Below are 41,916 nucleotides of genomic sequence, written 5' to 3' on the forward strand. Positions count from 1 at the left end.
ACGATTTCGTCGAACTTGCGGGCGATCTCCTCTCGTTTCATCCCCAGGATGGCGCCGCTCATGAAGACGTTGTCGCGGCCGGTCAGTTCGGGATGGAAGCCGGTGCCCACTTCTAACAGGCCGCAAAACCGACCGTTGATGAGCGCACGGCCCGCGGTCGGTTCCGTCACACGGGAGAGAATCTTCAGCAGCGTGCTCTTGCCGGAGCCGTTCGTGCCGATGACGCCGAAGACTTCTCCTTTCTTGATTTCAAAGGAGACGTCACGCAGGGCCCACAGGCTGTCGGGGGCCGATGCGGGGACGGCGGGGCGCCGTCCAACGAGCCGACGGAGTCCCTGGGCCAGCGCGCCGGCTAACGACCCCGTATGGGCATGCGTTGCCCCTAATTGATAGCGCTTGGACAGGTGTTCGACGTGAACGGCCAAATCACTCATGGTCAGCACGTCACCTTGCCGGACAAAAACTGTTTCAGTTCACCGATGTTTTTCATGTCGGCCAGCTCATTGCCCTTGAAGCGAACCCCGAATGCCTGTTCGATTCCGAACATGAGATTGATATGGGCAACGGAATCCCAGCCTTCGATGTCCGACGCGGTCATGTCATCACGCAGTGCGAGTTGATCGTTGTCGAATACCTGACGAAATACTTCCTCGAGTTGGTGGTGTAGGTTCATGTTTACGTGGCTCCTCAGTTGGTTGGGATGGGTTGGCGACCTACTGGTTGTCGGTCATTTGCAGGCGGCTGTTCGTTGCCGTCCGGGCGAGGTGAGGGGTCTCGAGACAGTTCAAATGGCTCCAGGATCTCCAGTGTGTGAGCCTGGGAGGCGAAACAGATATGCCGCACAATCGACGCGGCGGCCTGCTCGACGTCCATGGCGCCCTGTCGTCCCATGGTCGTATTGGTCTGATCGGTGAATAACTTCGGCGGCCTGACAATCAGCTGATGCACCTTCGGGGAGTGCACTGCCGCCCAGCGGACCAATCCCTCGATCGCACATTTTGTGGTGACGTACTGTGGAAACTCCACCGGTGGTTCCTTCACAAAGGCCGAGGAGAGCACAACGTTCCACCCTTCCGATTCTGCCAAGGCGCTGAGAAAACTGGCCATGGGAACGGTGATGAGTGCCAGGCTTTTTAAAAGAAAGTCGTCAAATTGTGCCAATCGTTCCGGGGCGAACGACAGGGGGCGAATGGGTGGGGAGGCATTGCAAATCAGCAGGTCCAGTCTGCCGAACCGATTGAGGATCGTCTGTCGTGCGGTCTCGCACCAGTTCACATCCGCCGCGTTGCCTTGCAAGAGCGTGATGTGAGTGGAACTCGCCCCGAAGCTGGCTCGAATCCGCTCAGCCTCCTGGCTGGAACGATGATAATTCATGACCACGGAGCAACCTTGTGAGGCCAGCGCTTGAGTAATGGCTGCGCCGAGACCACGACTGCCTCCGATGACCAAGGCCACTCGCCCGATAAGCCGTTCTGAAGGCGGAAGCAGTTCGGTCATCCGACGGAGTGAGGGCTGTGGTGAATCCTGGCGTACGAAGGCCCACGTCTGCGCCGTCACGCCGGTTGTAGTCCCCGATGACAGCCTACCGGTGGTGTGCAGAAGGTCGTAGCGCTCGTCGAACTGTTCAACAACTGCGTCGTAAGTGAATGGTCCCTGCTGGAATTCCAATTCGGGGAAAAACTGGAGCATCAATCGCCAGAAGACGGCCCGCTTTCCGGGGAGTTCCATGCCCACCAGAAAACTCGCCCACATCATGGCTGCAATCTGGTGTGCCGTTGCACCCTTTCCGGAGAGTCCCCATTGGGTGACCACGTGAGCAAACTCTTGCGTATTCGGACCATAGTGCCCCTTCACGCCGGTTCCGGGAATCAGGTCTGCCTTCGTCCGGTCCGCCGCGTCCGAAATGGAGGGCTTTCCGTGCACGAGCATTGGCTGAGTGGTCTCTTGCCCAGGGGCAAACGTAAACGTCGCCTTCATCATCAAGCGAGTAGCGTCGTATAGCTTGACCGTCTCACGGTCCGCCGAAGGCACGGAAGCCTCTAGGCGGTACGGTACCCCGACAGCAAGAGGGTTGCGAAACTCGACCGAAAGACTCTGAAGCCGGTGCTGAGGGCGATTCGAGAGCCGTCCGAGGGACGCCAGCACAGCAAGTATGCCGAATACGACCGGCTCCCCATAGGGAGTTGCCCTCGCATACTCCTCCGAGAGGTGCAGGGGATTGCGGTCGTGGCTGGCCGCGCTGAACCGGGCCAAATCCTCGCTGGTAAATGAGATCGTGGGGGGGGCAACCCGGAAAGACGCGGCAGGGCCTTGTGACTCAGGGCTCGCCATGAGCTGGCTCCCAGGAGGCAACGCTTGTGACGAAGGGATTCGTTATCGTGCCGCTCGCCAGCAGATCGTAGGTCCAGGTTTCGGCCCCATCGTTCGTGCCGAGTCGCGTGAAGCCTTGTTTGGCATAGGCCTCTGCCGCCATCGCGTTCTTTGCCGTGGGAATGTAGGTTCCACGAATCGAGGTGCAGCCCAGCTGGAGTGCTCGTTGACACAGATGCTCCAGCATCGTGGCCTCGACCGTACGCCCGATGACACGGCAACTCATGAGCCACGTGTCGATGTCCAGCGTGTCGCCGTCATGTCGCGCGATCATCACACTCACGAGCCCGTGGTCGGCGTAGCGATCGCGCAGGCGCAATGCAAGATGGACGTAACGCGTGTCCCGTACGAAGCCCTCCAGTTGCGGCATGCCATGGCGACGGGTGGTGAGATTGAATTGATTGGTCTTGCCGATGAGCTGCGCAATCCTGGGCAGCTGGGTCTCCTCAAACGGCGTGACGATGGCGTGCATCTGGAGGCTGCGATAAAAATCCTCGAGGGAGTTCGCGGCAGCTTCCAGGGCCTTAATTTTGGCGCGGGCTTGATACTGGTTGGTCCGCTCACTGTCTTCGGCTGTCAGGGACGCGGTCTCCAGCAAGAGATACTGTGAGAGCGTCCTGACGTAATAGGCGGGATCCTCAGGCAGCGGAAGGACATCGACCTGCGGGAGAAACTTCCGCACGAGGTCTCGCTCGACAGGATTGTCGTCGACGAATACCAGCGCGTCCAAGCCAATTTGGAGTGTGTCGGCGATGGTGCGGATATTCTCCGGCTTGGATTGCCAATTGGCGACGAACAGCGCGATGTCGTGCAACTGCAGCCGCATCTCGGGATGTTGCTCAAAGGGCTGAACGGCGTCGGCGTGATTGTTTTTCGAGCAGACGGTCAGAATGACGCCTTTACGCTTGAGCTGCAGCAGGTATTCCTGAAAGGCCACGAACGCTTCGCCTTCGGGACCATGCCCCAATCTGATGCCGGCAAGGCCGTCCTCCGCAATGACACCGCCCCATACGGTGTTGTCCAGGTCGAGCACGAGGCACTTCCGGCTCAAGCCGAGATCTGCTGCGATGACCGCGGCCGTATGTCTGGCCAGCAGCGGGAGGGCGTCGAGGGCCACGGCCTGCTTCGAGAGGTTCCAGTAGCGCGGATCGTACCAACGCTGTTTGCCGATGAGCGCCGAGAGTCGTTCACAATCCACGATGGAGACGGCGGTGCCCGCTGCGGCGCCAAGGCCGGTGTTGACCGCTTGGGTCATCATGTAACGGGATCCAGGAAGTCTGGTGGCGAGATGCCCTGTGGGGATGTCGCAAGGCACGGCGAAGTTGTGCTGGACGATTCGGGCGCGTGACAGGGTTGTGGCCAGATTCCAGAGTGCGGTCCATCGACTGACTTCCCGTTGCACTTCTTCCGCGGGGTCCGGGCTAAACTCTGCCAGGTGCAGATCCCCTTCGTGCACCGCCAAGAGTACGATGTCGGGCGCAAACGCGTAGAGGTTACTGGCCGGATCGATGATGTCCTGTTGGTATTGCCCGTAGGGGCTTTCATACAAGTCGATCCGAATGCCGATTCTCGCCGCCGCAAGGCGCACCATCGCACCGAGTTGAGTCGTGGTATAGCTGCCGGCGATCGCCACTTTGACTGTTCTCGCAGCGGGCCATACGGTGCGTTGTGCGTTGCGTTGAAACAACGTCCAGCCGGCCTGCCAGGCTGCATAGTCGTCGCCCGCGTCCACAAGGGACAGTGCCCAGCGGCATGCTTCCGCATGGTTGCCGATGCGGTCATAGCTTCGGGCAAGTTTGAGGCAGAGGGGCGTAGACGGTGGACTGGTGACGGCGTCGAGATACGATTGAATGGCTTGCTCCGTCTTTCCCTGCCGGAGCAGCGCGTCACCGCGAAGCTCCGGTGTGTCGGCGGACGTGGCCGGTCGTAGTGGCGCGATACCGTTTGGCGTCATCCAGATTTTCTCACATGTGTTGCGGCATTGTTTTAAGTGGAGCGGGCGTCCGCGACACATGTGGAAGTCGGATCATGCGCGGAGCTTCGGCGAAGACCCGGGCTCCAGCCGGAACATCGGACATGACCACGACATTTGGTCCGAGTACCGCACCCTCGCCGACTGTGACCGCGGCAAAGATGACCGCGCCAGGTCCCACTTCGACGCGGTTCCCGAGGTGAGGGCCCTTGTGGAGGGTTTTTGCTCCTCCATACCCCGCTCCGATCGTGGCATTGTGCCGGATAAGACAGTCGTCGCCGACGACGGTTTTCCAGTGAAACACCAGACCATTTTGGTGCGCCAGCAATAATCTGCGCCCGAGCACGACCGTCAGCGGAATCTCAATGCCGTAGGTGTTGCGAACGTAGCGGTAGAGCATCCGGTAAAGCCTGAGTAGGACGGTCCTCAGCATACCTGGGCGCTTGTTCGAGACCCAGGTGCCAAAGCGATGGACTGCAATCGCGCGAAATCCGGGCATGGTCCAGTCGCGATGGTTGACGGCCCAGTCTTCTGATATCTGCTCGATCAGCTCCTGTACGCTTCGATACAAGCGCAGCAATGGGTTCAGCATGGGGAGTTCCGTGGGGTGAAGCAGTCTTGTCAACGTATTCATGTTCCGCCATCGGGCCGATGCGCGAGGCATCTGTGCCGCTCCATGAGTTCGTTGCGCGTTGGGCTGTTTGTGGCTTGCCATCAGCGCGGCAAGTTTCGACAGGCACAGGCGGCACACATCTGACATCGAAGCGCCGCGATTCATGTCGATGCATTACTGTCAGGGAACGAGTAGCAAATCTTACCATATGTCCAGCATTACTGGACAGTCCAAAAGTGAAGATGGAAGACGAAATCGTCGTCGCCATCGGATCGGCACGCATGTCGCTTCGAGTAGGACACGCCTTGTGCAGGCTCCGTGTCATTGTGAGGCACTTGCGTCGATTCCATGTCACGAGAGACGTTGGGATTAACCACCGATCAGCGTATGCGGAGCATCGCTTGTTCAAGGCACATTGTCGACTGGGGACGTACCTAGGGCACTAATTTCATCGTTGATGGTTGCCTGGGTGAGTCGGTGGACTGTCAGGGGGCGGGATGAATGCATGAGGCCCTCCCGCTGTCCTGACCACTTCCCTCCGTTGTTCCAACTTGTACAACCCTGCTGTTTCGTGACTTGTATGGGAGGGGGGGCCATGGTACTATTCGCCGTCTCACGCTGGGGCCTGGTGAGGGATGCGTTGAAATAGTTCAGGCCTGACTCGATGTTGCCTTGCCCGGGAATCTAATCGAAAGCCAGACCCAAGTCGCTCCGTTTTGTCGCGCCTTCGGCCCGTCCTTTCCCTTTCTTTCCTTCGATCAAGACAATGTCACTACCCAAGAGGAGGACCCACATGGGTTCTAAAATTTATGTTGGCGGGTTGCCCTATTCGGCAACCGAACAGCAGTTAAGTGATTTGTTCGCGGTGCATGGGGCGGTGGAATCCGCCCGGATCATCACGGACAAGTTTACCGGCCAATCGAGAGGTTTCGGATTCGTTGAGATGGCCTCTTCTGACGAGGCACAGAAGGCGATTTCGGCTCTCAACGGCTCGGACATGGGTGGCCGGACATTGACGGTCAATGAAGCGCGTCCGCAGGAGCCCCGTTCCGGCGGTCCTGGACGGAGCGGCGGGGGGTTTAACGATCGCGGGGGCAAGCGCGATCGCTGGTAACGCCCAGTCATGAATCAGCTCGGGGCAGTCATCCTCAGGGTGACTGCCCCTTTTTTATGCCGTCGCATAATCGTGTGGTTGCTGCGACATGGCGAACAGCCTCTGGGACGAGAGGGCGAGGCGTGGTTGTCGTAGGGGAAGCATCCGCAAAGATGGAGGGAAACGGCTGCCGTAGCGGAGCGGAAGGAGGTGCGCGCCTCCAGGGTGTGGTTCTCAGAATCGCTAGTCGAGGAGGCGAAGAGACAGGTCATCAAAGTAGGTGATGGCGTCTGCTTTCGTCAACAGTCCGATCCGGCCGTTCGCAAAGGTCGTGTCGCAGGCACGGATGAGGACGGCGTCGTCATAGAGGGCTTTGATCTCGCATCCCCGCTGCACGACGCGAAGTGTATGCCACCCCGTTGCAGGGAGGGGACGATCGATCTGTTTCACCACTTGCGGAACTCCCTTCACGACGCGGTACAGGCGAAGTTTCTGTTCGATCAAACTGACCCGCAGTAGATAGTAGTTCCGATCGTCCACGGCATGCCATACGAGGCCGCCGCCGAAATCGGCTTTACCGGCAACCGCGAGGTAGGAGACTTCAAGATCGAGGTTCGTGCTCCCGGTCCCCTCCATGAGGAGAAGTTTGTTGGTCTGATCCGTCCCTTTGGGTTGCACTTGCGCGAGGACCTGGGACGGGCTTTTGGCGCGATCGGTGATGAGAATTTTCCACTCGCCGGCCGGTCGTCCATCGAAGAGCGTTCCAACGATATAGGCGCTCGGTAATGTGCCTGGAGCGGAACTGTCGAATGTCCATTGACGAAGGTGGGCGGGATTCGAGGCAGGGTCCGATTGTTCCGCCGGCGATGGTGCGCAGGGGACGAGCAGTCCCACGCCGACGAGGGCCAGGATGCCGCCCGTGAGGCGTCGGAGCTTGGGAAGACTGGTTCCGGAGTGGGTGTGAGACATCAAACGTCCCTGTCCGAGATCAAGCGGGGAGGACTGTACACTAAATGGGGGCTTATGGGCGAGCCATTGCCGAAGAATTTTCTGCTGGCCGGCGCAGGTTCCTGACTACGTAGACAGACAGGCTTTGTGGCGGAGGGCTCTGGCGGTTAGGGCATCTCCAGTTCGCGCAGTTTTGCTTCGGCCTGCTCGAGCCACCGCCTGTTGGCCGGCGTGTCGAGTTCCAGACGAAGGTATTGCCGCAGTTCCTGTGCCGCTTCCATGCGCTGCCCGATCCCGGCCAGAGCATTGCCGAGGTTGAGCCGGATCTTGGCGTCGTTGGGACGCAGGTGGAGGGCGGTGCGGAATTCACTGATCGCTGCTTCAGGCTGACGTTTTTCCATCAGTCCCAGTCCGAGATTGAAGTGCGCATTCACATCGTTCGGCTGGAGGCCTGCGGCGGTGCGATATTCCGCGATGGCCCCGTCGAGATCGCCCGTGGCCTTCAGGGCGACGCCGAGATTGTTGTGGGCGTTGACGTCGTCGGGATTGCGGCGTAGGACGGTCTTGAATTCGGCGATGGCGCCTGCGGGATCGCCCATTTCCTTGAGCGCGACTCCCAAATCATTGTGCGCCTTCGAATCCTCCGGCTTTAGCCGCAGGGCCTCCTTGAACTCGATCATCGCGGCGTCATTCCGGCCGATGTCGAGGAGGGTATTGGCCAAATTGAGGTGGGCGGCGAAATAGTTCGGTTGGAGGCGAAGTGCGTGTTTGAACTCGTCGATGGCCTGCCCGAGATCCCCCTTGAAGACGAAGGCCACCCCGAGATCGTTGTGGCGCATGGCTTCAGCGTCGGTATCCACCGGTTGGGTGATCTTGTCGGTGGTAGAGACGATCTGTTCTTCCTCCAGAACCTGCTTGTCTGGCAGGCCGGATTTGGCCGCAGGCTTGTCTGCCGGCGCGGCAACGCACTCAGTTCCGAAGGGCAGGAGTAGTCCGAGGGTCAACAGGATGAGGGGAGGATCAATAGGGCGTATCGACGCCGGATGGCGAACACCGTCTCGCATGGGAGGCTCCTTCTACGTAGTCGCATGGGAAAGATGGTGAAGGGGAAGAATCGGTGTCTGGCCTGTTCGACAATTAGGATGACAGCACCACACGCTGTCAGATAGCCCGATCCCGTCTGAAATTTCAAGTTGAAAGTCCGCCTGTGGATGTCACCGGGCTCGATGCGAGTGAAGGGGGCGTCCTGTTAGTGTCCGGTCTGGTCTTGGGGGTGAACGGCGTCGCCTCCCGGAGTCTGGTGCCATCCTCCGCCTAGCGCCTTGTAGAGGCTGACCATGTCGGTGAGCCGTGCCCGTTCGGTTTGGGCCAGTTGCGTTTCCGCTGCCAGCATCGTGCGTTGCGCATCGAGGACATCGAGATAGTTCACGAGTCCCTTGCGATACCGGACCTCCGCCAGACCAACGGCGGCGCCGGCCGCCGTTGCCTGTTCACGTTGGCGTGTCAACTGTTCTGTGCGCATGTGGATCGACACCAGCAGATCTGCGACTTCGCGAAAGGCCAATAGAATCGTCTGCTGGTATCCTTCCAACAGTTGTTGGTAGCGTGATTCCGCCGCCTCGAGCCGCGCCACGTTGGTGCCGCCGAGAAAAATGGGCAGGGTTACCGAAGGGCCGATGCTGAAGTTTGCGCTGTTGCCTGTGAACCAGTTTGCAAACTCGGCACTTTGCAGGCCTCCCTGGCCGGTAATGGACAGGGTGGGGAAGAAGTAGGCGCGTGCCTGCCCGATACGGGCATTGGCAGCTTTGAGGCTGGCCTCGGCCTGCAGAATATCAGGTCGTCGTTCGAGCAGGTTGGACGGGAGCCCTACCGGAATGTCCGGCTGGACGACGATCTTCCGCAGGGGCTGAGGTGGAAGATTCAATGTTCCCGGGGCTGCCCCCGTCAGGACTTCCAGCCGATGCGCTTCAACCGTACGTAGGCGGGTCAAATCCGGAATTTGCCCCGCGCTTTCGGCGACCAGAACTTCCGTTCGTTTTACGTCAAGGTCTGATGCCAGCCCGACCGAGGTTCGCTTACGGATAATGTCCAGCGAGTCGCGCCGTAGCGCGAGTGCCCGCTGGGCGATCTCGATCTGCTCATCCAATTCCCGGATGCGGAAATACGACTGCCCCACGTCCCCGATCAGTGTGAGGGCAACGGCACGGGCGTCCTGTTCGATGGCCTGCGCATCGGCGGACGCCGCTTCCATCCCTCGACGGATTCGACCCCAGAAGTCCAATTCCCAACGAAGGTCGGCTGCCCCGTTCCACAAATCAAAACTACTGCCGGGCTTGGCGAAGACCTGCGGCCCGGGTTGCTGCCCCGTGGCCAGACCCAACCCTGCCAGGGTGTTCTTCGAGATGGAAATATTCGTATAGCTGCCCTGAACGTTCAATTGCGGGTAGAGGCCGGCGCCGGCGGTGGTCATGGCGGCGCGGCCCTCGATCACGCGAGAGGCGGCCCGCCGTACGTCATGGTTCTGCGCGAGTGCGCGCTCGATGAATTGGGTGAGTTCCTCATTGCGAAACGCCTGCCACCAATCGGCGCTCGGTGCCGCCCCTGAGTCGCCGCCGATCGCAGGACCCGCTCCCATGGCGGTCCAGTCGGTGGGCGTGCTGACTGGCGGGCGCGTATAGGATTGACCTTGTAAACACCCGGCAACCGACAGGGTCAGCAATCCTGCGATCAGGCTGCCTGCCTGTTGCCATAGAGCAGAGGCCTGTCTCATCGTGGTGACTCCACGGCTTGATCTGGTCCGACGGGGCCGCGCTCGATAAACACGTCGACCTGCTGTCCTGTGTAGACCGGAAACGTCGGCCGCTCAAACCGGTAGATGATCTGGAGGACGCGGGTGTCCACACGTTCGGTGTTCTCTCCGGTCAGCGATTTCTTCGGCACGATATAGGGCTCAATCCGGACGAACGTCAGGGGGATCGGTTGGGCGGTACTGCCTTTGGGATAAGCCACGGCGGGCCGATGCGGCGTCACGAGCGGTGCATTGATCTCATCGACTTCGGCACGAACTTGCAGCTGTTGCATGTCTCCCAGCAACATCAGCGGTTCGCTCGCGCCGATCGTGAGGGCAAATTCACCGGCCCGGATGTTGACCTGAAGAATCGTGCCGGCCCTTGGTGCACGGACTGTCAGTCGATCGAGCAGCATTTGTGTTTCATCCCGCTGTGCAATGACTTGTTTCAACGCAGCCTCGTGGCGGGTCATCGCGCGTTTTGCCATTTCCAAGGCGTACCAGGTGCGTTTGATGTCGTCATCACTGACGGCCCGACTGTCGCCTACGGCTTTTAACCGCTTGAGTTGGGTGTTGAGATCTCCAATGCGGTAGGTCTGTTCCTCAACTTGTGCTTCCGCCGGGGGGATCGCGGCCTGGCGTGCTACGAGCTGCGCGCGAAGGTCCCGGTCATCGAGTTGAAGGAGCGGATCGCCGTCGCGCACCCGATCGCCGACTGCGACCAAGACTCGTGTGACGAGGCCGGCGGTGGGGGGGCCAATGCGCACGTTCTCGTTGGCTGCCTCGATGATGCCGCTCGCGGCCACGGTCGTGTCATAGGGAGAGCGTGGGGGCGCCACGATTGGAGTCGGCATCGGTGCGGTCTTGCCTGCGGTCAGGATGCTCCATGCAGCGAGCACGGCGCAGGCAAGCGCAAGCCAGACGCTGAATCGATTGAGAATCATCATGCCGTGGCCTCTTTCTGAATCGGGTGGATACCGACGATACGTCCGTCCGTGAGTTCCGCCATGCGATCGCCGAATTGAAATACGCGACTGTCATGGGTGACGACGATGACGCAACGGTCGGGGGCTCGTCCCACGTCCCGGATCAACTCCATGATCTTTTGGCCGTTCGGTCCGTCGAGGGCGGCCGTCGGTTCGTCGCAGACCAGCAGTTGTGGATCGTTCACCAAGGCCCGTGCGATGGCCACGCGCTGTTGTTGCCCGCCGGACAGGTTCCTGGGCAGAAATTCGGTCCGGTCGCCGAGTCCGACACGTTCCAACATCAACCGCCCTCGCGAGATCGCGTCCTTTTTCTGGAGGCCCTGAATCAGCAGCGGAATGGCCACATTTTCCGCCGCGGTGAGCGACGGGAGGAGATTGAATTGTTGAAAGATGAACCCCATGCGCTGGCCTCGAAAGCGTGTGCGTGCGTCCGGGGGCATGTGCGTCAATGGGGCGCCTAGCACCTCCAACTCGCCCGCGTCGATGTCCAGAATGCCCGCGATGGCCGAGAGTAAGGTGGTCTTCCCGCCGCCCGATTCCCCGACCAGCAGCAGCAATTCGCCGAAGTACACGTCGAGATCGATCCCCTTGAGTACGGTCACCGTCGTGTCCCCGGTGCCGAACGATTTCACGAGTCCCCGTACCTGCACAGCGGTGGCGGGAGGGGAGGCAGCGAGTGGCCCTTGCGTGTCTGCGTGCACATGCATGGGCGTCACCGGAACACGATCGCGGGTTCGAGGCGCGCGAGTTTGACGATACTGATCAAGGCGGAACAGGCACAGATCCCCAGGAGCGCGATGAGCACAATGAGAAGCAACTGCCACGTTTCCACAAAGGGCAGCCCGCCGCTGTTGGCGGAGAGAAGGCCGAATCCCGTGGCGAGGCCGATGCCGATTCCATAGCCGGTGAATCCGACGGTGAAGGCTTGCAGCAAAATCATCCGTGCCAAGGTGAAGGTGGATGCGCCCATGGCTTTCAGTGCCCCGAATTGCTTGAGGTTTTCCACGGTAAACAGATAGAACGTTTGCCCGGCGATGGCCATGCCGACGATGAACCCCAGCACGATGGTCGTGCCGAAGTTGATACCGATGCCAGTGTTTTTGAGTACCCAGCTGATCGTCTTCCAGCCGAAGTCTTGTGCGGTAAAGGCTCCAAGGCCGGTCTGTTCCTGGATGCGCGACGTCAGCTCCGCCTCGGGTACTCCGTCTTTGGCCTTGGCCAGTACGTAGGAGAGTGTGCGGCGCTCGCGGGGCACATAACGCATCGCCCGCTCGTAGGTGGTGTACACCACCGGAATGTTGGTGAAGTTTTTCTGTGTCTTGGCAATGGCCACCACACGGGCCAGTTTGTCGTTCAGTTCGAACACGGTTCCGATTGTGATGACCGTTGGGCCGCCCATGCGTTCAACGGCCCATTGATCCAGCACGACGGCATCGGGCTGCAAGATGTCCTCGAATCGGCCTTCGAGCACGTCGGTCGGGCGTCCGATGAGTGTGGGGGCATCCAGCCCGGTCAGCGTGATCTGGTGATAATCCCCGTTGGAGAGACGGGCGCGCAGCACTCCCTTATAGAGTCGAACCGCCCACTCCACACCGGAGACGCTACGCACACGATCGACGGCGGTGTCGGCAATCGGCTTCACCTCGTCAACCTGGCCGATGCCGGGATCCGTGACCCAAATCGGGACGTTGATATTCGTCACGCTGGATTGCGACCACATCATGAGACCCCAGAAAATCGACCCCTGCTGCACGATCAACATGACCGAAAAGGTGAGCCCGCAGAGCAGCATGAGATATTTTGCGCGGTCGCCGAAGAGCATTTTGAGCGCCACGTAGCTCATGCGTTGTCCTCGCTGACCCGATGGTCCGGCGCGTAGGCGACGATCCGCGGTGGCTGTGGAAGCCTGACCTGGTCGTGGCGATGGAAGAAGAGGGTGCAAATCCTTGCGATCGGGCATCCACGGTGTAGCGCGACGGTCCAGAAACGTCGCACGTGTTGACCGTTGGGCTGTTGATCTTCGTCCATGAGCCGCAACGGGCCGGGAAACGCACTGGTGAAGGTGATGCCCCTGGCGGCAAGCCGGTCGCCGAGTCCCTCTATGAGAAAATCCAGAATGTCACCGCACCATGAGAAGCAGCGGCCATCACGACTGGCGTCACCAGACGCAAGCAACTCGCGTTGCCGCTCGGCCATGTGGGATTGGATCTCGTCGCCGACGGATTGCGGAGTCGGGATCGCCATCGTGGATTTCATGTAGGAGGATTGGAGCATGGACGGTGCCAGGGTGGTCACGGAGGAAGGGTGGCCTTATGAACATCACGATTTCTTACATGAAAACGATCTTCACCAGGAGGAATCGAGTGCAGGAACGGAGGTGAAAAGGTGCCGAAATATTGGCAGGTGAATAGGTGGTGTGCCCATATATGGGCAGTCAATGATTCGCTTGCGCAGGACGGATGATAGCCAATTTTTTCATGCGGTGTTGAAGGGTTGATCGTTTCATGCCCAATTCCTGTGCCGCGCCTTGCTTGCCTGCCAGGACCCAATGTGTTCGGATCAGTGTCTCAAGGATATGCGCCCGCTCGGCCTCCGCCATGGTGCGCGGATTGGTGGCGGGAGGAGTGGTGCGTCCCAGGCCGTCGAGGTCCTCGGTCGTCAAGGTCGAGGTCCGGCTGACGATCACCGCACGTTCGATGACGTGTTCCAGTTCACGCACATTGCCGGGCCAATCATAGGCAGAGAGCGCCTTGAGCGCGGCGCTGTGAATGCGCGTGACCGGCTTCCGATGCCGTTGGCTGTACTTCTGAACAAAGTGGCGTGCCAGAAGTGGAATATCCTGAAGGCGTTCGCGCAACGTCGGAAGGCGAAGCGGAAAGACATTCAGGCGGTAGAACAGGTCGGCACGAAAGCTGTTTCGTTTGATGGCTTGATCCAGATCAACATTCGTGGCGGCAAGGACGCGGACGTCGACTCGGATGGTCTGTGTCCCACCGACCCGGTTGAACTCTTGGGCTTCCAGGACACGCAGGAGTTTCATTTGCACGTCGATCGGGAGTTCTCCCACCTCGTCCAGAAAAATGGTCCCGCCGTGTGCGAGTTCGAATCGACCCAGCTTGCGGGCGGTCGCGCTGGTAAAGGCTCCCTTTTCATGTCCAAACAGTTCGGATTCGATGAGCGTGGGCGGAAGTGCGGCGCAATTTACGGTGATCAAGGCTTTCTGCTGACGTGGCGAAAGTCGATGAATGGCCTGGGCCACCAGTTCTTTGCCGGTTCCTGTTTCTCCGGTGATGAGCACGGTAGAGTCTGTGGGGGCTACCATCTCGATGGCGCGCAGCGATTTTTGTAACGCAGGACTGTCGCCCACCAGGCTCTTCAGGTCTAACGACGCGCCCATTTCTTCCCGCAGATAGACGTTTTCCTGCTCCAATTGGTCTTTGAGCTGACGAATCTGATCGTAGGCTGAGAGATTGGTGATCGCGTGGGACAGGTGAAAGCCGATCTGTTCAGTCAGTGCCAAGTCACGCTCGGAGAATGCATTCCGCCTTTTGCTCCCGATGGCCAGGAAGCCATAGGGTTTTCCACGAACCAGAAGAGGGCAGAGCATAGCGGAGAAGACGCCGAGTGATTCGAAGTAGCGATGCTCAGCAAATCGCTCCTGGTTGTGCCCGGTGAGGAGCAGCGGCTTGCCGGTCGTCAGGATTTCTGCCGCGGCCATGTGCTCGAATGGAAATTGTCGCAACGCGTCCTGGTCTATGGCGACGCCTTCGCAAGCGACGATGTCAAACCAGCGATTGTGGGGTTCGCCGACAAACCGTACGAGGCCTGTCACATCATGGTGAATGACGTTGCGGAGAATCGGCTGAATCGAATGGATCAGATTGTCGAGCGTGATGGCGCCGAGCACCACCTGACCATTGATGGCGACCAGCGTGTCGCGTTCTTCCGCCGCCAACACGGCGGTCAGCACAGGCGCGATGTGTTGGCCCAGCACTTCGAGAAAGTCTCGATCCTCTTCGGTAAATGCGTCCGGCCCTTCCATTGCGACTGCCACGATGACCGCCAAGGTCTTGGCTGGCGCGCCGATTGGGGGCTCGGCAGGTATCGTGACCGGCGCCACCAGGACCGATGAACGTCGGTAGATCAGAGGATCAATTGCCTGAGCTTCCGTCCAGGGCGCGTTGCTGAGATCATTGGCGAGAATGGCCTGTCCGGCGCGGACGGCGGCTTCCTTGATGGTGCCTGCTGCCGGGAGTTGGGCAATAGGGTACGCAGGAGAGGTTGGGTCTCGAAAAATATCCGATACGGGTGAAAACGCCGCAGTGGTCTCGCTGTAGAGGTAGAGGCCGAGGATGGAGCATCTAAGGATCGGTAGAAGCTCATCCTGCAGGCGTTCGTCAAACTGGCGGAGCGTTTTGGTCTGAAGCAGCGTGCTCAGAATATGGAACCGATCACGTGTATCAAAAACGGTGCCCATATGTGGGCACTGTACCACGTGACGGTTATCCATGAAAAGCAGCCCGCAGGTGATAAGGCAAGGTTAGGACGGACGGCCTGTGAGGCGTGATTTCAGTCCGTCGAGGCGGGTCTTATCGAGGGTCACATAGATAGACCGCTCTTGAGTCACGGTCACCGCGCCGGGGGCTTGGCCCTTGGCTTTTTTGACCCATTTTCGCCGCGTGTAAATCACATCGCCTTTCCCGCTTTTCTTGAGGTCGCTGTACAAGAGCGCGAGGGTGGCTGCGTCGCGTATCGTCTCAAGCGGAGGTTCCGCACCCTTTTCGAGGCGCACGACCACATGAGAGCCTGGTGTCCCGCGGGCATGGAGCCACAGGTCCTCACTCCTGGCCAGTCCGAATGTGAGTTCATCGTTTTCCCGCGCATTCCGTCCGACAAATATCGGACAGCCATCCGCGGACAGAAAGCGTCGAAATGGTCCGCGGCGCCCTTCATCGCCGGGACGAGGTTTGGAGAGTCGGCCCGTGGGGCGTCCTCTCGGTCGTTCTTCTGTGCTCTGCGCAACCCAGGTGCCCTGTTTGATCGTCTCCAATTCTGCCTGGGACTGTTGGATCTCGGTGTGGACTGTGGTCAGACGCGGTGCGATTTCCCGTTGAGCTGACACGAACTTACGGTACTTCGCAAAGTAGGCATCCATGTTGGCCTGCGCCCCCTTTGTCGGGTCAAGCGGGATCGTCAACTCGGGTAGCCGTTCGTCGTAATAATCCACGACGGAGACCGCCGTCATGCCCTTCTTCAGCACCCCGAGGTTCGCCTTCAAGAGCTCTCCGTAGCGTGCGTAGGGTTCGTACCGTCCAGCCTGTTCCAGATCTCGACGGAGTGCGTCTGCGCGACGCAGGAGTTTCTTGAGATGCTTTCGCAGGGCCGATTCCCGCTCCCGAACCTGGGTCAGGCGGGAGAGCTCTGCCTCCCGTTCTCGGTAACGAGCCTCCAGCCGAGACGACAGTGGGAAGGCTTCCGCGTTGAGGGGCTGACCCCCGAGCTCGGGGAACACAGCCTCTTCCGAGGCGTGGCGGACAAGAGGCACGTTGGGAGCTTGATATGGCTGGTTCAATCGGTCCTTGTGTTGCCGAAGGGTGGCCAGCACGCGGCCGTCCTCATCGAGAAAGAGCAGGTTTGCGTTTCGGCTGAATAATTCCGCGACCAGCGAGACCGGCCCGCTCCGACTGGTCAAATTGAGCCGGACGATTCTGTCGCCGGGAACATGCTGGAGAGATTCGATGTGCGCACCTTGAATCCGAGCTCGGAGCAATTGGCAGAACACCGGTGGGCTCGGAGGGTTGGGAAGGCCGGATTGAACCAGGTGCAGGCGGGCTGTGCTGTCGTGCACCGAGCACAGCAACCGGCGCGTGTGGCCAGGAACACGAACTTCGAGCACCAGGCAGTCGGGAAGCGGTTGAGAGATTTTTTGGATCCAGCCCTGGGCCAGTGCCGGAGCCAGTTCCTGGACAATGGAGCCAATTTCTGTCGCAGAAAAAGACATTATTTGTATGCCAGACCATCCGCGAAGGAATCAGCCTTCTGTCCCATCCTGTACAGTCTGTCGGCACTCGGGTGATCCACAATCACAGTAGCCGATTCTACCCATTTTTGTCCCATGAGACCAATTCGGACACAGAACAAGGCTATGAGATCGCTCAGGGCGAGCCGCGTCGTTGTCACAGACTGCTCCAGTGAAGGAGACGGGGCCGCGGAGTCCATGGCATTCGGTTTGCTTACTGTCTGGTGACGGTTGGTGAGTTGATCGCTGGGCAACAGGTGCTTGCGTCTGTCGAGGGCCGTATTGTCTGTCCGAAGGGAGGCGACTCATGACGTGCACGCGATGTGAAGGATTGATGGTACAGGATGACTTGATCGATCTTCAGGAGAGTTATCACCCCATGCGCCTGCAAGGGCATCGGTGCCTGAGTTGCGGCAACATCGTCGATACTCTGATTCAGCGTCATCGGATGGTGCAGAATTCTCACCTCCGTCCCGTTCCGGCCTCAGCACCGGAGAAGCCCTTTCTCTTTGATTTGATCAAGCTCACGGCATAGCGGCATATCCCCCGCGACACGCACTTCTCTCTCGCGGGGGAATGTGCCCGGGTGCCCCTGTGCGCCGCTCGCCTCCGCAGCTGCTCCTCGTTACGATCGCTCAGCCCAGTCCCATTTCGCCTCACGTCTGGTGACATATTGCCCCTCTTGTCCAGTGAGCCGTCTGCTTGTCAGTCGCTACGTACTCGCGTACAGTGCGCGCGACACGAAAATGGATGTAGGAGTGTTCTGTCGTGACAACATTACTGACTGCAGGAATTCTTGAACGACTGATGGAAGCGTTTCAACAGTCGATGCAGAAGTTGCTGAAGGATCTCTGTCGAGATTTTGAACGGAACTATGCGGCCGATGCCTGCACGCTTGGCTTGCAGATCGACTGGTTCCGACGGCTTGGGCGCTCCTTCACGACATCCGAGTACAGCAACTGGAAGGTGGTGGGATGGATCGAGTCGCTCAACGATCTGCTGTACCTCGTCGATATCGTCACGCAAGTGCGGCAGGAGCGATCACGTCGGGAGATCGCCCAACAGCTTCGCGCAGAATTTCGAGAGAAGTTCTACGAGCATGGGTACGCCGATGAAATTTTTCCGGACGGAAAGCCGGATCCACGCATGCTCTTGCCACGCCTGACCACGCTCTGTCAGCGACTCGCGCAAGAAATCACTCAAGAGTCCGTGTGCCTCGCGCCCCGGCTGGCCTGCGACTGGGTGGCACGGCACCGTTCCGATGCGTGGTTGGTGCCGTGTGATTTGCGTGCGAATGTTGAGCGTGTCGAATTGCCCTGGGGCTGCGCCATCGGCACGATGGGGATCTTCTATGAGGCCATCGGGCAGGCTCGCACTGCGTTACAGCGCGCGGAGGGGCAGGGGAAACTTGTGATTGCGGCATCCGGGATCGATCTGTTGATCGGCGATCGCGCGTATCCCATGCTGGAGTGCGGCAGGCATGAGCGGTGGCATTGGCGGCGACTGGTCCCAGTGGCCCTGCGGAAGAGCCGATACGGATCTGTTGTCCTCGGGCCGACGCTTGTGTATGGAAAAGATAAAACGCCCATCGGGGTGCGACCCACGAAGCCGGAGGCGGCGGAACGCATGCGCCGGGCATTGTCGGCCATAGCTGCCGCCTGGCCGGAAGGGGATCGCCTGCTGGCGTTGCTGACCTCGCGGATCGTTCCGCTCAACGCCAAAGGGGTGGTGAGTTTCAGCTACCGGCATCGTCCAGGACTATCCGCCATCAATTGTTTCGACCGTGATGACCTTGATTTGATCGACGACTTGATCCATGAGAACAGCCACCATCACCTCAATCTACTGCTGCGCAAGGATGTGTTGTATCAACACGACCATAACCAGGAGTTGTTCTATTCTCCGTGGCGGCGGAGTTTACGGCCATTGAGAGGGATCTTGCACGCGACATTCACCTTCACCATGGGCGCCATGCTGTTCGAGCGATTGGTGATCTGGGGGACCGGCCGAAATGGGGCGGCGGCTTGGCGACGCGCTGGTTTGAGTCAACGCGATCTGGCGCGTGCGCGCTATCGCAGTCTCGAAGAAATCGAGTCGGTCCGTTACTCGCTCACCGATCTCGACTACGCCGGCAGCGAATTGAAATGGCTGACTCGCGGAGGTAAGCAATTGGTGCGGCAACTGGCCGATGCCCTCGCGCAGATTGAACAGGCGATGTCTACCCAACAGGCCGAAGTCGCCACATCTTCCTTTGGTCCGGCGCTACGCCGACATCGAGCTGCCCTAGCGCATGCCCGCCAAATCTATGAGCTGACTTGATACGTCTGTATTGACCGACCGTACGATAAGAAGGAAACTCTTACATTAGTGCGCTAGGCTGCCCTCTAGGCGTGTTTCACGAGAAACGAGCACACGTCAGGAGCGCCAACTCCTGCCTTTCCTATCAGAGTAGAGTCCATCGAACCACCAGGCATTGCTTTGTTCAGTATCATGGAAATGCCTAGTACAGGTGTGTTAGCTGAAGATGGAACCGAGTTCTGTTTAAATAGAGCCTTCACTGACAACGTTGTCCCATTCGTAGCGCTTTTCCCATTCATAAACTCGATAAACGTTTCGATAGGCAAGGCGTTGCTGCTGATCGGTGTGGGTGAGGATGTAATGCCGAAGTGGGTCAGAAGGTCTGTAACTTCGGTGATCGTCGCGTAGCGGAATCCATAGGTTCCCAAGAGTCCCCCAAAGTCAGCAAGCACGTCCTGATAGGACCGGGTTGCAGTGGTTGTGAGGTTCAACCACTGCAACCCGGTGGTGTCGTCCAGTGTCAGGAGTTGATCACCACTGCCTGGAACGAGATCTTGTTGATGCAATGCCATAAGCATCCTCCATGGTTGGCGGCGCGATTTGTGGGCAGCAACATACGGTGGGCTGATAGTAACACAACGTTTCCGGTTGGAGTAGGCGTGAAGGTCACTGCCTTGCGCCTCGGTGCCGACGATAGGCCCGCACACCCGGCAACGGCGCTGTGGGATCGTATCCGAGTCGATACGCTGTGTATCGACTCGGATACGTAGAATAGCGCATTGGACCCGTTCGTTCAGGGATCGACAGTGACATCGACGTATGCCGGGACACTGTCTGCGCCTTTCTTGTCCGTGACGCGCAGTTTGAACCGAAAGGTGCGAGTCTCGGAGACATAGGGGGCGACGAAAGACGGCTCCGCCATATTGACATCGAGCATCGCAACCTTGCTGCCTCGTACCTGACTCCACGCATAGAACAGCGCTTCTCCCTCCGGGTCCCGACTCAGCAATCCATTGAGGCGCACCTTCGTGCCTGCTTTGACCGTTTTGGCGGTGCCGGCATCGGCAATCGGCGGCTCGTTCGGTTCCGGGTTGACCTCCACACGTACGTCGAGTGTGGCCTGTTTCCCCCGATTGGCCACGCTCAGGGAGGTCTTGCCGATCCCGACGATCTGTAACAGTCCGTCCGGTAACACCTTGAGGATGCGCTCGTCGCCTGAGGTATAGGTGGTGCCCGTGTTGGGGGATGACAGTGGGCGGGTGATGCCATCCGCGAATTCGCCGACGACGGCAAGTTCGAAGATCTTTCCGAGTGAGTCAACGTGACCGTAGGCAGAAGACTGCCCGCTCCGGCCGAGTTGGAGTGGTTTTTCTGTTTCAAAGTCGATGGAGAGCAGTTCGGCTGCCGGCTGGACGGTGACAAGGATTTCGTCGAACACGGTTTTGCGGCCCAGACGGCCTTGGGAAATGTCTGCAATGGCCAGGAGGCGCATGCGTCCGATGGCGTCCGGCGGGACCGGGAGCGCGCCTCCGTACGGTGGAACGCGATCCACGGTCGAGGTCAACACCGGTAGGGCCACCACCGGTGCTCCGGTGATACTGTCTTTCTGCCAATACTTATCGGTTGCCATGGCGCCTTGAGAGGCCTTGCCCGTTCGATCTTCCCCCTGTTCGACCAACGCGTCCGTCTGTTCCGGATACCAGTAGTACCGAACCTCGACGAGGCCTGCTTCCTTCCCTGCTTCGACCTCCACGGTCGTCGGTTGTCCGGAGGTGAGGATGGCCCCATTGGCTGGAGCCACAATGTTGAAAGCCAGTGCAGAGGGAGCCGGCATGCAGAGTAGGAGCATCAGGCAGGACAGGAACTGCCGTGGCTGTTGCCACATACTCGGCCCTGATGACAGAAGGCTGATCATGGTCACCTCGTCAGGTGATAGGGGACGTCGGTTAGAATGACACGGTCTTTGAACAGGAGGGCGCCTTTCAGCATGAAAGCGCGCTGATTGTGAAGAATATTCTGCCACCAACGCGCAGGCAAAATCTCCGGGATCACCACGGTGACCCAACATTCCTGGTCCTTCTGCAGCACCTGCTCGAGATAGTCCAGGAGCGAACTCAGGACGGATCGGTAGGGAGACGGCAGCACGGTGAGGGGGACGCCGCAGCCCCACTGGGCCCATTGAATTTCCACCCGGGCGGTCTCTTCCGGGTCGACATCGACGAGCACAGCGCGGATATCGCCGGAGCGGCTGCGTGCATAGTCGACCGCGCGGATGACTGCGCGATTGACCCCGCCGATCGGAAGGACCACGATGTTCCGACGCGGCATGGGTGGGCGATGGCCCCGCGATAGCGCGACTTGTTCCGCGACGGCTTTGTAATGCGAATGGATGGCACGGAAGAAGCTGATCAACAGCGGGATTAATACAATGACGATCCACGCGCCGTGTGTGAACTTCGTACTGGCGATGATCACAGTGGCAATGGCGGTTGTCACGGCACCGATGCCATTGACCAGCAGTTTCTTTTCCCAGTGCGGGCCCTTCTTGACGAGCCAGCGCTTGACCATACCGGCCTGAGAAATCGTGAAGGAGAGAAATACGCCGACGGCATAAAGCGGAATCAGCGCATGGGTATCGCCGTTGAACAGGATGATCAGCAAGCAGGAAAACACGCCGAGAATGATCACGCCGTTGGAGAAGACCAGCCGATCGCCCATCATGGACATTTGATGAGGCATGTAACTGTCGCGAGCTAGGATCGAGGCCAGCCGGGGGAATCCGTTGAAGCTGCTATTGGCGGCCAGGATGAGAATGATCATGGTCGAGGCCTGAACCAGGTAGTAGAGCGGACCAGTGCCGAAGGTCGCGCGTGCGATTTGGGAGACGACGGTTTCATCCTCTTTCGGTACGATGCCGAAGTAATAGGCCATGCCGCTGATGCCGATAAACAGGGTGCCGAGAATGACCGCCATGCCGATCATGGTCAGCGCAGCATTCTTCGGTTCAGGCTTCTTGAAGGCAGAAACCCCGTTCGAGATGACTTCGACACCGGTCAGGGCCGTACAGCCGGAGGAAAATGCGCGCAGGAGGAGAAACAGGGTCAATGGTTCCGCCGCCGCGATGGTGGGCAGCGGCTCAATGCGCGAGACAACACCCAACAGAATTTGAATGGCGCCGACGCCGAGCATGGCGGCGAGGGTGCCGATAAAAATATAGGTCGGGACGGCGAAAAACTGTCCCGATTCACGGACGCCGCGCAGGTTGACGACGGTCACCAGCAGGATGGCGGCCACGCAGAGCCCTTCACGGTGCGGGAGCAGGTCCGGGACGGCGGAGGTGAGCGCGGCAATACCGGCCGCGACGCTGACGGCAACGGTCAGGACGTAGTCGATCATCAAGGCCGCGGCGGCAACCAAACCGGACCATTCGCCGAGGTTGGACTTCCCGACGATATACGCCCCGCCGCCCTCCGGATATTCAAAGATAATCTGGCGATAGGACATGGTCAGAATGATCAACAGGCCGATGATGGAGAGACTGAGCGGGATGGAGTATCCCACCATCGCCGTTCCGGCCAGGGTGAGGACGAGCAGGATCTCTTCCGTGGCGTAGGCCACCGAAGAAAGAGCATCGGAGGAAAAGACGGCTAGGGCGAGTCGCTTAGAAAGGCGTTCGTGAGCGGCTTCCTTCGTCTTGAGTGGCAGGCCAACCAGCCAGCGTTTCAAGATCATGCGTCATTATGCCTCAAGTTGCAGAAGGGAGACAATGGCGCGCGATGCGCAGCACCGTGGGTGCCAGATCGCTCCTTGAGAATGTGGAGCGGCACGGGGCCGCGTGAATCGCGGGTGGATGCGAGGTGGCGTGAAGGTTCTCGACTGACCAAGGGGGTTGACAGAGACTTGGGACTTCAGTAATCTCCGGCCCTTACTTCAGGGGAGTGCCCTGCGGGCGTGAAACCGCAGGATTACAACCAGAACGGGTTACTCTTTTATCGAGGTTGTCATGTTCTAGTTCGTAATCGCTCAACAGTTACATCCGTTTCTATCCAAACTCTATCCAAGGAGGCCGGTCCATGGATTGTCAGTGGTTCACTCGCGTCACATTGCGCGCCCTCAGCGTTATCGCTGGCGGTGCGCTTGTGTGCCTCCCGCTCACCGCGTCGGCTGAGAGTCAGCTGCATGCGGATCAGGCGGTACCCCAACACACAGCAATGTCCCATCAACTCCCGTCGTGGGCGGAGAAGTTGAAGGGGCAAACGATCGTCGAAGACTCGATGGCTGGAAAGCCGGAACGGTCTGCGATGGTCGAGCAGCAGCACCAGCGGATCATGGAGCATTTGACCAATGATCCGCAGGCGCAAGCGGTCAACACGGGTATGTTCAATACCCAGACCATGATGCACCAGTACGGGGCAGGCGGTCAGGACCTTCTCTTGATGTCTGACCCGCGAGTGGAACCAGTGGCAATGACGGGTGGTGGGAAATGCCCGGCCACTGCACCGGTGAAGCAGTACAACGTCTCGGCGATCAACGTCGAAATCACGCTCAACCAGTGGCTCGATTTTTATCCAGGCTACATGTACACCCTGGATGAAAACCTCGACAAGGTCCGGGCGGAAGAAACGAAGAATCGGGAGTCGCGTGATAAGGAAGGCTTTGATCCGGGCGCGGTCATTCCCGGCGTGCAGGCCCAATGGATTCAGCCATTGACCCTTCGCGGCAACCAGGGGGATTGCGTCAAGATCAAGCTGACCAACAAGCTGGAAGGCGGCGAAGACGTTAGCCTTCACGTCCATGGCTCCAACATGGTCGTGAGCGCGACCGGGGCTGCGGCCACGACGACGAACTCCGACACCATCGTCGCAAAGGAGAAGAGCGGCGAATTCGAGTGGTATATCCATCCGAGCACGCAGGAAGGCGTACGGCAATTCCACACCTTTGCGAACGATCGCGAACTCACTGTGATGGGCCTCTTCGGCTCCTTCGTGGTTGAGCCCCGCGGCTCTGAATATCTGGAACCGTTGGGGAACGGTGATCCAACCCCGGCCACGAGCGGCTGGCAGGTGATCATCCGGAACGGAACGGGCCCGGATTTTCGTGAGTTCGTGCTGTACTATCACGAAGTCGGCGACGAAGCGTTCCGCCCCGTCAATAAGAAGGGCGACTTCCTACCGCAGCGCGATCCGTTGACCGATGCCTACCGCCCGGGTGGCCGCGCGATCAACTATCGCAGCGAGCCGTTCGGCATCAATAACATGCATGTGCAGCACGAATACTTCGGCTTCGAGGACGAGTCGATGGGGTACAGCTCGTACACCTTCGGGGATCCCTCCCCGACGATTCCGCGCTCTTATATGGGAGACCCGGCGAAGTTCCGCTTGGTCCATGGCGGATCCGAGGTGTTCCACAGCCACCATCCGCATGGCGGCACCATCCGCTGGCCGCGCAGCCCGCGCGCCATCGACGATATGAACCTTTGGACCACCAGCGCCAATGGACCGGTCAAGTACCCGGTCATTCGTGCCAAGACTGACCGTGTCGACGTCGAAGTGATCGGGCCGTCCGAAGCGTTGGACCTCGAGACCGAGTGCGGCTCGGGACTCTGCCAGCAGTTAGCCGGTGACTTCCTCTTCCATTGCCACGTGGCGCACCATTATGTGGCGGGCATGTGGGGCTACTGGCGCGTGTACAACACCCTGCAGCAGGGTGATATGCGGAACGATGTGATGCCGGATCTGCGTGAGTTGCCGGATCGCAAAGGCCGCATCAAGACTCCGATTACCTCGGATAAGTTAGTGGGCCAGACCGTCGATTGGTTCGGCAAGGCCTTCAAGATTGTCGACAAGGGCAAGAGCGATTGGAAGTCCAATCCTGCCACCATCACCATCAAGGATTGGGTGGAAATGCAGTTGCCCACCATGGGCAAGCCTGGTCACAAGAACGACGAAAAGGGCCAGACGATTTCCTACGATGCCACCGTGTTGGATTGGGCGTGGGAAGGCACTCGTGCGATGAGCGAGCCCGAGAGCACGATCGACAATCCGAAGTACCGGTCCTCTCATCCGGGCAAGCGGCACCCGATTACGTTTGAGCCGTTGACGGGAAAGGTGGCGTGGCCGCATTTGACGCCGCACTTCGGCAAGCGCGTGATGTTCTCGCCGAACCACGTCGGTGCGCCCTGGCTGGAGATGATCCGCCGGGATGCGAACGGCGAGGAGAGTGTGGATCAGGCATTGCCTGGTGAAAATGGAAATTGGAGCCTTTGCCCGGCCAATGCCGGACGGAAGAACTACAATGTCCACTTCATCAAGCTCCCGATCACGATTGCCAAGAAGACGGGCAAGGAGCCGGCCGTGGTCGATCCGAACGGATTGATCTTCGTGCTCCATGAAGAGGAAGCCGACGTTCGTAAGAACGATGACTTGAAGTATCCCCTGGTTGTCCGCGGTAACATCTACGATTGCGTGGATTGGACGCTGACGAGCGAGTGGGATGACGACGACTACACGAATTTCCAGTCGTCGAAAATCAATACACATTGGCATTTCCTGCAGTTCGACAATCAGGCATCCGACGGCGTGATCACCGGGTTCTCGTACGAACAGTCGGTGCGGCCGTTCACGATGTTGGAAAAGAAGAACCCAAAGGGACTGCCGGTTCCGATGAATACCGTGTTCACCGCCGCCGCCAAGAAGGGCGCGACGACGATTACGGTGAAGAATGCCAAGCAATTCCATGTCGGCACGCTGCTGTTGGTGGGTGCAGATAATGTGAAGGGCAATGAAATCTCCCGTATCAAGGCGATCAACGGCAACACGATTACCTTGGCCAAGGGCCTGAAGCACGATCACCCGGCCAACGACATCGTGACGGTCGAGTTCGTGCGGCAGCGGTTCTGGGTCGATGCGGACGTGGGAACCGTGTTCTGGCACGACCATGCGTTCGGGGCGACCACGTGGCCGCATGGTGGATTCGGGACCTTCATTGCCGAGCCGGTGGGCTCGACCTATCATGACCCGAAGACCGGAAAATTGGTGTGGAGCGGACCGATCGCGGACATTCATACCAACGAGCCGGTGGGCCATGGCGTGAACAATAGCTTCCGCGAGTTGATGGTGCAGGTGCACGATACCGTGCCTCACACGGTCAACATCGTGACGGCGGGCAATCCTCCTGGGCAGCCGATCGAAGTGGCACTCGAGGCAGGGAAGACCGTGTCCTTTGCCATGCCGGAGAAGATTTACATGACGCCGATGCCGTTCCTGAACGGTGGAACGCACACCACGGGAAGCGGCTTAAACTTCAGAGCGGCGCCGATTGCACAGCGGTTGGCGACGAATCCTGATGTGTCACAGGTCTTCAACAGCCAGATCCATGGCGATCCGTACACGCCGACGCTCCGTGCCTATGTCGGCGATACGATGGTATTCCGTCTCTTGCACACGCTCATGAATGAGTCGATGGTCTGGACGTTGTCCGGCCACACCTTCTGGACTGAGCGGTATGCTTCGGATGCCAATCGGAAGAACTCCATCCACATCGGCATTGCCGAGCGCTACGACCTCGTGGTGCCGGAGGCGGGTGGAAGCCGGCACTTGGCTGGCGACTACATTCACTTCAATGGCCGGTCCTCGAAGTTCTCCGAGGGCGGCTGGGGTATCATCCGAGTGTTGGATAAGGAGCAGGGAGATTTGAAGAAACTGCCCGCAGGCTTCTCCAACAAGGGTGAAATGCCCAAGGCCTTGCCGGTGTGCCCCGGCGATGCGCCGGTGAAGCACTTCAACGTGGTCGCGATGGATTTCCCTGGTATGAAGTTCAACGCGAAGGCGCCGAACGAAATCGAAGTCGACTTCGAGCGCAAGATTCTCACGACCAATCCTGAGGCGAAGATTTATGCCTTGGAGGAGGACGTGGCAAAGGTGGCCGGTGGAACGCAGCCGATGCCGTTGACCCTGCGGGTGAATGCGGGCGACTGTGTCAAGGTTCATCTCAAGAACAAGATGAAGGAGAGCAAGGCCTCCTTCTCGGCGATCGGTCTCGCCTTCGATCCGAAGGATTCTATGGGGGCGAACGTCGGAAACAATCCAGGTGATCAGACGGTGGTCCCTGGAGGTGAGCGCGACTACACCTATTACGCGGATCCTTTCAACGGGGAAACTGCGTCGTTGGTGTGGGATTGGGGCAATGTGATGACCAATCCGCGGAACGGCTTGTTCGGGGCCATCGTGGTCGGTCCGAAGGGATCGAAGTATCGTGACCCGAAGACCGGTGCCGACCTGTCCACCAAGAACGCGTGGGCAGCCGATGTCATCATTGACCGGTCCATCCCGGGCAATGAAATGCGCGCGAACTACCGTGACGTGGCGTTGTTCTTCCAGGACGAAGACAACATCATCGGCACGAGTTTCATGCCGTATGTGCAGAATGTGGCGGGTTTGACCGGCGTCAACTACCGGTCGGAGCCGTACAAGTTCCGCGAGGAACAGGGGTGTTCGCTCGGGAAGGTCTTCCAGCCGTGTAAGGCGGACAAACCGGAAGATCCTGCAACCCCGATCATCGAGGCCCATGCCGGCGACCCGGTCCGCATCCACGTGCTGGGCGTGAGCAATGAGCAGAACGGCATGTTCAGCGTCGAAAAGCACGAGTGGCCGATTGAGCCGTTCATGCGCGGCGCCGACCAGATCAGCGTCGTCGAGTACTCCGGATCGGAGACGATCGATGCGTTTATTCCGTCTGCCGGTGGCATGTACCGCCTGCCCGGAGACTATGTGTACAGCAACCAACGGTTGCCGTATTCCCAGTCGGGACAGTGGGGATATGTCAGGGTGTTGCCGTCCGGTGACACCAGGCTGTTGCCGCTGACCGGTACCGGTGCTGGAACCAAGAGTGCGGAAGTGGACCAGCCAATGATCCACGCGATACCCGTCGCGTCAAAGTAGGCTGCGTACATCTCTCACGAGGCGACGAGGGGGGAGCCCGAAAGGGCTCCCCCCTTTTGTTATGAGACGGGGATTGTGTATGATCGGAAAAATGCCGACATGCAGGTTGGCGCACGTCCTGTACACGAAGGCCTCGTTGTTGAGGAGACTATATATGCGAATGATTAGACTCGCTCTTTTTGCTGCTCTGAGTGTTTTCTCTTCTCCATCATGGGCTTATGAGGAAATGACCGTCGTGGATGGTGGTAGTATCACCGGGACGGTCACGATGACGGGGGGGAAACCGACTCCGAAAGGATATAACCTGATCACGTTTCCAGATCCTGTGTATTGCGGGCGTATTTCAACCGGGACGGGTTGGAGAATCCTCGATGAATTTTCAGTGACTTCAGGAAGTGGATTAAAGGATGTGGTTGTGCTCCTGACGGACGCCACGAAGGGCAAGCCGTTCACATTCGAACCGCTCACGATCGAGGCGCGAGACTGTCGCTTTCTCCCGTTTGTCACGGTCGTCAGAGACGGTTCCGAGGTGACGGTCATGAACATGGATCCGGTCATGCACGACATTCAAGCCTACGAAACGTCCCAACTCGGCCCGCGCGTGCTGTTTAACACGCCGCTGCCCATGAATCCCCATCACAAGCGGTTTGTCACGGCGGAAAGCCATGAGCACTTGGCCGGTGAGCCCGTGAAGGAAGCGATTCACATGACGAAGGGGCGCCGCATTTTTGTGATGCAATGTGGATTTCACGCCTATATGGAGAGCTGGGGAATGGCGGTCGACAATCCCTATTACGTGCTGACCACCGACGGCGGCACCTTTACGCTCACCGATGTGCCGCCAGGCGACTACACCCTGATGGCGTGGCACCCGGGATTGGGGACGATGCTACAGAAGAAAGTCACGGTTACGGAGAAGGGGATATCCACGGTTGATTTCGCGTTTGAGGCTCCGAAAGGGCGGCGTAGCGTCCATGAGATTGAGCATAATCCGCATTACGGACCGGAGTCGCTTGGGAAGCTTGTCGATATCCGCCCGACGCTGGAACGGCAGGTTCCGTAGCCGCGTGTGAATGACAGACAAGGAAGGTCATCATGCTGAATCGAACTCAGAAGATTCATTCCTTCGCAGTGGCTGTGCTGATGTGGCTGGGGCAGGTCGTGTCGCCGGTTGGAGCCTATGAAGTGATCGACGTGCAGCACGGCGGCACATTGGATGGGACGATCACGCTGGCCGGTGCGATTCCTGAGCCCAAAGGGTTCAATCTCATCACATTCCCGGACCCTACCTATTGCGGGCGGATCTCCAATGGCAAGGGGTGGCGCTTGCTCCACGACTTTATCGTGGCCCCGGAGGGCGGGCTGAAGAACGCGATTGTCACGCTCGAAGGTGTTGAATCGGGTAAACCATTTGATATGTCGGTGCCGTTGATCGAAGCTCGGGATTGCATGTTCCAGCCCTGGATCACGATCGTGCGGAACGGGCATGCGGTGGAAGTGGTGAACATGGACCCCGTGATGCACGACATCCAAGGCTATGAAACCTCGCCGGAGGCGGGGGCACGAGTGTTGTTCAATACCCCGCTGATTTTGAATCATCAACATCAACGCGGCAACATGCGCGCAATCCATAATCATGCGCCGGGAAAATCGCTGGTTGGCCCAATTTACTTGAACAAGGGTCGTCGGACCTTCTACATGCAGTGCGGCTTCCACGCGTACATGGAAAGCTGGGCCATGGCCGTGAACAATCCGTATTATGCGGTGACGGATGAGCAGGGGGCGTTCAGGCTCGAGAACATCCCGCCGGGCACCTATCAAATGGTGGTCTGGCATCCACAGGCAGGGCCAGGGGTCACCCGCACCATTACCATCGCTCCGGATGGAACCACGACTGAACGCGTGGCGCTACCGGCTCCGAAGGGAAACCGTACCGCTTACAAAGTCATGGACAATCCACGGTTTGGTCTTGAATCGCTCGGTCATCCGGTGGAGATCGAGCCGTTGGTGGAGCATCAGCACTAGGCGAGTTTGGGGAAGAGCTCGGCAATGGGCCCTGCTGGGCTGCTTGTCGATGAGCCTGTGTCTGGCATGTGCCGCAAGCACCTGGGCACACGAGCCTGCCTCAGTGGCTTCGGCTCCTCCAGCGGTCGAGTTCTCTGCGTCGCTGGTCAAGCGGGTGGAGGGGCGCCGGTTTGAGGCACAGGTGTTTGCTAAGAGTGATCGCCTACGGCTGGAGTACAAGTATGCGATCAAGACCGAACTCGGCTATTCCAGCATAGAAATCATACGATTGGACAAACGCGAGTCGTGGTTTGTGCTGGCCCAGCGCCGGCAAATTCTCTCGGTTCCCATCAAACCGGAGGAAATCCTGCCGATTCAGCCCAGCCTTCCTGGAGAAAAGAGTCGCACGCTGGTGGGAGATGCCATCACCACCGGGCGTCCCTCCCAACTCTACGACGTGCGCGTGGACTATAACGGTCGGGACGAGCGGTTCTACGAGTGGGTGGATGCCGAAACGGGAATCGTGCTGAAGCTGGTCAGTCAGGACCGTGATTGGTCTGTCGAATACGTGCGGATCCGGCTCTCTCCGCAACCGGACTACTATTTTGAGGTGCCGACCGGGTATCAACGTTGGGTTCCACCATCTTTGCCGCGTGAACGAGGATAAGGAGCCTGCGACGGTCAGGAAGGGATTTCATGGTGCTGCAGAGTGAGAAGCATTCGGATGGAGGCTGGAGACGGTGTGTGGCCATGGCCCTGTTGTCGTTGTTGCTGATGGGGGGGGGGGCCGAGACATCCATGGCGAGTTCGGTGAAGGAGGTGCAGGCGGCCTTCGACAAGAAACATTATCAGGAGGCCCTGGATCTCATTGAGCAGATCACCAAGGAGAAGGAGGCTCAACCGGATATTCGTCGGCTGAAGATTCGGTCGTTGATCTTTCTGGGCAAGCCGAAGGATGCCTTGGCAGACTATGACCGGCTTGAACAGGACCTGAAACAGGAAGATCGAGCCCTTCTCAGAGAGGTCTCGCTGGGATTCATCTATGTGCTCCTAAAGGATATGCGCGAACAGATGCGCGGGGCTGCCTACACGGCGTTGAAAGATGTGGATTCCCCGGAAACCATTCCTTCATTGGAGGATGGTCTGAGTGATGGGTCTGGATTGGTGCGTGCCCTTGCGGCGGAGGCTCTTGGAAAGCTCGATGCCGGGCGACGGTCGCCACGATTGCGGAATGCCCTGGAAGACCAGGCCGGTCTGGTGAAGGCCACGGTGCTGAAGGCATTGGGGAAAAGTCACGACCGCTCGGTGATTCCGCTGTTAGAAAAGGCGCTGAAGGACGAACAGCCGGTCGTGCGGCTGGCTGCTGCCGGTGCGCTCTATCATGCCGGTCAATCCGCCATGTGGGATGTCGTTCAAAAGGCAGCCTCGGCTCCAAATCCCGAGGAGCGCGCCTCAGCCCTGCGGATGGTGGGTGAATTGAAGGATGCACGGGGATTGCCGATCCTTCTGGAAGCGATCACCAATACGCAGCCTTCAGTGCGAGGCGCTGCGGCATCGGCGTTGGGAGAACTTGGAAAGGTTCAAGGCATTCCCGCTCTGGAACAGGCCCTAGAGGACAAGATTCCCGCCGTGAAAACTTCGGCGGCCATCAGTTTGGGCGAATTGGGCGTGAAGGATTCTCTGGTTGCGTTGAGGAAGGCCTTGGCTGATCGCAATCCGGTCGTCAAGGCCGCCGTGGTATCGGCGCTCCTTCGGGTTGACGAACCATTCGAGTCCATTGCCGAAGACCTGTATGGACTCGCGCAGAATAACGATCCGGGAACACGCTCGGCTGCCGGGAAGGCTGCCGGTAGGGCTCATGGGGTCAATACCAGAGCCGCGGTGGAATTTCTCGGCGGACTCCTGAAGGATCCGATTCCCCGTCCACGCATTGCTGCGGCACGGGCGCTGGGGCAAATCGGCGGGGCCGAAGTCTTGCCGATGCTGAAAGCCGCCTTGCACGACGAGGATGATGCAGTCCGTGCGACGGTTGGCGGGGCCATTGTCCGGATCTTGGGGCGCACGAAGCCCCTGCCCAGCCCTGTGAAATCATAGTTCCTCCGGGATAGGGTCGGCTGGTTTTGAAGTTGACAGTGCGAGTTGGATTCCAGTATAGAGAAATGTTCAGGGGCCTAGTCGTGGTCGAGGGAGAGCCACGTCAAGTAATGAGTACTGTTAAAACAAGGGGTTACAGTCACCAGCCCTTGTGATTGTGTGGTGACGACGTAGTTGGCCGGTTAATGTTCATTACAAGGAGGCAGTGACATGAAGAAGGGTGCGATGAAAGTAGTGTTCGGCGTTGCGGCCGCAGCATTTTTGGCTGCGCCCCTCACCTCATTTGCCGGAGGCACGATCGCGGGGAAAGTGACCTATCCCGGGAAGGCAGAGCAGAAGGAATTTTCCTTCGCCAAGTTCCCGAACCCGAAGTTTTGTCCGAAGAACCCCAACAAGAGCCTCATGGACGGCGATAAGCGCTTCCTCAAGACCATCGAAGTGGCGAAGGATGGTGGCTTGAAGGGTGCGGTTGTGGCCGTGGTCGATATCGAAGATCAGGCTTTCCAGGATGGTTTCAAGGGGACGGACGTCACGGCGGAATTCTGTGAATTCTTGCCGTTCAGCGGCGTCGTGGTGAACAACAAGAATTTCCGCGCTGAGAACAAGGATGCGGATCCTGATGATCCCAAGTCCGTCCTGGGCGTGTTGCACAACCCGCACAGCTTCACGGTGAAGGGCTCCACCTCGGCCACCGGTTTCAACATCGGTTTGGCCAAGAAGGGTGACAAGCTGGAGAAGCCGGTGACCTTCCGTGGCGGCGCCGAAAAGGCTGGCTACTATCGGTTGCAGTGCGACCAGCATGAGTTCATGCAATCTTTCTTCTTGCCGGTCTGGAATCCGTACCATGCAGTGGTGAAGGATGACGGTTCGTTCGAGATCCCGGGCGTGCCTGCCGGCAAGCACAAGGTGGTTGTTTGGCACCCGTTCGTCGGCAAGGGCAAGCTGAACGAATTCGAGATCGAGGTAGCCGAGGGTGGAACGGCAAACTTGAAGGCTGAAATCAAGTAGTCGTTTCCGTTTAGATGTGATGCGGGGATATCCCGCTCGGAGAGGGGCAGTGGTTCACGGTTGAGCCACTGCCCTTTTTCTTTGCGTGCCGCTGCCCTCCTCGGGTATTCCTCCAGATGCAGAGGCGTTTTCGCTGCATCCGCTTCGCCGAAATAGCTCGCTAGGTGGCTTTCATGAATAGGTAGTTGAAGTGGTCGTGCCCGCCAATGGCTCGCCTTGCGTTTCCCTTTCTGAACTCGGTAAGATGCCCAATTTATACGCCATATTATCGAAGTGGGGGATCTGTGCCTCGCGAATTGTCTCTCGCCGAAGTGTTCCAGTTGGGCTACTACTGGGAAACAAAAATTCTCTTAACTGCCGTGAAGTTAGACGTCTTTTCGTTGCTCGACGGTCAAGGACGCAGCGCGGCGGAACTCGCTAAACAGCTTGGTGCCGACACACGTGCCTTGGAATTGCTCCTGAACGCTTTGGTGGCTATCCGGCTTCTCGCTAAGAACGAAACAGTCTACGCAAACACGCTGGTGGCACAGACCCATCTGGTCAAGCATGGGCCACAGTATGTCGGGCATTTGCTCCTGCTGCATGATGCCGAGTGGGACAACTGGGGCAAGTTGGAGGAGGCCATCAAAACAGGCCGCTCACCCGTGTCCCGCCATGTGTTCGAGACGGATCCGGCGTTAGGCGCCAATGTTTTGTCCGTCCTGCATCGAATCGGGCAGCAGAGTGGGCCGGATTTGGCGAAGCGTCTGGGGCTCGGTCAGGCTCGGACCATTCTGGATTTAGGCGGTGGGGCGGGAACGAATGCCATCGCATTCTGCCGGGTGTATCCGACCCTGTCTGCCACCGTGTTTGATCTGGCGACGACCCTTCCGTTGACGGAGCGAACGGTGAAGGAGGCGGGGCTTGAGGGTAGGATTGCGCTGAAGTCCGGCGATTTTAATCGTGACTCCCTCGGGGGGCCTTACGACGTGGTGTTGATGTCGGACATCCTGCACTACCAGAATCTGGCGACCAACGCCGCACTGGTGAAGAAAATTCATGCCCACCTGAATCCCGGTGGACGCTTGGTCATCAAGGATCGGTTTCTCGACGCATCCGGCACGAGTCCGGCGTGGACGGCGGCCTTTGCGGTGCACATTCTGGTGAACACCGAACAGGGGGGCTGTTACCGCACGGCTGAGGCCATGCAGTGGATGCATGACGGGGGATATACCTCGGTCGAAGAAATTGAACGGACTGCCGTGGTGCAGGGGTTTAAACCGCAGGCGGAGTAGGAACAGCGATGTTTGAATTTCTCCGACAGCCGGGATTTTTCGGGACTCATGCCACGATGGGAGCGGATCTCAGTCAGTTGATGGCGACCCTGTTTACTGCGTTGTTCATCCTTGGCTGGGTCCAGGGCAAACAGCATCGTGGGCACCAGCACCACTGGTTGATGCTCGGTGGAATGGTCACGATGGTGGGGTTTTTTACCGCCTACTATCTCTTCCGGCAGTTGGGCGTGCTGGCGTTTGAAGGGAAAGAAGGATTCGGCGGGTCTCAGGCTCTTTACGACTACGTGTTTATTCCCGTCCTGACGGTGCATATCATTTTAGTCATTATCGGGCTGGTCATGGCGGTCTATATGATCGTCCTGGGGTTTCGATCTCAACAGATCCTCAGTGGCACACGGAGCTTGAGCGCGTCGCTTTTGCAAACATCCTGGAAGAAAGTCAGCCTGATCTTTGTCGCTCTGACGGTCGTGGTGATGTTCTTGTTCGGGACGCGGGTCATGTCTGCCGGATTTTCCATGCGCAAGTTGGAGGTCTACCTCGGGTTTCTCGTCCTGGTGGCAATCGTCTTTGCGGTGGAAATGGGCATTCAGCGTATCTGGCCGGATGGTGGCCAGCGGCATCGCGCGCTTGGTCGGTTCACGATGATTGTCTACTGTATCTTGTTTCTGACGGGAACCTTTACCTACGCCATGTTGTATATCTTGTATCCTGGAAAAATCGGGTAGGGGTACTGAATCGAAACGGGGAGCGAGTCGCGGGTTATGCTTGTATGCGGGTGCGGCGGTTGGATGCATACCGAGGGGGTGGATGAGCGACTCTCGCAAGAGGGGCAGCCTGCCTGGTTTGTCCGGACGGAGTGTCGTCCGTGTCGCTGGGTGGTTGGTGTCGACGTCCCCGCAGGACAAGCCGACGGGCTCGTCGATCGAATACTGTGGTCCGATGATGCGAAGCATCGCTTGGATCGCGTCCCGCCCTATGCCGTGCCGCTGTTACGTGAGTTGGTGGAGGGGTTTGCCAAGGCCAGGCAGCAGAGGGTGATCACCTACGATCTGATCGACCAGGCGCAAACCGGCGATGTTGTCTCCTGGGATCCCGACGCTGAACAGCGGTTGGCCAATGTGCCGGCGCCCGTTCGCGCCATGGCACGGGTTGAATTGGAGCGTACGGCCGTCGACCGTGGCGCGCGTGTCGTGACGGTGGCATTGATGGAAGAAGTCAAAGCGCGATACTTCGGCATGGCTGCTCAGAAACAATAAGGTGCAAGGAGCTTAGGGAGCGGTGGAGGATGGCATGAGCCCTCTCCATTTGTACCGTATCGTATAGATTATGCTGCATCGATTGGCTTTACGGGTGCTTCCCAGTTTGACGCTGGCCGTCACAGAAGATTCGGTTCGTAAGCGCAAACGTCTCGTGATGTTTGTCCCCGGGTTGGTGGCGTTTGCGGCCTATCGGGCGGCAAAGCAAGGGTTTTCGCTTGCCGACCCAGTGACATTGTTGTTGCTGTGCGGTCTGGTCTCCATGGCCACGGCCTTGTGCGCTTATCGTGTTGGGCGGGTCGTGCCGTTTCGAGCGTTACTTGCTGCGGATGGAGCGCGGAGGATCGGTTGGATTGTCGCCTGGATCGGGTTTGTCTACGGCGTGCAGTTGTCATTGCTGGTGCTGGCATTGTTATGGCTGGTGGGATACGACTATGCCAAACATCCCGATGGGCCGGCGATGATGGCCCTGATTATCCCCAGCTCGGCGGTGGCCCGAGACGCCTTTGAGATCGGGTATGTACGGTGGCTCGAGGCGAGCGGGCGGCCCTTCGCGACGTTTCCGGATGGCGCGGCGCTTTGGGGGTTGCTGCAACGGACTGACCAGCAGCTTGTTGTCTGGGTGATGGCCGGCATTCTGGGATGCGTGAGTCTATCGGTGTTGACGGCAACATTCGTCGGTGGGGATCTGGCAGTGTTCTGTCAAGCAGGTGTGGTGACGCTGGCGGCAGGGACGGTCAGTCTCTTGGCATTTTTTGCCGGGCAGGCAGAGCGAGGGGCGTGGATACCCAGGCTGGCCGCAGCTCAATGGAGTGAACTCCTCAAATTCTGGTGGTGGCCGGGATTGGCCTTTGCCGCCACGTACTACCTGGTGTTGGTGGGTACTGGGCTGTATGTGTTGCGGCAGCCGATGCTTTCCACGGGATTCCTGTCCTCTATCGCCGGGCTCGTTGGTGGCATGATGTCGTTGTATTGTTACTACCTCGGCAACCGACGCGAGATTGAAAGCCGTCAGCCCGGAGGGGTTCCCGATGCCTTGCTGCGTTGCCCGTTTGTCATGGGTATCTTAGGCAAGTCTCGCGAAACCATTGCCGATACGGCGCTGAGTGAATCTGCAACGGTCTTTGAAAAGAATAGCCAGAGAGTGTCGTCATGACGAAACGTGTATCGGTTCCGTTCGTGATTGTGCTGGTGCTGTGCGGATTCCTGTCGGGCTTCAGTGCGCTGTTCGTCGGTCCGCCATCGCTGATGGCTGCGGACCCGTCGACCGATGTGTATTTCCACACCCCGGGTGTCCCGAGCGGCCCTTCGGCGCCCACGGCGAATGACAACCACTACCCGCAAGTCGGCTCGCTCGATAGTCGGTTGCTGATGTGGTTCATCATTCAACAGCATACGTATTTTGGCGGGTTTGTGCTCGCGCTGCCGATCTTTTGCGTGTTGTTGGAATTGTTGGGAATGGCCGCGAAGAATCCCGCCATGGCCTTACGGTACGATGGTTTGGCCCAGGACCTGCTCAAGGTCGCGCTGCTGGCCCTCTCCGTCACCGCCGTCGTCGGCAGCGTGATGCTGACGATGTTTGTCACGCTGTACCCCAGTTTCATGCAGTACATGGGAGGTACCTTCAAGGGGATGATGCCGCTATATGCGCTGGTGTTCGTCGGAACCACCGCGCTGACCATTGTGTATTACTACAGTTGGGACCGGATGGCGGCCCCCGGCTCGAAATGGGTGCATCTGTCGATCGGCGTAATCGCGGTGGTGTTCGGCACGTCCCTCTTGTTACTGGCGAATGCGTGGTCTGCTTTCATGATGGCGCCGTCGGGAGTTGATGGGCAGGGGCGTTATTTGGGGAACCCCTGGCATTTGCTGCGGTCGGCACTGTGGAATCCGTTGAACCTCCATCGATTTTTGGCGGATATCATGTCGGGCGGCGCGGTGGTGCTGGCCTACGCCTGTTATCGATTCTTTTCCGGGAAAAGTCAGGAAGAGCGTGCGTACTACGATTGGGTTGGCTACGTGTTTCTGTTTGTGACGGTCTGCGCCCTGTTGCCGATGCCTTTTGCGGGGTATTGGTTGATGCGGTCTGTCTATGCTTACAGTCAGAGTATGGGTGTCACAATGATGGGCGGCCTCCTGACCTGGTTGTTTGTGGTGCAGGCGTTGCTGATCGGCGCCCTATTTCTCGGCGTAAACTATTATCTCTGGCAAAGTATGGGACGGATTCGCGGCGGGGAACGGTACCAACCCTACTATCAGTACCTGCTGTTGGCCCTCACCGGATGTCTGTTTATCTGGCTGACGCCGCACACGTTGTTGACGACCGGCACCGAAGTGAAGGCTATGGGCGGGGCTCAGCACCCGGTCATCGGCAATTACGGGGTGATGTCCTCGAAGAACGGGGCGGTCAACGTGATGATCTGCATCACAGCCTTGAGTTACATCTACTACCGTCGTGCGAATCGGACGATGACGATCTCCTGGGCGCGGGCTGGGAATATCGCATTAGGGGCACTATTCGGCCTTGGCGTGGCCCACATCATCGGCTTGTCGATCTACGGCTTTTATCTGCCGGCGAGTCTCCGTGTGGCGTTGTCGGGGCCGCAAGCGGTGACGACGCTTCTGGTGGTTGCGATAGGATTGCTACTCAATCGGCGTATGTTGCGTGGCGCGACCATTCATGGCCCTGTGCAATGGGGATTCATCTCGATTCGAGGGATGGTCGGGCTGTTCGGGTTGGCCGCAGCATTTACGTGGGTAATGGGGTTGATGGGATATATTCGTTCATCGGGCCGGTTGGCGTGGCACGTCAATGAGTTGATGCCCGATACTTCCCCGTGGGCATTTACCCCGACGCTCGGCTTTGCGGCGAAGATGGTGACAATCAACATGGTGCTCTTCTGGGGGGCGGTATTTTTCCTGTTCTGGGTATGCCAACGCGGGCAACAGCCGGTGATGCATGAGGATGTGAGTGCGGAGAAAGAGGCGGGCTTCTTGCCGTCTCCTTCGCATGAAGGATAGGTAGGTGTATGAGGAGTGCAGCGATGGGAATGAGAATGTTAGTCTGGGCGATAGGGTTGCTGGGATTGTGTGTCGTGGTTGCGCACGACGGGTCTGCGTATGCAGGCGAGTCAGGAGTGTTGGTCCTAGAGGATTTCCAATCGGCCGACCAAGGGGGATTTCCGGTTGATTGGCAACATGAGAACCAGCGTAGTCAGGCCAAGGGGCGGGACGCCTATAAGATTCAATCCGAAGATGGCCAGAAATTTCTCGCAGCGAAGGATGCGGGCCAACGTATCAAGAAACGCAAAATTGATTGGGACCCTAAGGCCTATCCGGTCCTGACCTGGCGGTGGCGCCTCCACAAGGCTCCGAGCAACTCAGAACCGGTTGCCGCCCTGTATGCCTCCTTGGATACTGATCTCATGTTCATTCCCGTATTCACCAAATACATCTGGAGCGCCGGCAAGCCGGTGGGGACGTTTGTCGAAGGCGGTATGTTCAGTGGCTCGGAGTTAGTCGTGCAGAGCGGGGTGTTGCCGGTCGGGGAATGGGTCGAGGAGCGGGTGAACGTGTACGAAGATTTCAAGCGCATTCACAAGCATGAACCACAGGAAAAAGCCTGGGGCATCTCGTTGTTTGCTGCTCCGGGGGTGGAGATCGATTTCGGCGCGGTGACGGTTGGTCCGGCTAAGTAAGCGATGTAGGCATCTGAGGTAATGAGGTCTCTGTGGCCGCGATAAATCGACCATCGACCAGCACGTTGTTTGACGTGGTGTTTGGCGTCGTCGTGATGGGGACGGTCGGAGCATTGATCGGCACCTTTCTTGGGTCGGCATCCATTCCAGTGACCTCCGGTGTCGGGGTGCTTCTTGGCGCGGTGGTCGGCTTTCTTGGCGGCCGTCGATTTCTGGCCAGCATTTTGGTCGGCACGGTGCTGGGGGGGGCGCTCGCTTGGATGATTGCCGGGGTTGAAAAGATCTCTTTTGGGGCAGGTGCCGGTGCGGCCATGGGCGGCTTTCTTGGCGTGCAGATTTCGATGTTGTTGGATGTGCGGGCAGCGAGAAGGGCTGCGCTGGTAGCGGAAGGTGAGGACGCCGGCGCGGCCCACTCGGCAGTGACCAAATCATGAGGTGTAAGTAAGGCGATGGAAAACCGGGGTGTGCTCATCGGATCAATTATCTTCGTATTCGGATCGTTCATTCTGATGATCGGGGGGTTGGTCTACGAATCGTATAAGGCCAAGCAAATGCGCCAATTGGCCCTCTCCATCACGACAGAAGCCAAGCCCGTGGCGGCCCCTGTCGCGCAGGATTTTTCGATGTACAAGACATTCATCGGGGATGATGGTCGGGAGATGGTCCAAATTTCCGAAGGCCCGTTCGTGATGGGTAGTCGCGATAACGATAGTGATCCGGATGAAAAGCCGGAGCATCAAGTCTATTTGAAGACCTACTTCCTGGATAAGCACGAAGTGACACAGGATACGTACGATCGGTTTCTCAAGATGACGAAGCGGGTGAAGCGTAAGATCGAAGTATTTGAGGACGATCCAGCTAAGCTGCTCAAGCCTGAATACCCTGCAATCGCCGTGACGTGGGATGATGCGGAGGCCTACTGCAAATGGGCGGGAAAGCGGTTGCCGACTGAGGCGGAATGGGAAAAAGCCGCTCGCGGCGAGGGGAAACGTCGTTACGCCTGGGGCGAGGAGTTTGTTTCAGGATATGCGAACATCGACGGGGCCGAAGACGGGTTTCGGTATCTCGCCCCCCCGGGTTCGTTCGAATCCGGACGCAGTCCTTACGGGGTCTACGATATGACGGGCAACGTCGGTGAATGGGTTGCCGATGTCTATGATGAAAATTTTTATCGAGCCTCACCGTACCGGGATCCCAAGGGGCCGGATCAGGGCGAGCAGCGAATCATTCGCGGTGGTTCCTGGCGAGAAACGAAGCGAAATGTGCGCTCATCCAAGCGCTTCCAGGCGAAGCCGTGGCGGCATGACATTACGGTTGGGTTCCGGTGCGCGAAGGATGTCGACGTCGACACGGTGGCGAAGTAGTCGATTACGGCATGCTGGAAACCCGCTTTAAAGTTGTCTTCCTTCTTGCGGTCCTTCTTGCCGCAAGCTTGCCCATCATCGCCATTCTTCGTGGGACGATTTCCACTCCATTTGAGGCGAACTCAACGCATTCTGACGAGGAGGCGGTAGGCATCGCTGCAGATGCGGTTGCCCCTGAGGAGCCTTTGCAGGAGGAGCTCGTTGTTATCCCTGCGGGGCCATTTATTCGAGGAACGAATCAGGGCGGGTTTGATGAGCAGCCGGAGCGGAAGATCTATCTCGATGAATTTCTCATCGATCGTTATGAAGTGACGAATGCGCAATATGCGGCCTTTGTGAAGGCCACTGGCCACCGAAAATCAGGTCCGCCCTCCCGCTATGCGAAGAACACGGGGCGTATGCGTGGCGTCAATCAGCCGGCGGTCTACGTCTCGTGGGAGGACGCCAAGGCCTACTGTGAGTGGCGAGGGCGGCGATTGCCGACCGAGGCTGAATGGGAGAAGGCGATGCGTGGTCCCGACGGTCGTTTGTGGCCGTGGGGCAACGTCGAAATGCCCGGTGGTGCGAATTGGGCTCGGATTGACGATGGGTTTGAGGTGGCGGCTCCGGTGGGACGAGTGCGTAGCGATGCTAGTCCCTATGGAGTGATGGATGGAGCTGGGAACGTGATGGAGTGGGTGGAGGATTGGTATCTAGAAGGGGCCTACGCCGCAGCTTCTGAACGGAACCCAGAAAGTCCTGAATATGGAACGTACAAGGTATTGAGGGGAGCGGGATACACCAGTTCAGGATCGGACTTGCGTATCACCGCTCGCAGTAAAATGATGGCAGATTTTCGGGACGAAACGATTGGGTTCCGTTGTGCTCAATCCAGCGTAGGGAAAGGGCGTGCGTTCGAGGGCGAGAAGGTTGAGAAAATCATAGGAAATCAAAGTAATAGAGGATCAGAAACACGGCCAAAATGATATTGACAACCATACCGGCCAAAACTATAATGTCGAACACTTTTGAGTTTTTTGCCATAAAAATCCCTTTAAAAATCAGATAGGTGAGGGATTTTGATTAACACAGCATAGTTGGTGTGTCAATTTAAAATACGTACTTAAACCGTTGGGGGAATCAAGATGGAAGCTGCTCAGGACGACGTCTCAATCAAGATCGGGAAAATGATTTTCTACATCACCCTGGCAGT

Annotated in this window: 35 protein-coding genes; 18 read left to right on the forward strand and 17 right to left on the reverse strand. The window is 58.5% G+C overall.

Features of this window, described 5'->3' with window-relative positions:
* The 5 genes from JNL86_16640 to JNL86_16660 form a co-directional block, all read right to left on the reverse strand.
* A partial coding sequence (locus tag JNL86_16640) for an ABC transporter ATP-binding protein (GenBank protein ID MBL8044538.1) occupies nucleotides 1-434 on the reverse strand: 434 nt, incomplete at its 3' end.
* A 2-nt stretch (nucleotides 435-436) separates the two neighbouring features.
* Nucleotides 437-673: an acyl carrier protein gene (locus JNL86_16645; protein MBL8044539.1), complete on the reverse strand. Its 237-nt coding sequence runs from the start codon at nucleotides 671-673 to the stop codon at nucleotides 437-439.
* A gap of 14 nt (nucleotides 674-687) precedes the next feature.
* Nucleotides 688-2,331: an SDR family NAD(P)-dependent oxidoreductase gene (locus JNL86_16650; protein MBL8044540.1), complete on the reverse strand. Its 1,644-nt coding sequence runs from the start codon at nucleotides 2,329-2,331 to the stop codon at nucleotides 688-690.
* Nucleotides 2,318-4,324 (reverse strand): HAD-IIIC family phosphatase, encoded by a 2,007-nt coding sequence (locus JNL86_16655; protein ID MBL8044541.1) that lies wholly within the window; start codon nucleotides 4,322-4,324, stop codon nucleotides 2,318-2,320. Before JNL86_16655 ends, JNL86_16650 begins: the two co-directional genes overlap by 14 nt.
* A 10-nt stretch (nucleotides 4,325-4,334) precedes the next feature.
* On the reverse strand, nucleotides 4,335-4,934 hold the full coding sequence (locus JNL86_16660) for a serine acetyltransferase (protein ID MBL8044542.1): 600 nt from the start codon (nucleotides 4,932-4,934) through the stop codon (nucleotides 4,335-4,337).
* A gap of 814 nt (nucleotides 4,935-5,748) precedes the next feature.
* Between JNL86_16660 and JNL86_16665 the strand changes: the two genes are divergently transcribed.
* Nucleotides 5,749-6,069, forward strand: coding sequence for an RNA-binding protein (locus JNL86_16665; GenBank protein ID MBL8044543.1), 321 nt, complete (start codon nucleotides 5,749-5,751; stop codon nucleotides 6,067-6,069).
* 222 nt (nucleotides 6,070-6,291) lie between these two features.
* Here the strand turns inward: JNL86_16665 and JNL86_16670 are convergent, their stop codons facing one another.
* The 9 genes from JNL86_16670 to JNL86_16710 form a co-directional block, all read right to left on the reverse strand.
* Nucleotides 6,292-7,017, reverse strand: coding sequence for a hypothetical protein (locus JNL86_16670; GenBank protein MBL8044544.1), 726 nt, complete (start codon nucleotides 7,015-7,017; stop codon nucleotides 6,292-6,294).
* A gap of 146 nt (nucleotides 7,018-7,163) precedes the next feature.
* Nucleotides 7,164-8,060, reverse strand: coding sequence for a tetratricopeptide repeat protein (locus JNL86_16675; GenBank protein MBL8044545.1), 897 nt, complete (start codon nucleotides 8,058-8,060; stop codon nucleotides 7,164-7,166).
* Between the two features lie 185 nt (nucleotides 8,061-8,245).
* Nucleotides 8,246-9,766, reverse strand: coding sequence for an efflux transporter outer membrane subunit (locus JNL86_16680; GenBank protein ID MBL8044546.1), 1,521 nt, complete (start codon nucleotides 9,764-9,766; stop codon nucleotides 8,246-8,248).
* Complete coding sequence (locus tag JNL86_16685) at nucleotides 9,763-10,731, reverse strand: efflux RND transporter periplasmic adaptor subunit (GenBank protein MBL8044547.1); 969 nt, start codon at nucleotides 10,729-10,731, stop codon at nucleotides 9,763-9,765. Before JNL86_16685 ends, JNL86_16680 begins: the two co-directional genes overlap by 4 nt.
* On the reverse strand, nucleotides 10,728-11,477 hold the full coding sequence (locus tag JNL86_16690) for an ABC transporter ATP-binding protein (protein MBL8044548.1): 750 nt from the start codon (nucleotides 11,475-11,477) through the stop codon (nucleotides 10,728-10,730). The genes JNL86_16685 and JNL86_16690 overlap by 4 nt, the downstream gene beginning before the upstream one ends.
* Before the next feature lie 5 nt (nucleotides 11,478-11,482).
* Entirely contained in the window at nucleotides 11,483-12,613 is a 1,131-nt protein-coding gene (locus tag JNL86_16695) for an FtsX-like permease family protein (GenBank protein ID MBL8044549.1), read from the reverse strand.
* Nucleotides 12,610-13,014, reverse strand: a complete 405-nt coding sequence (locus JNL86_16700; protein MBL8044550.1) for a hypothetical protein — start codon at nucleotides 13,012-13,014, stop codon at nucleotides 12,610-12,612. Before JNL86_16700 ends, JNL86_16695 begins: the two co-directional genes overlap by 4 nt.
* A gap of 190 nt (nucleotides 13,015-13,204) precedes the next feature.
* Nucleotides 13,205-15,247 carry a sigma 54-interacting transcriptional regulator gene (locus JNL86_16705; protein MBL8044551.1) on the reverse strand — a complete coding sequence of 681 codons (2,043 nt, stop codon included), beginning with the start codon at nucleotides 15,245-15,247 and terminating at the stop codon, nucleotides 13,205-13,207.
* Nucleotides 15,248-15,310: 63 nt separating this feature from the next.
* Nucleotides 15,311-16,771 (reverse strand): NFACT family protein, encoded by a 1,461-nt coding sequence (locus JNL86_16710; protein MBL8044552.1) that lies wholly within the window; start codon nucleotides 16,769-16,771, stop codon nucleotides 15,311-15,313.
* A 325-nt stretch (nucleotides 16,772-17,096) separates the two neighbouring features.
* Between JNL86_16710 and JNL86_16715 the strand changes: the two genes are divergently transcribed.
* Nucleotides 17,097-17,324, forward strand: a complete 228-nt coding sequence (locus tag JNL86_16715; protein ID MBL8044553.1) for a hypothetical protein — start codon at nucleotides 17,097-17,099, stop codon at nucleotides 17,322-17,324.
* A gap of 233 nt (nucleotides 17,325-17,557) precedes the next feature.
* Nucleotides 17,558-19,108: a hypothetical protein gene (locus JNL86_16720; GenBank protein ID MBL8044554.1), complete on the forward strand. Its 1,551-nt coding sequence runs from the start codon at nucleotides 17,558-17,560 to the stop codon at nucleotides 19,106-19,108.
* Between the two features lie 65 nt (nucleotides 19,109-19,173).
* Here the strand turns inward: JNL86_16720 and JNL86_16725 are convergent, their stop codons facing one another.
* From JNL86_16725 to JNL86_16735, 3 genes are all read right to left on the reverse strand, one after another.
* The gene (locus JNL86_16725; protein MBL8044555.1) at nucleotides 19,174-19,659 is read right to left on the reverse strand and encodes a hypothetical protein; all 486 of its coding nucleotides are present in this window, start codon (nucleotides 19,657-19,659) and stop codon (nucleotides 19,174-19,176) included.
* Between the two features lie 221 nt (nucleotides 19,660-19,880).
* Nucleotides 19,881-20,972 (reverse strand): hypothetical protein, encoded by a 1,092-nt coding sequence (locus JNL86_16730; GenBank protein MBL8044556.1) that lies wholly within the window; start codon nucleotides 20,970-20,972, stop codon nucleotides 19,881-19,883.
* Between the two features lie 32 nt (nucleotides 20,973-21,004).
* Nucleotides 21,005-22,819, reverse strand: coding sequence for an APC family permease (locus JNL86_16735; GenBank protein ID MBL8044557.1), 1,815 nt, complete (start codon nucleotides 22,817-22,819; stop codon nucleotides 21,005-21,007).
* Nucleotides 22,820-23,160: 341 nt separating this feature from the next.
* On the opposite strand from JNL86_16735, the gene JNL86_16740 reads away from it, so the two are divergent.
* The 15 genes from JNL86_16740 (at nucleotide 23,161) to JNL86_16810 (ending at nucleotide 41,689) form a co-directional block, all read left to right on the forward strand.
* Nucleotides 23,161-28,026: a multicopper oxidase domain-containing protein gene (locus JNL86_16740; GenBank protein MBL8044558.1), complete on the forward strand. Its 4,866-nt coding sequence runs from the start codon at nucleotides 23,161-23,163 to the stop codon at nucleotides 28,024-28,026.
* A gap of 154 nt (nucleotides 28,027-28,180) precedes the next feature.
* Nucleotides 28,181-29,089: a carboxypeptidase regulatory-like domain-containing protein gene (locus JNL86_16745; protein MBL8044559.1), complete on the forward strand. Its 909-nt coding sequence runs from the start codon at nucleotides 28,181-28,183 to the stop codon at nucleotides 29,087-29,089.
* 32 nt (nucleotides 29,090-29,121) lie between these two features.
* A complete protein-coding gene (locus JNL86_16750) occupies nucleotides 29,122-30,051 on the forward strand; it encodes a carboxypeptidase regulatory-like domain-containing protein (GenBank protein ID MBL8044560.1) in 930 nt (309 codons plus the stop codon).
* 103 nt (nucleotides 30,052-30,154) lie between these two features.
* Nucleotides 30,155-30,697 (forward strand): hypothetical protein, encoded by a 543-nt coding sequence (locus JNL86_16755; protein MBL8044561.1) that lies wholly within the window; start codon nucleotides 30,155-30,157, stop codon nucleotides 30,695-30,697.
* Nucleotides 30,698-30,726: 29 nt separating this feature from the next.
* Nucleotides 30,727-32,124, forward strand: coding sequence for a HEAT repeat domain-containing protein (locus JNL86_16760; protein ID MBL8044562.1), 1,398 nt, complete (start codon nucleotides 30,727-30,729; stop codon nucleotides 32,122-32,124).
* Nucleotides 32,125-32,334: 210 nt separating this feature from the next.
* On the forward strand, nucleotides 32,335-33,132 hold the full coding sequence (locus JNL86_16765; protein ID MBL8044563.1) for a hypothetical protein: 798 nt from the start codon (nucleotides 32,335-32,337) through the stop codon (nucleotides 33,130-33,132).
* Between the two features lie 284 nt (nucleotides 33,133-33,416).
* Complete coding sequence (locus JNL86_16770) at nucleotides 33,417-34,406, forward strand: methyltransferase domain-containing protein (protein ID MBL8044564.1); 990 nt, start codon at nucleotides 33,417-33,419, stop codon at nucleotides 34,404-34,406.
* 8 nt (nucleotides 34,407-34,414) lie between these two features.
* The gene (locus tag JNL86_16775; GenBank protein ID MBL8044565.1) at nucleotides 34,415-35,131 is read left to right on the forward strand and encodes a DUF420 domain-containing protein; all 717 of its coding nucleotides are present in this window, start codon (nucleotides 34,415-34,417) and stop codon (nucleotides 35,129-35,131) included.
* A 63-nt stretch (nucleotides 35,132-35,194) separates the two neighbouring features.
* Nucleotides 35,195-35,662, forward strand: a complete 468-nt coding sequence (locus tag JNL86_16780) for a PCP reductase family protein (GenBank protein ID MBL8044566.1) — start codon at nucleotides 35,195-35,197, stop codon at nucleotides 35,660-35,662.
* A gap of 70 nt (nucleotides 35,663-35,732) precedes the next feature.
* On the forward strand, nucleotides 35,733-36,818 hold the full coding sequence (locus JNL86_16785; protein MBL8044567.1) for a hypothetical protein: 1,086 nt from the start codon (nucleotides 35,733-35,735) through the stop codon (nucleotides 36,816-36,818).
* Nucleotides 36,815-38,683, forward strand: a complete 1,869-nt coding sequence (locus JNL86_16790) for a cytochrome ubiquinol oxidase subunit I (protein MBL8044568.1) — start codon at nucleotides 36,815-36,817, stop codon at nucleotides 38,681-38,683. Before JNL86_16785 ends, JNL86_16790 begins: the two co-directional genes overlap by 4 nt.
* 23 nt (nucleotides 38,684-38,706) lie before the next feature.
* Complete coding sequence (locus tag JNL86_16795) at nucleotides 38,707-39,360, forward strand: DUF3047 domain-containing protein (protein ID MBL8044569.1); 654 nt, start codon at nucleotides 38,707-38,709, stop codon at nucleotides 39,358-39,360.
* Nucleotides 39,361-39,392: 32 nt separating this feature from the next.
* Nucleotides 39,393-39,794: a hypothetical protein gene (locus tag JNL86_16800; protein MBL8044570.1), complete on the forward strand. Its 402-nt coding sequence runs from the start codon at nucleotides 39,393-39,395 to the stop codon at nucleotides 39,792-39,794.
* 15 nt (nucleotides 39,795-39,809) lie between these two features.
* A complete protein-coding gene (locus JNL86_16805; GenBank protein MBL8044571.1) occupies nucleotides 39,810-40,724 on the forward strand; it encodes a formylglycine-generating enzyme family protein in 915 nt (304 codons plus the stop codon).
* Between the two features lie 11 nt (nucleotides 40,725-40,735).
* Nucleotides 40,736-41,689 (forward strand): SUMF1/EgtB/PvdO family nonheme iron enzyme, encoded by a 954-nt coding sequence (locus JNL86_16810; GenBank protein ID MBL8044572.1) that lies wholly within the window; start codon nucleotides 40,736-40,738, stop codon nucleotides 41,687-41,689.
* Nucleotides 41,690-41,916: the final 227 nt, after the last annotated feature.

It is taken from the genome of Nitrospira sp. (genome assembly GCA_016788885.1).
GTDB lineage: Bacteria > Nitrospirota > Nitrospiria > Nitrospirales > Nitrospiraceae > Nitrospira_A.

What these genes read in the sequence shown, in the direction of transcription:
- JNL86_16685 (MBL8044547.1), bottom strand. Translation starts at nt 10,731, where the DNA reads ATGATGATTCTCAATCGATTCAGCGTCTGGCTTGCGCTTGCCTGCGCC.
- JNL86_16810 (MBL8044572.1), top strand. Translation starts at nt 40,736, where the DNA reads ATGCTGGAAACCCGCTTTAAAGTTGTCTTCCTTCTTGCGGTCCTTCTT.
- JNL86_16710 (MBL8044552.1), bottom strand. Translation starts at nt 16,771, where the DNA reads ATGTCTTTTTCTGCGACAGAAATTGGCTCCATTGTCCAGGAACTGGCT.
- JNL86_16690 (MBL8044548.1), bottom strand. Translation starts at nt 11,477, where the DNA reads ATGCATGTGCACGCAGACACGCAAGGGCCACTCGCTGCCTCCCCTCCC.
- JNL86_16760 (MBL8044562.1), top strand. Translation starts at nt 30,727, where the DNA reads ATGGTGCTGCAGAGTGAGAAGCATTCGGATGGAGGCTGGAGACGGTGT.
- JNL86_16680 (MBL8044546.1), bottom strand. Translation starts at nt 9,766, where the DNA reads ATGAGACAGGCCTCTGCTCTATGGCAACAGGCAGGCAGCCTGATCGCA.
- JNL86_16705 (MBL8044551.1), bottom strand. Translation starts at nt 15,247, where the DNA reads ATGGGCACCGTTTTTGATACACGTGATCGGTTCCATATTCTGAGCACG.
- JNL86_16675 (MBL8044545.1), bottom strand. Translation starts at nt 8,060, where the DNA reads ATGCGAGACGGTGTTCGCCATCCGGCGTCGATACGCCCTATTGATCCT.
- JNL86_16765 (MBL8044563.1), top strand. Translation starts at nt 32,335, where the DNA reads ATGAAGAAGGGTGCGATGAAAGTAGTGTTCGGCGTTGCGGCCGCAGCA.
- JNL86_16740 (MBL8044558.1), top strand. Translation starts at nt 23,161, where the DNA reads ATGGATTGTCAGTGGTTCACTCGCGTCACATTGCGCGCCCTCAGCGTT.
- JNL86_16735 (MBL8044557.1), bottom strand. Translation starts at nt 22,819, where the DNA reads ATGATCTTGAAACGCTGGCTGGTTGGCCTGCCACTCAAGACGAAGGAA.
- JNL86_16655 (MBL8044541.1), bottom strand. Translation starts at nt 4,324, where the DNA reads ATGACGCCAAACGGTATCGCGCCACTACGACCGGCCACGTCCGCCGAC.
- JNL86_16715 (MBL8044553.1), top strand. Translation starts at nt 17,097, where the DNA reads ATGACGTGCACGCGATGTGAAGGATTGATGGTACAGGATGACTTGATC.
- JNL86_16785 (MBL8044567.1), top strand. Translation starts at nt 35,733, where the DNA reads ATGCTGCATCGATTGGCTTTACGGGTGCTTCCCAGTTTGACGCTGGCC.
- JNL86_16700 (MBL8044550.1), bottom strand. Translation starts at nt 13,014, where the DNA reads ATGGCGATCCCGACTCCGCAATCCGTCGGCGACGAGATCCAATCCCAC.
- JNL86_16730 (MBL8044556.1), bottom strand. Translation starts at nt 20,972, where the DNA reads ATGTGGCAACAGCCACGGCAGTTCCTGTCCTGCCTGATGCTCCTACTC.
- JNL86_16805 (MBL8044571.1), top strand. Translation starts at nt 39,810, where the DNA reads ATGGAAAACCGGGGTGTGCTCATCGGATCAATTATCTTCGTATTCGGA.
- JNL86_16780 (MBL8044566.1), top strand. Translation starts at nt 35,195, where the DNA reads ATGCATACCGAGGGGGTGGATGAGCGACTCTCGCAAGAGGGGCAGCCT.
- JNL86_16665 (MBL8044543.1), top strand. Translation starts at nt 5,749, where the DNA reads ATGGGTTCTAAAATTTATGTTGGCGGGTTGCCCTATTCGGCAACCGAA.
- JNL86_16790 (MBL8044568.1), top strand. Translation starts at nt 36,815, where the DNA reads ATGACGAAACGTGTATCGGTTCCGTTCGTGATTGTGCTGGTGCTGTGC.
- JNL86_16725 (MBL8044555.1), bottom strand. Translation starts at nt 19,659, where the DNA reads ATGGCATTGCATCAACAAGATCTCGTTCCAGGCAGTGGTGATCAACTC.
- JNL86_16795 (MBL8044569.1), top strand. Translation starts at nt 38,707, where the DNA reads ATGGGAATGAGAATGTTAGTCTGGGCGATAGGGTTGCTGGGATTGTGT.
- JNL86_16670 (MBL8044544.1), bottom strand. Translation starts at nt 7,017, where the DNA reads ATGTCTCACACCCACTCCGGAACCAGTCTTCCCAAGCTCCGACGCCTC.
- JNL86_16775 (MBL8044565.1), top strand. Translation starts at nt 34,415, where the DNA reads ATGTTTGAATTTCTCCGACAGCCGGGATTTTTCGGGACTCATGCCACG.
- JNL86_16660 (MBL8044542.1), bottom strand. Translation starts at nt 4,934, where the DNA reads ATGCTGAACCCATTGCTGCGCTTGTATCGAAGCGTACAGGAGCTGATC.
- JNL86_16750 (MBL8044560.1), top strand. Translation starts at nt 29,122, where the DNA reads ATGCTGAATCGAACTCAGAAGATTCATTCCTTCGCAGTGGCTGTGCTG.
- JNL86_16695 (MBL8044549.1), bottom strand. Translation starts at nt 12,613, where the DNA reads ATGAGCTACGTGGCGCTCAAAATGCTCTTCGGCGACCGCGCAAAATAT.
- JNL86_16745 (MBL8044559.1), top strand. Translation starts at nt 28,181, where the DNA reads ATGCGAATGATTAGACTCGCTCTTTTTGCTGCTCTGAGTGTTTTCTCT.
- JNL86_16645 (MBL8044539.1), bottom strand. Translation starts at nt 673, where the DNA reads ATGAACCTACACCACCAACTCGAGGAAGTATTTCGTCAGGTATTCGAC.
- JNL86_16650 (MBL8044540.1), bottom strand. Translation starts at nt 2,331, where the DNA reads ATGGCGAGCCCTGAGTCACAAGGCCCTGCCGCGTCTTTCCGGGTTGCC.